Source organism: uncultured Aquabacterium sp., assembly GCF_913773725.1.
Taxonomy (GTDB): Bacteria; Pseudomonadota; Gammaproteobacteria; order Burkholderiales; family Burkholderiaceae_C; genus Aquabacterium.
This window is the reverse complement of the sequence record NZ_CAJYGK010000019.1, coordinates 1-54,969: the sequence shown is the minus strand read 5'-3', so window position 1 is coordinate 54,969 and position 54,969 is coordinate 1. Positions and strand designations below refer to the sequence as shown.

General features: G+C 68.0%; 54 protein-coding genes and 2 pseudogenes (1 of these 56 only partly in view). 23 read left to right on the top strand and 33 right to left on the bottom strand.

Features of this window, described 5'->3' with window-relative positions; all coding sequences use genetic code 11:
• Window positions 1-92 carry the 5' end (the start) of a TetR/AcrR family transcriptional regulator gene (locus QZ709_RS02500; protein WP_294635788.1) on the bottom strand. Its footprint begins 547 nt before the window's first position, so the window shows 92 of its 639 coding nt (coding positions 1-92); the start codon lies at window positions 90-92; its stop codon lies beyond the left edge, outside the window.
• A gap of 75 nt (window positions 93-167) precedes the next feature.
• Between QZ709_RS02500 and QZ709_RS02495 the strand changes: the two genes are divergently transcribed.
• Window positions 168-758, top strand: a complete 591-nt coding sequence (locus QZ709_RS02495; protein ID WP_294635787.1) for an NAD(P)H-dependent oxidoreductase — start codon at window positions 168-170, stop codon at window positions 756-758.
• Between the two features lie 24 nt (window positions 759-782).
• Here the strand turns inward: QZ709_RS02495 and QZ709_RS02490 are convergent, their stop codons facing one another.
• Window positions 783-2,279, bottom strand: coding sequence for a CoA-acylating methylmalonate-semialdehyde dehydrogenase (locus tag QZ709_RS02490; RefSeq protein WP_294635793.1), 1,497 nt, complete (start codon window positions 2,277-2,279; stop codon window positions 783-785).
• A 33-nt stretch (window positions 2,280-2,312) separates the two neighbouring features.
• Window positions 2,313-3,677, bottom strand: a complete 1,365-nt coding sequence (locus QZ709_RS02485) for an aspartate aminotransferase family protein (protein ID WP_294635786.1) — start codon at window positions 3,675-3,677, stop codon at window positions 2,313-2,315.
• A gap of 152 nt (window positions 3,678-3,829) precedes the next feature.
• Between QZ709_RS02485 and QZ709_RS02480 the strand changes: the two genes are divergently transcribed.
• On the top strand, window positions 3,830-4,765 hold the full coding sequence (locus tag QZ709_RS02480; RefSeq protein WP_294635785.1) for a LysR family transcriptional regulator: 936 nt from the start codon (window positions 3,830-3,832) through the stop codon (window positions 4,763-4,765).
• Between the two features lie 30 nt (window positions 4,766-4,795).
• On the opposite strand, the gene QZ709_RS02475 is transcribed toward QZ709_RS02480, so the two are convergent.
• Both QZ709_RS02475 and QZ709_RS02470 read right to left on the bottom strand, forming a co-directional pair.
• On the bottom strand, window positions 4,796-5,254 hold the full coding sequence (locus QZ709_RS02475) for a hypothetical protein (protein WP_294635784.1): 459 nt from the start codon (window positions 5,252-5,254) through the stop codon (window positions 4,796-4,798).
• A gap of 104 nt (window positions 5,255-5,358) precedes the next feature.
• Entirely contained in the window at window positions 5,359-5,568 is a 210-nt protein-coding gene (locus QZ709_RS02470) for a DUF3606 domain-containing protein (protein ID WP_294635783.1), read from the bottom strand.
• A gap of 222 nt (window positions 5,569-5,790) precedes the next feature.
• Here QZ709_RS02470 and QZ709_RS02465 point away from each other — a divergent pair, with 222 nt between their 5' ends.
• The gene (locus tag QZ709_RS02465) at window positions 5,791-6,366 is read left to right on the top strand and encodes a DUF2062 domain-containing protein (RefSeq protein WP_294635782.1); all 576 of its coding nucleotides are present in this window, start codon (window positions 5,791-5,793) and stop codon (window positions 6,364-6,366) included.
• A gap of 18 nt (window positions 6,367-6,384) precedes the next feature.
• On the opposite strand, the gene QZ709_RS02460 is transcribed toward QZ709_RS02465, so the two are convergent.
• A complete protein-coding gene (locus QZ709_RS02460; RefSeq protein WP_294635781.1) occupies window positions 6,385-6,993 on the bottom strand; it encodes a phosphatase PAP2 family protein in 609 nt (202 codons plus the stop codon).
• Entirely contained in the window at window positions 6,950-8,104 is a 1,155-nt protein-coding gene (locus tag QZ709_RS02455) for a glycosyltransferase family 1 protein (protein WP_294635780.1), read from the bottom strand. The genes QZ709_RS02460 and QZ709_RS02455 overlap by 44 nt, the downstream gene beginning before the upstream one ends.
• 160 nt (window positions 8,105-8,264) lie before the next feature.
• Between QZ709_RS02455 and QZ709_RS02450 the strand changes: the two genes are divergently transcribed.
• From QZ709_RS02450 to QZ709_RS02435, 4 genes are read left to right on the top strand one after another with little or no spacing between them, the layout of a single operon-like run.
• Window positions 8,265-9,569 carry a glycosyltransferase gene (locus QZ709_RS02450; protein WP_294635779.1) on the top strand — a complete coding sequence of 435 codons (1,305 nt, stop codon included), beginning with the start codon at window positions 8,265-8,267 and terminating at the stop codon, window positions 9,567-9,569.
• Window positions 9,566-10,675 carry a glycosyltransferase family 9 protein gene (locus QZ709_RS02445; protein WP_294635778.1) on the top strand — a complete coding sequence of 370 codons (1,110 nt, stop codon included), beginning with the start codon at window positions 9,566-9,568 and terminating at the stop codon, window positions 10,673-10,675. The genes QZ709_RS02450 and QZ709_RS02445 overlap by 4 nt, the downstream gene beginning before the upstream one ends.
• The gene (locus tag QZ709_RS02440; RefSeq protein ID WP_294635777.1) at window positions 10,656-11,870 is read left to right on the top strand and encodes a glycosyltransferase family 9 protein; all 1,215 of its coding nucleotides are present in this window, start codon (window positions 10,656-10,658) and stop codon (window positions 11,868-11,870) included. The genes QZ709_RS02445 and QZ709_RS02440 overlap by 20 nt, the downstream gene beginning before the upstream one ends.
• A complete protein-coding gene (locus QZ709_RS02435) occupies window positions 11,837-12,994 on the top strand; it encodes an SDR family oxidoreductase (RefSeq protein ID WP_294635776.1) in 1,158 nt (385 codons plus the stop codon). The genes QZ709_RS02440 and QZ709_RS02435 overlap by 34 nt, the downstream gene beginning before the upstream one ends.
• Here QZ709_RS02435 and egtD read toward each other — a convergent pair.
• A pseudogene (gene egtD / locus QZ709_RS02430) lies at window positions 12,957-13,784 on the bottom strand (L-histidine N(alpha)-methyltransferase); the annotation flags it as partial. The gene QZ709_RS02435 and the pseudogene egtD overlap by 38 nt on opposite strands.
• Before the next feature lie 126 nt (window positions 13,785-13,910).
• Window positions 13,911-15,191, bottom strand: a complete 1,281-nt coding sequence (gene egtB, locus QZ709_RS02425) for an ergothioneine biosynthesis protein EgtB (RefSeq protein WP_294635775.1) — start codon at window positions 15,189-15,191, stop codon at window positions 13,911-13,913.
• Window positions 15,192-15,360: 169 nt separating this feature from the next.
• Between egtB and QZ709_RS02420 the strand changes: the two genes are divergently transcribed.
• A complete protein-coding gene (locus QZ709_RS02420; RefSeq protein WP_294635774.1) occupies window positions 15,361-16,278 on the top strand; it encodes a manganese catalase family protein in 918 nt (305 codons plus the stop codon).
• A 118-nt stretch (window positions 16,279-16,396) separates the two neighbouring features.
• Window positions 16,397-17,218, top strand: coding sequence for a ZIP family metal transporter (locus tag QZ709_RS02415; RefSeq protein WP_294635792.1), 822 nt, complete (start codon window positions 16,397-16,399; stop codon window positions 17,216-17,218).
• Here QZ709_RS02415 and QZ709_RS02410 read toward each other — a convergent pair.
• The 15 genes from QZ709_RS02410 to QZ709_RS02340 form a co-directional block, all read right to left on the bottom strand.
• The gene (locus tag QZ709_RS02410) at window positions 17,181-18,539 is read right to left on the bottom strand and encodes a class I SAM-dependent methyltransferase (RefSeq protein ID WP_294635773.1); all 1,359 of its coding nucleotides are present in this window, start codon (window positions 18,537-18,539) and stop codon (window positions 17,181-17,183) included. The genes QZ709_RS02415 and QZ709_RS02410 overlap by 38 nt on opposite strands.
• Before the next feature lie 79 nt (window positions 18,540-18,618).
• Entirely contained in the window at window positions 18,619-19,566 is a 948-nt protein-coding gene (locus QZ709_RS02405; protein ID WP_294635772.1) for a glycosyltransferase family 4 protein, read from the bottom strand.
• A gap of 10 nt (window positions 19,567-19,576) precedes the next feature.
• Window positions 19,577-20,548 (bottom strand): glycosyltransferase, encoded by a 972-nt coding sequence (locus QZ709_RS02400; RefSeq protein ID WP_294635771.1) that lies wholly within the window; start codon window positions 20,546-20,548, stop codon window positions 19,577-19,579.
• Window positions 20,545-22,329: a carbamoyltransferase C-terminal domain-containing protein gene (locus QZ709_RS02395; protein ID WP_294635770.1), complete on the bottom strand. Its 1,785-nt coding sequence runs from the start codon at window positions 22,327-22,329 to the stop codon at window positions 20,545-20,547. The genes QZ709_RS02400 and QZ709_RS02395 overlap by 4 nt, the downstream gene beginning before the upstream one ends.
• On the bottom strand, window positions 22,326-22,991 hold the full coding sequence (locus QZ709_RS02390) for an HAD family hydrolase (protein WP_294635769.1): 666 nt from the start codon (window positions 22,989-22,991) through the stop codon (window positions 22,326-22,328). The genes QZ709_RS02395 and QZ709_RS02390 overlap by 4 nt, the downstream gene beginning before the upstream one ends.
• Window positions 22,982-23,725: an SDR family oxidoreductase gene (locus tag QZ709_RS02385; RefSeq protein WP_294635768.1), complete on the bottom strand. Its 744-nt coding sequence runs from the start codon at window positions 23,723-23,725 to the stop codon at window positions 22,982-22,984. Before QZ709_RS02385 ends, QZ709_RS02390 begins: the two co-directional genes overlap by 10 nt.
• Before the next feature lie 39 nt (window positions 23,726-23,764).
• Window positions 23,765-25,078 carry a glycosyltransferase gene (locus tag QZ709_RS02380; protein ID WP_294635767.1) on the bottom strand — a complete coding sequence of 438 codons (1,314 nt, stop codon included), beginning with the start codon at window positions 25,076-25,078 and terminating at the stop codon, window positions 23,765-23,767.
• A gap of 131 nt (window positions 25,079-25,209) precedes the next feature.
• Window positions 25,210-25,437: a hypothetical protein gene (locus QZ709_RS02375; RefSeq protein WP_294635766.1), complete on the bottom strand. Its 228-nt coding sequence runs from the start codon at window positions 25,435-25,437 to the stop codon at window positions 25,210-25,212.
• 89 nt (window positions 25,438-25,526) lie between these two features.
• Window positions 25,527-25,847: a hypothetical protein gene (locus QZ709_RS02370; RefSeq protein WP_294635765.1), complete on the bottom strand. Its 321-nt coding sequence runs from the start codon at window positions 25,845-25,847 to the stop codon at window positions 25,527-25,529.
• A 65-nt stretch (window positions 25,848-25,912) separates the two neighbouring features.
• Entirely contained in the window at window positions 25,913-27,586 is a 1,674-nt protein-coding gene (locus QZ709_RS02365; RefSeq protein ID WP_294635764.1) for an ATP-dependent DNA helicase RecQ, read from the bottom strand.
• A gap of 30 nt (window positions 27,587-27,616) precedes the next feature.
• The gene (locus QZ709_RS02360; RefSeq protein ID WP_294635763.1) at window positions 27,617-28,072 is read right to left on the bottom strand and encodes a hypothetical protein; all 456 of its coding nucleotides are present in this window, start codon (window positions 28,070-28,072) and stop codon (window positions 27,617-27,619) included.
• Between the two features lie 16 nt (window positions 28,073-28,088).
• On the bottom strand, window positions 28,089-28,637 hold the full coding sequence (locus QZ709_RS02355) for a phage holin family protein (protein WP_294635762.1): 549 nt from the start codon (window positions 28,635-28,637) through the stop codon (window positions 28,089-28,091).
• Complete coding sequence (locus QZ709_RS02350) at window positions 28,634-28,948, bottom strand: hypothetical protein (RefSeq protein ID WP_294635761.1); 315 nt, start codon at window positions 28,946-28,948, stop codon at window positions 28,634-28,636. The genes QZ709_RS02355 and QZ709_RS02350 overlap by 4 nt, the downstream gene beginning before the upstream one ends.
• Before the next feature lie 144 nt (window positions 28,949-29,092).
• A complete protein-coding gene (locus QZ709_RS02345; protein WP_294635760.1) occupies window positions 29,093-29,962 on the bottom strand; it encodes an SDR family oxidoreductase in 870 nt (289 codons plus the stop codon).
• A 123-nt stretch (window positions 29,963-30,085) separates the two neighbouring features.
• Entirely contained in the window at window positions 30,086-30,586 is a 501-nt protein-coding gene (locus tag QZ709_RS02340) for an FxDxF family PEP-CTERM protein (RefSeq protein ID WP_294635759.1), read from the bottom strand.
• Between the two features lie 608 nt (window positions 30,587-31,194).
• On the opposite strand from QZ709_RS02340, the gene QZ709_RS02335 reads away from it, so the two are divergent.
• Window positions 31,195-32,586 (top strand): sigma-54 dependent transcriptional regulator, encoded by a 1,392-nt coding sequence (locus QZ709_RS02335; protein WP_294635758.1) that lies wholly within the window; start codon window positions 31,195-31,197, stop codon window positions 32,584-32,586.
• A 15-nt stretch (window positions 32,587-32,601) separates the two neighbouring features.
• Here QZ709_RS02335 and QZ709_RS02330 read toward each other — a convergent pair whose 3' ends face one another.
• Entirely contained in the window at window positions 32,602-33,477 is an 876-nt protein-coding gene (locus QZ709_RS02330; protein ID WP_294635757.1) for a transglutaminase family protein, read from the bottom strand.
• A 26-nt stretch (window positions 33,478-33,503) separates the two neighbouring features.
• Complete coding sequence (locus tag QZ709_RS02325) at window positions 33,504-33,968, bottom strand: response regulator (RefSeq protein WP_294635756.1); 465 nt, start codon at window positions 33,966-33,968, stop codon at window positions 33,504-33,506.
• Between the two features lie 117 nt (window positions 33,969-34,085).
• Between QZ709_RS02325 and QZ709_RS02320 the strand changes: the two genes are divergently transcribed.
• Together QZ709_RS02320 and QZ709_RS02315 are read left to right on the top strand one after the other, a co-directional pair.
• A complete protein-coding gene (locus QZ709_RS02320; RefSeq protein WP_294635755.1) occupies window positions 34,086-34,505 on the top strand; it encodes a PRC-barrel domain-containing protein in 420 nt (139 codons plus the stop codon).
• 13 nt (window positions 34,506-34,518) lie between these two features.
• A complete protein-coding gene (locus QZ709_RS02315; RefSeq protein WP_294635754.1) occupies window positions 34,519-34,749 on the top strand; it encodes a hypothetical protein in 231 nt (76 codons plus the stop codon).
• A 39-nt stretch (window positions 34,750-34,788) separates the two neighbouring features.
• Here the strand turns inward: QZ709_RS02315 and QZ709_RS02310 are convergent, their stop codons facing one another.
• The 4 genes from QZ709_RS02310 to QZ709_RS02295 form a co-directional block, all read right to left on the bottom strand.
• A complete protein-coding gene (locus QZ709_RS02310; RefSeq protein WP_294635753.1) occupies window positions 34,789-35,679 on the bottom strand; it encodes an OmpA family protein in 891 nt (296 codons plus the stop codon).
• Between the two features lie 59 nt (window positions 35,680-35,738).
• Entirely contained in the window at window positions 35,739-36,128 is a 390-nt protein-coding gene (locus QZ709_RS02305; RefSeq protein WP_294635752.1) for a DUF4398 domain-containing protein, read from the bottom strand.
• Between the two features lie 85 nt (window positions 36,129-36,213).
• On the bottom strand, window positions 36,214-38,211 hold the full coding sequence (locus QZ709_RS02300; RefSeq protein WP_294635751.1) for an ATP-binding protein: 1,998 nt from the start codon (window positions 38,209-38,211) through the stop codon (window positions 36,214-36,216).
• Between the two features lie 2 nt (window positions 38,212-38,213).
• Window positions 38,214-38,831: a YfiR family protein gene (locus QZ709_RS02295; RefSeq protein WP_294635750.1), complete on the bottom strand. Its 618-nt coding sequence runs from the start codon at window positions 38,829-38,831 to the stop codon at window positions 38,214-38,216.
• Window positions 38,832-39,070: 239 nt separating this feature from the next.
• On the opposite strand from QZ709_RS02295, the gene QZ709_RS02290 reads away from it, so the two are divergent.
• Both QZ709_RS02290 and QZ709_RS02285 read left to right on the top strand, forming a co-directional pair.
• Window positions 39,071-41,194: an AsmA family protein gene (locus QZ709_RS02290; protein ID WP_294635749.1), complete on the top strand. Its 2,124-nt coding sequence runs from the start codon at window positions 39,071-39,073 to the stop codon at window positions 41,192-41,194.
• Window positions 41,195-41,331: 137 nt separating this feature from the next.
• Window positions 41,332-42,096, top strand: coding sequence for a hypothetical protein (locus QZ709_RS02285; RefSeq protein WP_294635748.1), 765 nt, complete (start codon window positions 41,332-41,334; stop codon window positions 42,094-42,096).
• Between the two features lie 65 nt (window positions 42,097-42,161).
• Here QZ709_RS02285 and rpoN read toward each other — a convergent pair whose 3' ends face one another.
• Window positions 42,162-43,619 (bottom strand): RNA polymerase factor sigma-54, encoded by a 1,458-nt coding sequence (gene rpoN, locus QZ709_RS02280; RefSeq protein WP_294635747.1) that lies wholly within the window; start codon window positions 43,617-43,619, stop codon window positions 42,162-42,164.
• Window positions 43,620-43,952: 333 nt separating this feature from the next.
• Window positions 43,953-44,321 carry a hypothetical protein gene (locus QZ709_RS02275; protein WP_294635746.1) on the bottom strand — a complete coding sequence of 123 codons (369 nt, stop codon included), beginning with the start codon at window positions 44,319-44,321 and terminating at the stop codon, window positions 43,953-43,955.
• A gap of 125 nt (window positions 44,322-44,446) precedes the next feature.
• On the opposite strand from QZ709_RS02275, the gene QZ709_RS02270 reads away from it, so the two are divergent.
• From QZ709_RS02270 to QZ709_RS02245, 6 genes are all read left to right on the top strand, one after another.
• Window positions 44,447-45,028: a hemerythrin domain-containing protein gene (locus QZ709_RS02270; RefSeq protein WP_294635745.1), complete on the top strand. Its 582-nt coding sequence runs from the start codon at window positions 44,447-44,449 to the stop codon at window positions 45,026-45,028.
• A gap of 89 nt (window positions 45,029-45,117) precedes the next feature.
• Complete coding sequence (locus QZ709_RS02265; RefSeq protein ID WP_294635744.1) at window positions 45,118-46,329, top strand: hypothetical protein; 1,212 nt, start codon at window positions 45,118-45,120, stop codon at window positions 46,327-46,329.
• On the top strand, window positions 46,317-48,890 hold the full coding sequence (locus tag QZ709_RS02260; protein ID WP_294635743.1) for an FAD-dependent oxidoreductase: 2,574 nt from the start codon (window positions 46,317-46,319) through the stop codon (window positions 48,888-48,890). The genes QZ709_RS02265 and QZ709_RS02260 overlap by 13 nt, the downstream gene beginning before the upstream one ends.
• A complete protein-coding gene (locus tag QZ709_RS02255) occupies window positions 48,890-49,852 on the top strand; it encodes an amidohydrolase family protein (protein WP_294635742.1) in 963 nt (320 codons plus the stop codon). The genes QZ709_RS02260 and QZ709_RS02255 overlap by 1 nt, the downstream gene beginning before the upstream one ends.
• 31 nt (window positions 49,853-49,883) lie before the next feature.
• Entirely contained in the window at window positions 49,884-51,059 is a 1,176-nt protein-coding gene (locus tag QZ709_RS02250) for a glycosyltransferase (protein ID WP_294635741.1), read from the top strand.
• Window positions 51,060-51,190: 131 nt separating this feature from the next.
• Window positions 51,191-51,514, top strand: coding sequence for a BON domain-containing protein (locus QZ709_RS02245; protein WP_294635740.1), 324 nt, complete (start codon window positions 51,191-51,193; stop codon window positions 51,512-51,514).
• 18 nt (window positions 51,515-51,532) lie between these two features.
• Here QZ709_RS02245 and QZ709_RS02240 read toward each other — a convergent pair whose 3' ends face one another.
• Window positions 51,533-52,444: a YihY/virulence factor BrkB family protein gene (locus tag QZ709_RS02240; protein ID WP_294635739.1), complete on the bottom strand. Its 912-nt coding sequence runs from the start codon at window positions 52,442-52,444 to the stop codon at window positions 51,533-51,535.
• A 79-nt stretch (window positions 52,445-52,523) separates the two neighbouring features.
• On the opposite strand from QZ709_RS02240, the gene QZ709_RS02235 reads away from it, so the two are divergent.
• The 3 genes and pseudogenes from QZ709_RS02235 to QZ709_RS02225 all read left to right on the top strand — a co-directional run.
• Window positions 52,524-53,783: an AI-2E family transporter gene (locus tag QZ709_RS02235; protein ID WP_294635738.1), complete on the top strand. Its 1,260-nt coding sequence runs from the start codon at window positions 52,524-52,526 to the stop codon at window positions 53,781-53,783.
• A 395-nt stretch (window positions 53,784-54,178) separates the two neighbouring features.
• Window positions 54,179-54,703, top strand: a complete 525-nt coding sequence (locus QZ709_RS02230) for a DUF4142 domain-containing protein (RefSeq protein WP_294635737.1) — start codon at window positions 54,179-54,181, stop codon at window positions 54,701-54,703.
• A gap of 88 nt (window positions 54,704-54,791) precedes the next feature.
• Window positions 54,792-54,969: pseudogene (locus QZ709_RS02225) on the top strand (DNA topoisomerase IB); the annotation flags it as partial.

Here is a 54,969-nt window from a genome sequence, read left to right as displayed (position 1 = left end):
GTGGTGGCGTCCAGCACACGCTCGACGCGGGCGCGGCTGCGGGCCTGAACAGGCAGGGGGCGTGCGGGAGCACAAGTGAACGACTCGACCATGGCTTGACTTTCGCACAAAGCTGACGGAGAGTCACGTTCGTAAACGTGATGGGTTGTCACGTATTGGGGTCGAGCATGGCACGGCGTGTGTTTGTCTGGGCTGCCCATCCGCGGGCGGGATCTCTGTGTGAGGGGCTGGCGCAGGCGTATGCCGACGGCGCACGCGACGAGGGGGCAGACGTCCGCCTGCTCAAGCTGTCCGAAATGGCCTTCGATGTGGGAGGCTTTGCAGGCTACGGGGCGCCGAACCCGCCGCTGGAGCCTTCCCTGCAGGCGTGGCAGGAGGCCACTACCTGGTGCGAGCACATGCTGTGGGTGCACCCCTACTGGTGGGGCGCCATGCCGGCGCAGGCCAAGGCCGTGCTCGACCGCGCGCTGGTGCCCGGCTTCGGTTTCAAGTACCGCGACAAGGGGCTGCTGTGGGACAAGCTGCTGACGGGGCGGAGCGCCGACGTCATCATCACCTCGGACACCCCGCCGCTGTGGGACACGCTGGTCTACGGCCGACCCGGCCGCCGCGTGGTGCGCAACCAGGTGCTGTCGTTCTGCGGCGTGCGCTGCCAGCAGGTCCGCCAATGGGGCCCGGTGAAGACGGCCACGCCTGAACAACGGGCAGCGTGGGTGGCCGAAGCCCACCGCATGGGGCGGGCTGCCGCAGGGGGGTGAGCCCGCGCGCCGCCTGCCGTCGCGTCACTGGTTGCTCGGGAAGGTGAACACCGCCTTCTCTCGGATGCCGGAGGAGGGCCAGCGTTGGGTGATGGTCTTGCGGCGGGTGTAGAAGCGCACACCATCGGGGCCGTAGGCGCTCAGGTCGCCGAAGAGCGAGCGCTTCCAGCCGCCGAAGCTGTGGAAGGACACCGGCACCGGCAGGGGCACGTTCACGCCCACCATGCCGACCTTGATGCGGTCGGTGAAGTAGCGGGCGGCCTCGCCGTCGCGCGTGAACAGGCAGGTGCCGTTGCCGTACTCGTGGGCGTCGATCAGGGCCATGGCCTCGTCCAGCGAGCCCACGCGCACGATGCTCAGCACGGGGCCGAAGATCTCGTCGCGGTAGATCGTCATGCCGGGCTTGACGTGGTCGAACAGGCAGCCGCCCAGGAAAAAGCCTTCCGGTGCGCTGGCGATGCGGGTCTGGCGCCCATCGACCACCAGCGTGGCGCCTTCGGCCACGCCCGCGTCGACGTAGCCCTTGACCTTCTCGAAGTGGGCCTGCGTGACGAGCGGGCCCATGTCGTTGCCTGGCTCGGTGCCGGGGCCGACCTTCATCTGCTTCAACGCCGCGGTCAGGCGTTCGGCCAGGGCATCGCCCACCGCATCGCCCACGGCCACGACCACGGGGATGGCCATGCATCGCTCACCGCATGAGCCAAAGGCCGCGCCCATCAGCGCCGACACGGCGTTGTCCAGGTCGGCATCCGGCATGACCACGGCGTGGTTCTTGGCGCCGCCCAGGGCCTGCACGCGCTTGCCGGTGGCGCAACCGCGGGTGTAGATGGACTCGGCGATCGGCGTGGAGCCCACGAAGCTGATGGCCTGCACCACGGGGCTGTCGATCAGGGCATCGACCGCTTCCTTGTCGCCGTTGACGATGTTGAGCACGCCATCGGGCAGGCCGGCTTCCTTGGCCAGTTCGGCCAGGAACAGCGTCGACGAGGGCGTCTTCTCGGACGGCTTGAGCACGAAGGTGTTGCCGCACACAACGGCCAGCGGCCACATCCACAGCGGCACCATGGCGGGGAAGTTGAACGGCGTGATGCCGGCCACCACGCCCAGCGGCTGGAACTCGCTCCACGAGTCGATGGCCGGGCCCACGTTCTTGCTGTGCTCGCCCTTGAGCAGTTCGGGCGCATAGCAGGCGAACTCGACGTTCTCGATGCCGCGCTGCAGCTCGCCCAGCGCGTCGCTCAGCACCTTGCCGTGCTCGGCGGTGATCAGCGCACACAGTTGGTCGGCCCGTTCTTCGAGCAGCTGCTTGAAGCGGAACATGATGCGCGCGCGCTTGGACGGCGGCGTTTCGCGCCAGGCCGGGAACGCGGCTTCGGCCGCGGCGATGGCCGATTGCACGGTGGCGGTCGAGGCGAGCGCGACCTGCCGGGTGGGGGCGCCCAGGGCCGGGTCGTAGACGGGCTGGGTGCAGGCCGTGTCGGCGACGTGCTGGCCGTTGATGAAGTGTCCGATGGTCTGCATGGTGCGGCGGTGGCGAGGTGAAAACACGGGAGGTCAGGCGGTGGCGTCCAGGGCCTCGCCCAGGGCCGCCACCAGGTCGTCGATCTGGGCCGGCGTGCTGATGAAGGGGGGCGCCAGCTGGATTGTGTCGCCGCCGAAGCGCACGTAGAAGCCCTGGCGCCAGCAGTGCATGGCGATCTCGAACGGGCGGCGTGTCGGGTCGCCATCGCGGGGGGCGATCGTGAAGCCGGCGGCCAGCCCAATGTTGCGGATGTCCTTGATGTGCGGGCGGCCCTTCAAGCTGTGCACGGCCTGTTCGAAGTGGGGCGCCAGGGCCCGCACGCGGCCGGGGCCGTCTTCCCGCTCCAGCACGTCCAGTGTGGCGAGCGCTGCGGCGCAGGCCACCGGGTGGGCCGAGTAGGTGTAGCCATGCGGGAACTCGATGGCGTGCTCGACGCCACCGGCGACCATGAAGGTGTCGTACACCTCGCTGCGCGCGGCCACCCCGCCCATCGGCACGGCGCCGTTGGTCACCTGCTTGGCAAAGTTCAGGATGTCGGGTGTCACGCCAAAGGCCTCGGCGCCCGTCCAGGCACCCGCGCGGCCAAAGCCGGTGATCACCTCGTCGAAGATCAGCAGGATGTTGTGCTGCGTGCAGATCTCGCGCAGGCGCTGCAGGTAGCCTTTGGGCGGCACGATGACGCCGGCCGAGCCCGAGAAGGGTTCGACGATGACGGCGGCGATGTTCGACGCATCATGCAGGCCGATCAACTCCAGCAGCTCGTCGGCCAGATGGGCACCTTCGTCGGGCATGCCGCGGCTGAACGCATTGCCCGGCAGCAGGGTGTGGGGCAGGTGGTCGCACTGCAGGCCTTCACCATAGAGCTTGCGGTTGCCGCCGATGCCGCCGACGCTGATGCCGCCAAAGTTCACGCCGTGGTAGCCCTTGAGGCGGCCGATGAAGCGGGTTTTGCTGGGCTGGCCCTTCATGCGCCAGTACGCCCGCGCCATCTTCAGCGACGTGTCGGCCGCTTCCGAGCCCGAGCCGACGAAGAACACATGGTTCAGCCCGTCGGGCAGCAGGCCCACCACGCGCTCGGCCAACTGGAACGACAGCGGGTGACCGAACTGGAAGGCGGGTGCGTAGTCCAACGTGGCGATCTGTCGGGCCACGGCCTCGCTGATCTCGGCGCGGGCGTGGCCCAGGCCGCAGGTCCACAGGCCCGAAAGGCCGTCGAACACCTGGCGGCCGTCGGCATCGGTGTAGTGGCAGCCCTGGGCGGCCACCAGCAGCCGCGGGTCCTGCTTGAACTGGCGGTTGGCCGTGTAGGGCATCCAGTGCGCGCGCAACTGGGCCTCGGTCGGGTGGTGAGGGCGCGAGGCGGGCTGGGTGGCAGAAGGCAGGTCGCTGAGGTCCATGGCGGGCTTCCGAAGGCTGGGCAGACAGAGGGGACGGGCTGGCGGGCAGGGTGGCCCGGTGCACGTGCCTGGATGAAACCGATTCTGGTCAGCCCTTCTGTTCTAATAAATAGACATCTTTCGATGTTCAGGTTCAATGGATTGAAACTTTCATGGTCAAGAAAGCCTTGCTGGGGCAGGTGGGCGATGCCGAGTTGCGCCTGTTGCGGATCTTCCGGGCCGTGGTGGCCTGTGGGGGGCTCGCGGCGGCCGAGCTCGAGCTCAACATCGGCCGCTCGACCATCAGCCGCCATCTGAAGGACCTGGAGACCCGCCTGGGGTTGGTGCTGTGCCGCCGGGGACGTGCGGGGTTTGCGCTCACGGCCGATGGCCAGCGGGTGTACGACGGGGCGCAGCGCCTCCTGGGGGCGATGGACGCATTTCGCGAAGACGTGCGCGACATGCATGCCGAACTGGTTGGCCAGCTGCACATCGCGTTGTTCGACAAGACCGTGACCAACCCACAGGCCCGCATCGGCCAGGCCATCCGGGCGTTCCGGCGCCAGGCGCCGGCCGTGTCGCTGGAGCTGACGGTGGCCACGCTGGGTGAGATCGAGGCGGCGGTGATGGACGGCCGCGTGCACGTCGGGGTGGCGCCGGACCACCATCGCTCCGACAGCCTGCGTTACGCGCCGCTGTTCGACGAACAGATGTACCTGTACTGCGGCCGCCAGCATCCGCTGTTCGGCGCCGACCACGGCGCGCTCGACTGGCAGGAACTGCAGGATTACGACTATGCGGGCCTGGCGTTCCACTCACCCAATATGGATGCCACGCACCGCTTCCAGCTGCGGCGGCGGGCCGTGGCCAGCGACCAGGAGGGCATCGCGACGCTGATCCTGTCAGGGTGCTACCTGGGTTTCCTGCCCGACCATTACGCCGCCCCGTTCGAGCAGCAGGGCCTGGTGCAGCGGATCGATCATCCGGAGTGCCGCTATGAGGTGCGCTTCGTGGCCATCCAGAGGCGGGCCGCGCACCCCTCGCGCGTGACGGAGGCCTTCATGACCGCGCTGGCCGAGGCGCACGGGGTGGCGTCGGCCGCGGTCTGAGATGCAGGGTGGCCCCCCGGGAAGGGGGCTTCAGGCCCACCACGCGGCGTAGGCATTGCCCCAGCTGGGGTGCGGGCCGAAGCGATGGGCGTCGAGTTGGTGCTCGAATGTGTCTTGCAGTTCGGCGACGATGGCCGCATGCTGCCCCTCGTCGATCGGGCGGCCCAGCGGGGCGCCAAGAGGCTGCTCTTCGGCCTGGTGGCTCCAGTCGGGCAACGTGACGACCAGGATGGGCGCCGACGCCGAGCGCCCGAACTTCCACCCTCGGACCCGGCCACGAAAGCGCTCCGTGCCGCCGGCCACGTTCACCCCGGAAAAGGCGTTGTAGCGCGGCACGATGGACAACACCGCCTGGACTTCGGTGGTGGTGAGCTCCTGCGTGAGGAAATCGGCGGAGTAAAAGGGCGCGTTCTCGTCGACATGTTCGCCAAAGCCGAAGCGGACGAACTGCTGTGCGACCTGAATACGCCGCGCGGAAGTGACCGGCATGGCATCAAGGGTTGCTGCAATGCAGCATTGATACCACAACTCGGCTGGATGCGTGCTGATCCCGCCGGCATCCCCGGCTCTGAACGGGGTCCGCGGAGGGCCGTTCACCCCCCTTCCTGGTCGGCTGCCATCCCCCCGGTAAGGTAGTCCTTGATGCGGTCCACCCGCGGCCCCACCGCCATCACGGCGCCTTCCAGGGCCTCGTTCGTCAGTCCCAGGGCTTCCGCCCAGTGGGCGATCGAGGCGGCGTCGCTCATGTCCACCCGGGCATGGGAGTAGGGGTCGTCTGCGGCTTGCTGTGCGGGATCGGGCATGGCGTCCTCCTGTATGGCAGTGGGTCCGTACCGGATGGGCAACCCGCGTGCCGGTCTCGCCTGTGGGTGGGCGCGGGGGCCAGGTAAAGGGACGTAAATGCAAGCGACCGATTGCGCCCGATGGCAACAGGGTGTGGGAGATTTCCTCGCACGCGGTCGCAACGGGCGCGCTATCCTCGTTGTCATGGTGGCGGTGTTCGCCGCCGTCCGTTTTCTCTGCCGATGTCGCTCCTGTCACGCTATCTGCCCACACCTGAAGCCCTTCAGGGCCACCGTTGGTTGCGGTGGCTCGGCCCTGCTCTGACGCAGCCACAGTTGTGGCGCCTGAGCCGGCGGGGTCTGTCCCTCGGCATGGCGCTGGGCATCTTCTTCGGTCTGCTGATCCCGGTGGCGCAGATCCCGGTGAGCGCGGCGGCCGCCGTGCTGTTGCGCGCCAATCTGCCCGCTGCCGTGGGCAGCACGCTCGTCACCAATCCCGTCACGTTCGGGCCTGTGTACTACGGGGCGTGGCGACTGGGCAAGGCGATGCTGGGGGAAGAGGTCGATGCCGAGGAGGCGCCGCCTGCCGTGCCGACCGGCACAGCGCCGGACACTGCGGATGAAGACCTCGGCTGGTGGGCGCGGACCCGGGCTCAGCTGGCCGGCGTCGGCAAGCCGTTGGTGCTGGGCCTGGCTGTACTGGCCTGCGGTGTCGGTCTGCTGACTTACCTGCTGGTGTCGTGGGGATGGTGGTTGCGCGTTCGCTTGCGTCGGCGCCGTCGACTGAAGGCCGCGGCGCAGCGTGTCAGTCCCATGTGATCCCTGCCGGTTGACGGGTCAGAACAGATTCAGCGTCGCCCACGCGGACACCGCCCCGATGAGCGCGCCGATGAGGACGTCGCTCGGGTAATGCAGGCCCAGCACCACGCGAGACAAGGCCACGAGCCCGGCGAAGACGCCCAACGGCCAGGTCAGCACAGGGTAGTAGGTCGATAGCATCACCGCGAAGGCCACGGCGTGCAGCGTGTGCCCGCTGGGAAAGCTGAACTCGTCCAGCGCACGCGCACACACGCGGATGCCCGGGCAGCTGCGAAAGGGGCGGGGGCGTCCGGTGCCTTGCTTGAGCGCCTTGTAGACGATCAGGTTGACCCCGCTCATGCCAGCCAGACGCAGCATGCAGTGCAGGCCACTTGGACCGCCCCACAGCCACAGCGCCGGGAAGGTCAGGTACCAGATGAGCCCGTCCGAAAGGCGACTGATCAGCTGCATCACGATCAGCACCGACGGTCTCACCGTGGCCCGGTGCAGCCATAGGGCGCAGGCACGTTCCCATTCCTGGCACGTGACACCGCCACGGCACAGCCACGGCCACAGCAGGCGGGCTGTGAGCCAGGGCGTCCACTCAGGCGGCGCGGGCTTGTCGGGCTCGGGGGGCATCATGGCCATGGGCGACCTCCAGCAGGCTGTGTTCGAACCGGCTCAGAACCTGATCCCACCGTGCGTTCAGTGCGAGCGCGCGGGCGCGCTCGCGCTGCAGGCCAGCATGACGGTGTTGCCAGGCCAGGGCGCAGGTGGCAGTGATGAACTGTTCGGGTTGCCCGTTGGGAATCACCCGCCCGGCGCCCGAACCTTGCACCAGCTCGCCAGCAGCGCCCAGGTCGAAGGCAACGACCGGCACCCCGCTGGCCAGCGCTTCGAGCACGACGTTGCCGAAGGTGTCGCTCAGCGAGGGAAAGAGAAAGAGGTCGGCCGCCGCGTAGTAGCGTGAAAGGGCTTCGCCAGTCTGCATGCCGACAAAGCGGACCTGCGGATAGCGGGCCTGCAGGCTGCGCCGCATCGGGCCGTCGCCGACCACCACCATGCCGGCGCGTGGCATCCCGGCGCGGACCACGTCGTAGGCCTGGAGGGCCAGTTCGACGTTCTTTTCTGCCGCCAGTCGGCCCACATACAGCAGCAAGGGGGCATCGGGGGGGGCCAGCTGTTCGCGCAGCCAGTCGCAGCGGTGGCGCGGGTGGAAGCGTTCGGTGTCCACCCCCCGGCCGATCACCTCCATCTGCGAAAAACCGGCCCGGGCCAACTCCCGCCGAGCCAGGTGCGTGGGCACATAGTTGCGCTGCGCACGGCCGTGAAACGCCCGCAGCACACGCAGCACCACGGGGGACAGCCAAGACAGCCCGTAGTGGGCGCTGTACAGGTGGAAGTTCGTGCGGAACTCGGCCGTGACGGGGATGTCCAGTGCCCGTGCGGCATGCAAGGCCGCCCAAGCGAGCGGCCCGGGGGTGGCCAGGTGGACCAGTTCCGGGCGCCATTGCAGGAGACGTTCGCGCCACTGACCGGGCCATGCCAGACCGAAGCGAAGATCGGGGTACATGGGCAGGGGCAGGCCGGCCGTGCGCCATTCATGCCGGGAGTCCAGCGGGCCCTCGTCCCGTTGCTGCGGGCGTACCAGGGTCAGATCATGTCCTTGCCGCCGAAGGTGGCTGACAGCGCGCTGCACGGTCAGCGCCACGCCGTTGATTTCCGGCGGGTAGGTTTCGGTGACGTAGACAAGGCGCACGGTGGGAGTCCTCCGGTCGGCAGCGAGGGGCCCGAAACGGGCAAGGCGCGTGCCCGCGGCGCGCCTTGTTGTGATTGCCTCGATTGCCGACGGCCCGGGTACGCCGGCTGGGCACGGTGCTTGCCGCGGCGGGCCACCCCATCCCATCGCGAAGGTCGCCATGTCCACCTCTCTTCCTCGCAAGCCCGCCTGCCGGCGCGTGGCGATGATCGACATTCCCGAGCCGGGTGAGGGGGGCGCGCACGGCTTCCGTCACGAGGAGGGTCACGAGGCGGTGCTGCCCCTGGCGGCCGCGCTCGCCCGACAGGGGCATGCTGTCGACATCTACCGGGTCCGGACGTCGGCCGCCCAAGCCTCTTGCGAAGACGTTCAGGCGGGTGTGCGCATTCACCGTGTGGCCTTGCCCGGGCCCTGGCCGCTCGACCACCACGGTCGACTCAGTCAGACCGTGATGGCGTTTGCCGACGCCATCAAGCGCGCCGCGTTGCAGGTGTGGCCTTGTGATGTGGTCCACGCCTGGGGCGCCCTGGCGGGGCTGGCTGGCCTGCGCCTGACGGCGGGGCGCGTGTTGCCGTTGGTCTGGTCTCCGGGGGCGGGTGTCTGCCAGGGGGCGCTGGCCGGGATTGCTTCCGTGCTGGCGCGGCGGGCCGATGCCGTGCTGTGCCGCAGCGAGGCGCAGCGGGAGCGACTTGTCCAGCGTTTCGGGGCCTTGCAAGGCCGCACACGTGTGGTGTCGCACGGCTGTGACACCACCCAGTTCAGACCCCGTGCGCGGGGTGCCCTGCGGCTGTCGCTGGGTCTTCCCCCCGATGGCCTGCTCGTGCTGTGGGGGCAGGGGGCTTCGGACGTCTGGGCGACATCCGGGCGTGAGGCGCCGCCGGCTTACCTGCCCTTTTTGCGCGCCCTGCACAAATTGCCGGCGCACACGGTGACCCTTGGCGATCCCGCCCGTTCGCATGGAGCACCGTTGTCTGCCGTCGGCGTACATTGCCTTCCGGAAGGGTGGCGTGGCCTGCGCGGAGCGGCTCTGCGCAGTGCAGTGTGTGCCGCGGCCGATGTCACCGTCATGCCGGCTGCGCACTGGGATCCGGACCATCTGTGCCCACGGGAGTCCATGGCTTGCGGCACGCCTGTGCTGGTGCTGCCCGCGGTGGGCGACGAGGAACTGCGCTCGCTGGTGGCCGATGGCGCGGCGGGTCGGATGCTGCGGCACGCCCATCCGGACGCCTTGCGGGACGCGCTGCGGGACTGGCCACAGCACCCCCGTGCGGCGGCCACGCTCGACATGGGCTGTCTGCTGCGCGCCCGCACGTTCTTCACCTGGGCGAAGGCTGCGGAGCACACGTTCGCAGCCTACGAGGCCGCGAGGCGGCCCGCTGCCACGCGCGATGATTGCCGTCCCTTGACGTTGGTTCGCTGCCTGCCCCGTCCATTGGGAGCCCAGCCGGCCGGGGTGAACGCATGAACGCAATTCAGGCAGCGTGGCGCCATGTGCTGGTCGTTCGTCTTGACAACATGGGCGATGTGCTGATGTGCACGCCGGCCATGCGGGCGCTGCGCGAGGCGGCCCCCGAAGCCCGTGTGACTTTGCTCACCTCGCCGGCCGGCGCCCGCCTGGCACCCCACCTCGACATGGCGGATGCCGTCACGGTGTTCCGGGCGCCGTGGGTCAAGCCGGCGCCGGGCGGGGAGGTCGACGACGAACAGGATCTTGTGAACTGGCTTCGCAATGAAGCGATCGACGTGGCGGTGATCATGACGTCCGCCACGCAGAGCCCGCTGCCCATGGCGCTGCTGTGCCGAATGGCAGGCATCCCCGTCCGCGCGGCGCACGCGCGTGAGAACCCGTATGCCCTGCTGTCCCACTGGGTGCGCGACCACGACGCCCTGGGCCCCGGGATGCGGCACGAGGTGCTCCGGCAGATCGACCTGGTGCGCAGCCTGGGTGTGCCAGGGCCGAGCTCCATGAGGCTGGGACTGGGGGTCCGGGACACCGATCGCATGGCCGCCCGCAATGCCCTGCTGGCTGCGGGCGTCGTGCCGGGTGGGCCCTACATCGTCGTGCACCCCGGGGCCACCGCGGCGTCCCGACGCTACCCGGCGGCCATGATGGGAGAAGCCATGCGGGGGCTGGTGGCCGAAGGGTGGACGTGCGTCTTCTGTGGCAGTGCCGACGAGCGGGCCGCTGTGCAGTTGGCGCGCGAGGCCATTGCCGGGCCCACAGTCGATCTGAGCGGCCGGTTGACGCTGGGTGAGCTGGCTGCGCTGATCGAGGGGGCCTCCCTGCTGGTGTGCAACAACAGCGGACCGGCCCACATGGCGGCGGCATTGGGCACCCCGGTCGTGTGCCTCTATGCACTGACCAATCCGCAGCACACGCCATGGCTGGTGCCCAGGCGCTTGCTGAGCCGGGAGGTGCCGTGTCGGGACTGCCTGCAAAGCGTCTGTCCCGAGCCGGGTCACCCGTGTCTGACCGGGGTGCCTCCCCGAGATGTGGCCATGGCCGCGCGCGCCTTGCTGGCGCAACCGGGTACCGTAGATGACAACATCGATGCGCATGCCGCGTGCTGACCACTGCGCCCTGGTGGACGCTGCGCTGGGCCCCGTGCGGCGTGTTGCCGTGCTGCGGGCGTTGATGCTCGGAGACATGTTGTGTGCCGTGCCGGCGCTGACGTCGTTGCGCCAGCGTTTTCCCCACGCGCACATCGCCCTGGTCGGGCTGCCCTGGGCACGCGAATGGGTCGAACGCCTGTCCTGTGTGGACGAGTTCATTGCCTTTCCCGGGCACCCGGGGCTGCCGGAGCAAGGGCCGCCTGACGAGCTCGCGCAGTCTGCATTCTTGGCCATGATGCGAGGTCGATGCTGGGACCTCGCCATTCAGTTGCATGGCTCCGGTCGGCTGACGAACGAGCTGGTGAGCCGATGGGGCGCGCGGCATGTGGCTGCCTTTCACGAGCCCGCGCTTCAGCCACCCGAGCCCTTGCTGGCGGTGCCCTGGCCCACGCAGGGCACCGAGGCAGCGCGGCTCGCGAGCTTGTTGAGCGTGTTCGGCGAAGCGGTGGCGGAGACCGTGCCGGGCGATGCGGTCTTTCCCTTGCGCCCCTCGGACCGCGAGGCCGCGCGGGCGCTCCTGCGCGAACATGGCGCTGAGCCAGGGCGCCCGTGGATCTGCCTGCATGCCGGCGCGCAGTGGCCATCGCGACGCTGGCCGCCCGCCCGCTTTGCCCAGGTGGGCCGGGCTCTGGCGGCCGCGCACGATGTCACGCTCGTGCTCACAGGCGTGGCGTCCGAGGCCCAGGTGGTCTCAGGGGTGGAGGCGGCGCTGCAGGGACTCGGGCCGTCGCGCTGCGTCAACCTCGTCGGTCAGACGCCGCTGTGGACCGTGGGTGCGCTCATTGAAGGCGCCAGCCTGCTGGTCAGCAACGACACGGGGGTATCCCACATTGCCGCGGCGCTCGGTACGCCCAGCGTGGTCGTCAGTTGCGGCGCCGAGGTGGCGCGATGGGCGCCGGGGCGACCGGACCTGCATCGCGTGCTGTGGGCCGATGTGCCGTGCCGTCCTTGTATGCACGCACGCTGCCCTACAGCCCACGAGTGTGCGATGGCCGTCTGGCCGATGGACGTGGTGGATCACGCATTGAGCCTGCTGGATGAGACGAGCCGCCCCGAGGGCCCACATCCCGCGTCCCAGCCCCGCTTGCGCCCTCATTCCCCTCACGAACAGGAGCCTGCATGGCCACGCCTTCCATCCGATCCATTCTTGTGACTGGCGGCGCCGGCTTCCTCGGCACCGCGCTGTGCGAGCGCCTGCTGGAAGCGGGTCACGAGGTGCTGTGCGTGGACAATTTCTTCACGGGGCGGCGCGGCCAGGTCGCCCACCTGCTCGATCATCCTCGATTCGAGTTGATGCGGCACGACGTCACCTTTCCCCTGTATGTCGAGGTCGACGAGATCTACAACCTGGCCTGCCCGGCTTCGCCCGTGCATTACCAGCATGACCCGGTCAGCACCACCAAGACCAGTGTCCACGGCGCGATCAACATGCTGGGCCTGGCCAAGCGGCTGCGGGCCCGTATCTTCCAGGCCTCCACCAGCGAGGTGTATGGCGATCCGACCATGCACCCCCAGCCCGAGCATTACCGCGGCCACGTCAGCCCGATCGGACCGCGGGCCTGCTACGACGAGGGCAAGCGCTGCGCCGAGACGCTGTTCTTCGACTACCACCGCCAGCATGGCGTGAAGATCAAGGTGGCCCGAATCTTCAACACCTACGGGCCTGGCATGCATCCGCACGACGGGCGGGTCGTGTCCAACTTCATCGTGCAGGCGCTCAAGGGGCAGCCCATCACCGTGCAAGGCGATGGCAACCAGACCCGCTCGTTCTGCTACCGCGATGACCTCATCGAGGGATGCATGCGGCTGATGGACACGCCGGACGAGATCACGGGGCCGATGAACCTTGGCAACCCGTGCGAGTCGACCATCGGCGAACTGGCCGAACTCGTCGTGCGCCTGACCGGCTCGGCCTCCCCGATCGTCGTGCGCCCCTTGCCGGTGGACGACCCGATGCAGCGCTGCCCCGACATCACGTTGGCCCGCGAGACGCTGGGCTGGGCCCCGAAAGTGGCCCTCGAGGAGGGGCTGCGCCGTACCATCGCTTACTTCGATGCGCTGCTGTCGGCAGGGCCAGACAGTACGACCGGCGCCGGTCGGTCTGCCAGCCCGTTGCTCAGGTCGGCGATAGGCGGTGCGCGCCCGGGAAGGGATCCGATCCCGTCAGCGGTGGGCAGTCCAGCCACTGCAACGCAAACCAGCCGCGGGCATCCAGCCACACCGGCCCAGGCTGAAGACCGACCGACTCCGACAGCGACCGAAAGCCGGCCAGGGTGAACTTGTGCGAGCACTCCGTGTGCAACGACTCACCTTCGGCCAGCGTGAATGCCTCGCCATCCAGGTGCACGGTCTGCCGAGTGGTGCTCACCAGGTGCATCTCCACCCGCTGCAGGGCGGGCACGTAGCAGGCGTGGTGATAGAAGCGCTCGGGCTCGAAGTCGGTGTGAAGCTCCCGGTTGGCTCTGGCGAGCAGGTTGCGGTTGAAGGCGGCGGTCACGCCGGCCGCATCGTTGTAGGCAGCATGCAGCACCGCCGGATCCTTGACGAGGTCGATCCCCACCAGCAGGCCGCCGCCGGCCAAGGCGCGTCCGGCCATTGCCAGAAAGGCCCTTGCCTCGTCCGCATCGAAGTTGCCGAGTGACGAGCCGAGGCACAGCCCCACGCGCTGTGCGGAGGGGGCTCTGCCGGGCGGCATCCGAAAGGGCTGCATGAAGTCGGCCACCACAGGGCGCACGTCTAGCATGGGATGATCCCGACGGAGGGCCGCCGCTTCAATTTGCAGGTGCGCGCCCGAGACGTCGATGGGCACGTATCGCCGCGGGGCCCGCAGGGCCTGCAGCAGGGTGCAGAACTTGATGCTCGACCCCGCCCCGAATTCGATCACTTCGGCGTCAGGCCCGATCCGGTCCGCGATCGCCTGGGCGTGCTCCTGCAGCACACCCATTTCCACCCGAGTGACGTAGTACTCGGGCTGCTGGCAGATGGTCTCGAACAGCCGGGATCCGTGCTCGTCATAGAAGAACACCGGCGCGATCGTGTGAGGCCGCCGGCTCAGCGCCAGGCGCATGGCCTGGCGAAATCCGTCCGATCCGGACTGTGGCGTGGGCATCCGCACGGCGGTGGGAACGGGCAGGGTAGAGCGGTTGGGGAGCACGGAAGAGGGCATGGGCATGTGCGGCCTGGCGGCCGCGATTCAGAGGTCGCGGGCCAACCGGACACCGGTGAACTGCCACCGGGCGGTTGGAGGGAAGAAGTTCCGGTAACTGGGGCGGGTCTCCCAGGAGGGGGTGGCATGGCTGGCGCCGCGCAGAACCTGCTGTCCGACCATGAACTTGGCGTTGTATTCAGCCAAGGCGCCCGGCCAGGGCCGGTATCCTGGGTATGGCTCATAGGCTGAGCGGGTCCACTCCCACACCCGACCCAGGCCGTGGGGCAAGGGACGGGTGCACCAGTCCTCAGGCCCGGCCTGCCTCGCCCAGACCTCCCATTCCATTTCGGTGGGCAGGCGTGCGCCGGCCCAGGCGGCCACGGCGAGCGCCTCGTGGAAGCTCAGGTGTGCCACAGGCTCGTTCGGATCGACCTGCTGCCGGCCCTGCAAACCGAGTGTGGTCCATTGACCGTCCCGCTCCGCCCAGTACAGCGGTGCTTGCCAGTCCTGCGCCTGAGCCAGCGCCCATCCGTCGGAAGCCCACCATTGAGGGTCCTGATAGCCGCCATCCTCGATGAAGTGAATCAGGTCACCTCCGTTGACGGGACGACTCGCCATGGCGAATCCCGGCACCATCACATCATGAGCCGGTCCCTCGTTGTCAAAGGCGAGACCAGCGCCGTCGTGCCCGATGCGATACAGGCCCGGCGACATGGTGTGCCAGCCGAGTTCAGGGCTGACACCACCCTGACCCAGGGCCGAATCGGGCGCAGCCTCGAGGCGCACTGCGGGTTCCTGAGGGTGCCGGGCGAACAGCGCCAGGATGTCGGTGAGGATCAGTTCCTGATGCTGCGCCTCGTGGGCCATTCCAATGCGTGCGAGCAGCTCGACCTCGGGCCACGCGCGGCCGTCTACGCCATCGATCAGCTGTTGCATCGCCCGGTCGACGTCCTGTCGCCAGGCAAGGATGTCTGCCAGCGGCGGCCGGGTCAGCAGGCCTCTTTCGGGGCGGGGATGACGGGGGCCCATGCTTTCGTAGTAGGAGTTGAACAGCACATGCCAGCCCGGTCGGACGGTGTCATGAAAGCCGTTCGGCATCAGCACGACGGCCTCGAAGAACCAGGTCGTGTGCGCCAGATGCCACTTGGTCGGGCTTGCATCTGGCATGGCCTGTGCACACTGATCTTCGACAGTCAGGCCCCGCGTGCGCGACAGCGTCTCGCGACGGACGGTGTCGTAATGCCGTCGAAGGGCTGCTCGGGAAGCCACTTCGTCCGGCAGGCGAGCGGGCATGGCGGCGGTGAGGTCGTGGGCAGGAAAGGACATGGCGACGGGCACGAGGTCGGTACGGAAGGCGCCGCCCCCGGCGGCAAGCCCCATGCCTGCCGACCCGCACGACACCAGTGGCCCGTGCGCCTCTCGGGATCGTGGCTTGCTGCCCAGAACACAGGCGCCCCGTTCGGCGACCGCTGTCTCAACCCACGAAGGAGATCCCATGTTTGCCCACAACAAGCGCTTGCAGTACACCGTACGCGTACAGGAAACGAATCCCGGCCTCGCCCAGTTGCTGCTCGAGCAGTTCGGTGGGCCACAAGGGGAACTGGCCGCTGCCTGCCGCTACTTCACCCAGGCGCTGTCCGAGGAAGACGCCGGCCGCAAGGACATGCTGATGGACATCGCCACCGAGGAGCTCAGCCACCTGGAGGTGATCGGCACCATGGTGGCCATGCTCAACCGGGGTGCGAAGGGCCGCGTGGCGGAAGGTGTCGATCAGGAGGCTGATCTGTACCGCGCCATCAACGGCCCAGGCAACGACTCCCATGTCACTCAGGTGCTCTACGGTGGTGGAACGCCTCTGATCAACTCGGGGGCGGTGCCCTGGACAGCGGCCTATGTCGACACCATTGGTGACCCGACCGCGGACCTTCGTTCCAACATCGCTGCCGAGGCCCGCGCCAAGATCATCTACGAGCGTCTCATCAATGCAACCGACGATCCGGGCGTGAAAGAAGCCCTCGGCTTTCTGATGACGCGCGAGGTTGCGCACCAGCAGCAGTTCGAGAAGGCCCTGTATGCGATCCAGCCCAACTTCCCACCGGGCAAGCTCCAGGGGGACCCGCGGTTCACGCGGGCCTACTTCAACACCTCCCAGGGAGCCGGCGATTGCCGCGGCCCGTGGAACAGCGAGGAGAACTTCGACTACATCCACAGCCGTGATGAACACCTTGCCGTGGACGGTGGAACCGGCATGGCGGAGGTGGGCATGACGTCCCAGGAACTGGACCTGGTGGACCGGTTGGCGGCCCGCACCAGCTCCGACCGGGCGGCGAACCCCACGACGGGTGCAGACCTGGGATCGGGCTTCAACGGACAGGGCAATGGCGCGCAGGGCGGCGCCAGCGCGCCCCTCTGACGCCATGGCCTGGCCTCGACGCACGGTGTGGGACGGCGAACCGGGCGGGACGATGCGGCTGCGCTCGGGCGCACCGTGGCGGCGCAGCATCGGACTGCTCATCCTGCTGGGCGGGCTGATGGCGTCGGCCTCGACGCTGTGGTCCGCCTTGCCTCCCGCCGCGCAGCATGCGGGGCTGGCCGGCCTGGTGGCCGCTGCGGCCACGGCCCTCGGCACGCTGCCGGTGTGGCTGGCCCAGACGACCTCGGAACGCGCCCGAGACACCATGATGGGCTTCGGTGCGGGTGTCATGCTGGCCGCCACGGCGTTCTCGCTGGTGGTGCCGGCCCTGGAGGCTGCGCGCGCCCAGGGGCAAGGTCCCTGGGGAGCCGGCTGTGTGGTCGGCGCCGCCATCCTGTTCGGTGCGGCCTGCCTGGTCACGCTCGACCGCTGGCTGCCACACGAGCATTTCATCAAGGGCCCGGAGGGCGCGCAGGGGGCGTTGTCACAGCGCCTGCGGCGTGTCTGGCTCTTCGTCTTCGCGGTGGCCTTGCACAACGTGCCGGAAGGTCTGGCCATGGGGGTGGCCTGGGGCGGGACCGATGCCCGGGCGGCTTCCGCGCTGGGTGCGGGCATCGCCATCCAGGACGTGCCCGAGGGGCTGGTGATCGCGGTGGCCCTGCGAGGCGCCGGCTATGGCCGGATCGCCTCGGCGGGCATTGGCGCGCTGTCGGGACTGGTCGAGCCGGTCGCGGCCGTGGCGGCGGCGCTCGTGGTCACTTGGTCGGCCGTGCTGCTACCGTGGGGCTTGGCCTTCGCAGCGGGCGCCATGCTGTACGTCATCAGCCACGAGGTCATTCCCGAATCGCACCGGCAGGGGCACGAGCGCCTGGCCACAGCCGGGCTGATGCTCGGCTTCGTGCTCATGATGCTGTTCGATACGGCGCTGGCGGCGGGCTGATGACGGTGGTCGGTGGGTACAGGTCCTGGCGGGTCAAGGGCAGGGGCGACAGCCCCTGGGTTCGCCGCGATGCCAGGATCTGGTACACGCCGATGTCGCCTTCTTCGAACTCCAGCGCGCTGGCGGCCATGTACAGCCGCCAGATGCGGTAGGTGACCTCGCTGACGTGCTGCAGCGCTTCCTGGTGGCGCGCTTCCAGGCGTCGAACCCAATGCCGCAGGGTCAGGGCGTAATGCGGGCGCAAACCCTCGACGTCCCAGATTTCGAAGCCCTGTGCCTCCATGTGCCCCATGACGCGGCTCACGCGGTCGAGCTGCCCGTCCGGGAAGACATAGCGGTTGATGAAGCGCGTGGAGACGGTCTCGCCCCAGCCGTCTTCCTCGTGCGTGATGCCGTGATTCAGCATCAGGCCGCCTGGGACCAGCAACCGCTGCGCCGTGGCGAAGTAGCCAGGCAGGTTGCGCAGGCCGACGTGCTCGAACATCCCGACGCTGGCAATCTTGTCCCAGCATGCCTCCCCGGGCAGATCCCGGTAGTCCATCAGCTCGACCGTGACACGGCCTTGCAGGCCGGCTTCGGCAATGCGCTGCCTGGCGAGTTCAAGCTGGCGATGGCTCAGCGTGATGCCATGGGCCCGCACACCATGCTCACGGGCCGCGTGGATCAGCAAGGCGCCCCAGCCGCAGCCGATGTCCAGGAAACGTTCACCGGACTGCAGGCGCAGTTTGCGGCAAATGTGTTCAAGCTTGGCCGTCTGCGCGCGGTCCAGCGTGTCTTCAGGAGACTGGAAGTACGCGCAGGAATAGACCATCTGGCGGTCCAGCCACAATCTGTAGAACGCGTTGGAGACGTCGTAGTGATAGGCGATCGCCCGGCGGCGGCGATCTCGATCCTGAAGGGCGATCGGGCGTGCAGAGTCCCGGACGACGGGGCCACCATCTGTGTCGGCCGGCACGCGCCACCGCAGGGCCAGGGCCTTGGCCACGAGCTGAAGTCGCTCCGACCACGAACGAGGGCCGCCGATCTGGCTTTTCAGGCTGAGCGCCGCGTACAGGTCGCCCGCCACGTCAAGATCGCCGCGGAAGTAAGCGTCGGCCAGTGCGAGTGGGCCTCCTCCCAGAACCGACCGCCACAAGGCGCCGGGATGGTGGAGCGCCAGCCCGAACCGCGGCGTGCCGCGACCGAAACGAAGAACCTCGCCATTCCACAGATGCACCGTCAGTGCTTGTTGGGGATCGCGGAGAAGAAGCATCAGGATGTCTCGGGCCAGGCGCACGTCGCGCTCTGCGCTGCCAGAGATCATCGAATGGTCGGTCTGCATGGAAGGGAAACCTCGTAACGGAGCGCACGCAGGGTTGCGCATGCCCTCGCGCGGGCAATCGGCGTGCCGGGGTGTCCGCTCAACGGGTCACCGCGTGCAGAAGCCGCTGCCAGTCGGTCACGAAGCGATCGATGTGAAAGCGATCATGGGCAGCCTGCCGGGCGCGCTCACCCATGCGCCGTGCCTCCTGGGGGTGCGCCAGCAGGTGCGCCATGCCCTCGTACAGGCGCTCGGGGCGGGTGTCGATGAAGCCGTGGTAGCCATCGCGGATGACCGTGACCAGCTCCGTGGTCGCCAGGCCGACGATCGGCATGCCGACCATCATCGCCTCGATCACCGCCAGCCCCAGACTCGTGTAGCGAATGGGGTTGAAGAAGAAGCGGTGTGCCGCCATCACTTCCGGCAATTGCCGATGAGGCACTTCACCTGTGCCGCCGAGGCGGTCTGCACCCATGCCCACCAGGGTCAAGGGCACCCGCGCGGCCGCTTCCTGGTACAGGTCTGCACCCAGTCGGCGCCCTCGGCGATCCAGGTTGTTGACGACGACCAGGCCTGCCGCCGCTTCGCCATGGTGAACGGCATGGGTCAGCAGCTTGACGCCATGCTCCACCACCGCCGTGGGCTGCTCGCCCGCATCCCACATCAGCGCGTTGAACGGCGTGCAGTGAACCAGCAGGGTTTCACCGTCCTGCACCCAATGGCGCGTGTTGGTGGGATGCTGCTGGGGCGGATCGTGCTCCAGGTAGATGCGGGGCAGACGGCGTTGGGCTTCGCTGAGCAGGGTGTGCTGCTCCTGCTCATAGGCCTCGCGTGACTGGAACAGCACGACGTCGAACGCCATGTCGCGCAAGCGCTCCACCGGGGCATCGTGAACGTTGTCGCCCCATGGCAGCGTTCCGCAGCGGCCGCCGTGATGCGGGGTGCGGTCTGCGTCGGCCACCAGGTAGAACTCGTGCGGTACCTGGCTGAGGTAATACATGTAGTTGCCGTGGACATGCCAGGTGAGGATGCGCAGCGGTCGACTCATCAACGGGCCTTCAGAAGAAGAGGACGCGGAAGTGCAGGGCCCCGCGTACACGCCAGTAAAGAGACAAAAAGGGGATAGCCACCGAGGTGACCAGCATCTCGGCCACATGCGATGGCTCGAGTGATGCGCCCCTCAGCCGGGCGGCAATGAAGCGCAGCAAGGCCGCGGCGACCGCGAGGCCGGCTCCCGCAGCCGTCGCGTACCAGCCCTCCCACAGGCTGAGGAGGGCCAGCAGCGTGCCGAACACGATCAAGTGGTAATGCCAGGGCGGGGTGGACCGGATCTTGAGCCGGTAAAGGTGGGGGTGCTTCTTGAACAGCAGCGCGTCGAAGAAGACGTTGGCCTGCTGGCGCAGCGACACGCCCCAGCGCTCGGGCCGGACGGGGTGCACGACCGTGGCTTTGGGTGCCCAGCCGACGTGGCCGAGCTGCAGCAGCGAGAAATGCAGGTCCGAGTCCTCCCGCCAGGCGCGCTGGAAGCGCTCGTCGAATCCCCCGACGGACACCAGCGCGTGCCGCCACACGAAGGCGTTCGCCGTTGCGAACTCCGCCCGCTCCAGGCCCTGCGTCATGCGTTCATGGTCGGTAGGCCGCGGCCGGGTGGGCACCACGACGCGCCCACCCACGGCCACGGCGCAGCGCGTCATGGCCTTGCAGCCCTCCATCAGCCAGTCTTCGTCGGGCTCGGTGTCGTCGTCGGTGAAGGCGATGAGGGGCGCAGAGCTGGCTCGCCAACCCCGGTTGCGGGCCGCGGCCGGCCCGCGTGTACCGCGGGGTTGAAGGTATCGGAAGGCCGGTGCACCCTGACACCGTCGATGGAAATCCTCGACCACCTGACGGGTGGCTTCGGTACACCCGTCGTCCACCACGATCACCTCATAGCTCTGCCCGGACAGTGACTGCCGGGTCAGTGCCTCGAGACAGCGTGCCAGCAGCTGAGGTCGCCTGTAGGTCGGGATGATGACTGCCACCGAGAGCGTCATGCGCGTTCCCCTTTCTCGATCAGCCACGATCCCATCACCAGGGCATCGAGCGGCGTGCTGAAGAACGCATGCAACGCGTCCTGCGGTGAGCACACGACCGGCTCACCCCGCACATTGAAGGAGGTGTTGATCAGCACGGGCACCCCCGTGAGGGCACCAAAGGCTGTGAGCAGCCGATGAAATCGCGGCTGCCGGCTGGCATCCACAGTCTGGACGCGGGCGGTGCGGTCGGTGTGGCAGGCCGCCGGAATGCGAGAGGCCTGTTCGGGGTGCACGTCGTAGATGAACAGCATGAACGGAGACTCCCCCTGATTGGCCTCGGCCGGGCTGAACCAGTCTGCGAGGTGCTCCTGGGGCACCACCGGCGCCACCGGACGGAAATCCTCCCGGTCTTTCAACTCATTGAGACGTGTCTGCATGGCGGCGTCAATGGGCGAGGCCAGGATCGAGCGGGCACCCAGAGCCCGGGGGCCGAACTCCATGCGTCCTTGGAACCAGCCGATGACCTTGCCTTGCGCCAGCAGCCCGGCGGTGGCTTCCTCGACGTTGTCCAGCTTGCGGGCGGGCAGCTTGGCCCACTTCAGCACAGCCCCGATCGCCTCGTCATCGAACTCCGGGCCGAGCAGCGCGTCCTGCATCCGCCATGCACGGGGCGCCAGCGGCGTGACACCGGTCGGCGCGGGCGTTGCATCTGCTTCGCTGCTCAGGCGCTGGCGGGCGTCGACCCACAGGGCGGCGCCCAGTGCGGTGCCTGCATCCCCCGCGGCCGGCTGCACCCAGACGGCGTCGAACAGGCCGCTGTCCCGCAGTCGGGCATTCATCACGCAGTTCAGTGCCACGCCACCCGCCATGGCGAGGTTCGACTCGCCAGATTTCCGCTGCAGCCATGCGGCCAGCTGCCGGACCGTTTCCTCCAGCACCTGCTGCAGCGATGCGGCCAGGTCCAGATGCCGGGATTCAAGTGCGGCTCCCCGCTCGCGCGGAGGGCCGAAGTGAGTCACCAGATCGAGCGGCTCGATGGTGTACTGACCGTCGTCGCCCACGTGCACATGGGCCTGCAGGACATCGGCAAACCGGGGCTGGCCCAGGGCGGCCAGTGCCATCACCTTGTACTCGTCGGACGAGTGGAGAAAGCCCAGGTGCGTGGTGATGCGCTCATACAGCAGACCCAGCGAGTGGGGCATGCAGACCTCTCCCAGCGGGGTATAGCCACCTTCGCGGTAGACCCCGTAGGTTGTGGTGGCGTCTTCACCGCGTCCGTCGAGCGTCATGACCGCACACCGATCGAACGGGGCCGCGAGGAAGGCACTCGCCTGGTGGCTCAGATGATGAGACACGAAATGAAATCGGTACGGCCCGTCGTGCCGCACACTCCGGAAGCGCGCCTCCAAATGGTGAGGGGCAGCGCTGGCCAGCTGACGCGGCGCATTGACGATGTAGGACGCGAACAAGGGGTCCCACACATTGTCCCAGCCCCCCGGCGGGTGGGCGGACGGCGACAGCGGCAGGGTGATCAACTCGCCGATGTGCCGATCCCGGATGAACTGTGCGGGATCGTAGCTGTAGGCGACGTGGTCCACCTCCGCCAGCGTGATACCGGCCTGCGCCAGGCAGAAGTCCATGGCGTGAAAGGGCAGCTCCCAGGCGGTGAAGGGCAGGGGGCGCTTGGCATGCTTGATCCGCGTGAAACGCTCTTCCTCGGCGGCCGCAAGGACCTTGCCGTCCACGACGAGCGCGGCGGCAGAATCATGGAAGGCCGCATTGATGCCCAGGGTGATCATGGCTTCTCCGTTTGAGGGGATGGAACGGTGCTGCCTTCAAGTGCCTCCTCGTGTGTCAGGATGGCGCGCGCCGCTTCCAGAAGATCGGGAGCGCGCACATCCGGTGTACGGATCGGCGTCAATCGCCATTCGGTTTCGTTGCCCACATCCATCAACACCGTCCGGCAGCCTGCTCGGCGACCGGCTTCCACGTCGTTGAGGATGTCGCCCACCATCCACGAGCGTCGAAGATCGATCTGATGCACCGCAGCAGCCTGCAGCAGCAGGCCGGGTGCGGGCTTGCGACACAGGCAGCCGGGGGCCAGCGCACTGGCTGCCGGAGCGTGCGGGCACACGAACACGTCCAGAATGTTCACCCCACCTGCCGCCAGCATGGCGCGCAGCGCAGCCAGCGCCTGGTTGAGTTGCAGGCGGTCGAACAACCGCCGTGCCAGACCGGACTGGTTGGTCACGATGACCAGGAGAAAGCCGCGAGCCTGCAAGAGGCGCAGGCCTTCGATGGCCGAGGGCGTGAGTTTGAGCAGGGCCGGGTCGACGTTGTACGGCACGTTCTCGATGATGGTGCCATCCTTGTCGAGGAAGATGGCACGCCGGCGCGGAGCGGGCGGTGCGGACGACGGCTCGGGCTCGGTCGGTCGGGCCGTGGTGCGCATCACGGCCATGACGTCTCTTGCGGCGGCACGATGGTCAGTTCGGCCACGATGGCGTCGCGCGGCATGCCCAGCATGAAGCACACCGCGTCGGCCACCCGGCCGGGGTCCTGCAGCTTGGCCGGATCCAGATCAGGGAACCGGTCCAGCAGGAACGGGGTGCGCATGCCTCCTGTCACCAGGGCGCTGACGCGCACGCCGCTGCTGCGAAGCTCTGCATGCAGCGCCCGCGACAGGCCCAGCAGGCCCCACTTGCTGGCGTGGTAGGCACTGGCGTTCGGCCAGGCCCGCACCGCGGCCGTCGAGGTGATGTTGACCACCTGACCGCCTTGACCACCGTCGCTGTCCTTCAAGGCCGGCAGGGCCAGCTTGGTCAACAGGAAGGGGCCGAGGAGATTGGTGTGGAGCACGTGCGTCCAGGCTTCCACACCCACCTCGTCCAGCGGCGCGGTGACGTCGGTTCCGGCGTTGTTCACCAGGATGTCGAGCCCGCCGAACCGCTGGAGGCACAGGCTCATGGCGTGAGCGGCACCTTGCTCGCTGGAGACGTCCAGACGGATGGGGAGGGTGCGCTCCCCGCCTGGATCAAGCGCATCGGCCAACATCTTGGCCTTGTCTCCAGCCAGGTCAGCCAGCACGACACGGGCGCCGCCTTCGATCAGCCGGCGGCTGATGGCGGCACCCAGGCCGCTGGCGGCACCGGTGACGAATGCGACCTTGTCATTGAGGTCGACCGTTTGGGGCATGAAGGTCCTCCCTTTCTTTATGATGATGAATGGATGGCGTCAGCGGATGGCAATGAAGTCCTTGAGCGTGGGGCGCTCCTGCGTGGTGATGTGCAGGGCCAGCTCAGCCCGCCGACGGCTTTGAAGGGTGTCGTCATAGACGTCCAGCAGCATCTTTGTGACCCGCTCCCATGTAAAGAGGGATCGGACACGCCGCATGCCGGCTCGCCCCATGGCGAGTGCCAACCGCGGGTTGGCATGGAGATGGCTCAAAGACTGAGCCAGTGATGCCGGATCGCGCGGGGGAACCAGGTAGCCGGTCACCCCGTCGGTGACGGTGTACTGAAGGCCCCCCACGGCGCTGGCCACGACCGGGATGCCGCACGCCATGGCTTCCAGGGGCGTGATGCCGAAGGGCTCGTACCAGGGCGTGGTCACGAAGACATTGGCCGCAGCGTAGTGGCGGCGCAGGCTCTGCCGCGGGCGGTGTCCCAGGAAGTGCACCTTGTCGGCCACCCCGGCTTCCAGTGCGACCTGCCGCAGGCGCCCGATTTCGGGTGTTCGTTTCGCGTCGGGGTCCGGACCGTCGCCCCCCACCACCAGCAGCCGGGCTGGTACGCGTTCGGACAGAAAGGCCAGCGACCTGATCACGTTGTCGATGCCCTTGCGGGGCACCAGCCGCCCCAACTGCAGGATGACGAAGTCGTCGGCGCCCAGATCCAGTCCCAGCTCCGACCTGGCTCGCAATCGGTGCAGGGGGCCGAACTCCCCGGCGTCGAAGCCGCAGGGGACCATCCGGATGCGCTCTGCATCGGCCTGGTAGAGGCGGATCAGATCCCGCTCGTCCTGAGGGCACTCGGCGATCAGCGCGTCCGCGTCTTTCACCAGGCTGCGTTCGATGTCGATCCGGAGCGCTGGAAAGCCATCTGCTTCCCCCTGGTGCTCGCGGCGGACCAGACCGAGTGCATGGAACGTGATCACGTAAGGGATGCCCAGGGCCTTTTTCAGCTGCTGCGCGACCATTCCGGACATGAAGAAGTTCGCATGCACGATGTCATGTCGCGGCCCATGGCGCAGCAGTTGTTCGGCAGCGCGCGCAAAGGCCGGCATCACCGGCAGCAGCTTTTCCTTGGGGATGAAGGTGGCCGGCCCGGCAGGAATGTGAAAGACCCGCACGCCGGGCCGCATGACCGTCATCGGGGGCTGGTCAGGATGATCCCGGCGCGTGAGCACGTCCACCTGGTGTCCTGCCATCGCGAGACAGCGAGCCACCTGCGCCACGTAGACGTTCTGCCCGCCGGCATCGACGCCGCCGCCGGCTGCCAGGGGCGAGGCGTGTTCGCTGATCAGCGCGATGCGCAACGTGGGGTTCATGGAGGATCCTGTTGTTCAGCGGCCTTTGGGCAATCGTCGTGCCTGGCGGTCTCTCAATGCATAGGCGCGCGCCGTGACGGCGGCACTGAGCATCAGGATCAGGGCGGTCCCCCACGCAAGTCGGCGATGGCTCATCCTTCGTCCCGCGTCAGCAGACTGGACACGGCGCGCGCTGCGGTGAGCTGCCAGCGGCTCCATGTTTCCAGGCAGTGCGGCAGCAAAGGGCGTCGATCACCCTGCGGCCCCACCATGTCTGGCGCGGCCTCGGTATCGTGGGCCGATACCAGCAAAGCCATGCCCATGAGGGGCGGGGTGGACGGGACGGGGCTGTCCGGGCGGTAAGCGTCGTGTCGCGTCATGATGGTGTGCCGGGTAGAAGGTTCATCCACAAGAACGGGTCCCTGCAAGGGCCGCCGGCGCAAGAAGGGCAACCGCCATGCCCGCGCAGTCACATCAAAGGCGTACTGTCGTCCGACAACCCGCCCTCTTGCGACGGGTCGACGGGCTGGTTGGGGTCCGGGTCGTTGACCGGGGCAGCTGGCGTGTCATCGGGCAACTCGACTGGAGGAGGGTCCGGGAAAAGCCGTGGCAAGGGCTCGGGTGCCGGCGGCATGCCGCTTTGTTCGATGGGCTGGTCGGGCGGGCGGTCCTCGGGCGTGGTCAGTCCTCGGACGTCGCTCGGACCATCGCTGGTGCCGCTGGGGCCGAAGAGATCCTGGTCGTCGTCGGCCGGCGTGGGGGCGGTGGTGGGGCGGGCGGGCTGTGGCATGGTGAAAGCTCCTGTTGTGGCAGACGAGTCGGTCTGCCCTGCCTGCATGCGGCAAGCGGTGGGCCTCAAGCGGGGCGGACGTAGCGCGGCAGAAAGCACCGGTCCGGCCCGCGGGCGAAGCTCACCGTGATGCCGACGTCGTCGATCCCGATGACGCGGCCCCGACCGTAACGGGGCACGCGGACGGCGTCGCCCATGCGTACCGCGCGCCCCGGGGGAGGCGATTCCGCTGCGCCAGCCGGCGTTTCCGTACCGGCCCGATCGGCCTCGGCCTGTGCCGCTTGCATGCGCTCGCAGTTGTCACAGTGCCCACAGGGCGCATGTGCCACTTCGGGGTCGAAATGTTGCAGCAACATTTGCCACCGGCAGCGCCCGGACTGGCAGTAGGCCACCAGTTCTTCAAGCTGCGCCCGGTCGTGGGCCTTGCGGGCCGCGTGCTCTTCCAGCAGCGGGGCCAGAGCCTCGTCGTCGATGCGCGGCGCGCGCTGACGGAGAACGCCGCTGCGGTCCCGGGCAAGCAGGCCATGGCGCCGCAACAGCACCACCGCCCGCTGTACGCGCTGCCGCGGCCGGCCCAGCGCACGTTCCAACTCCTCCAGGCGCCAGCCAGGCGAATCTGCCGGGGGCTGGCCAATCAGCTCATGCACGGCCTTGAGCTCGTCCACCGAGGGCAGCTGGCTGGCCAGGAAGAACTGCTGAATCCGGCGGTCCTGCGCCAGATACAGCAAGGTGCACTGCGCGCCCTGGCCGTCGCGGCCCGCCCGTCCTGCACTCTGGTAATAGCTGGCCAGGCTCGCAGGCATCTGATGCTGAATGACGAAGCGGATGTCGGGCTTGTCGATGCCCAGCCCGAAGGCGGGCGTCGCCACCATGAGCCGCGCATGACCCTGCATGAACTCATCCTGCGCAGCGTGGCGGCGCCCCCGGGGCAGATGGCCATGGTAGAGCGCCGCGCTCTCGCCGTTTTCGACCAGTCTGGCATGGATGGCCTCCGCTGCCTTCACCGTGCTGGTGTAGACGATGCCCTGCCCCTGCAAGGCGTTTGCCAGTGTGAGCAGTCGGGCCTGCTGGGCGGCCTCGCTGTCGATGTGGTCGACCGCATGGCGCAGGTTGGGGCGGTACAGCCCGGCGTGGACAACCTGCATGTCGGTCAGGTCGAGCTGGCGCATCACATCGGCCACGTCGTCGGGCGTGGCGGTCGCGGTGAGGGCCAGAACGACCGGGCGGCCGAGGCGTCGCAAGGCTGTGCCGATCTCCAGAAAGGCCGGCCGAAAGTCGTGGCCCCATTCCGCGATGCAATGGGCCTCGTCCACCACCAACAGGCTCACCGGATGAGCGCAGAGATCCTGCAGGAAGCCGGGTGTGGTCAGGCGCTCCGGGGTGGTGAACACAATGCGCGCAGAACCGTCCTGAATGGCCTGGCTGGCGCGTTCGGCTTCGGCTGCAAGCTGGCTGCTGTGCCGCTGGGCGACCGGGATGCCGAGCGCCCGCAGCTTGTCGTGCTGATCCTTCATCAGGGCGACCAGCGGCGACACCACCAGGGTCCGACCTTCGAGCAGCAAGGCCGGCAACTGATAGCACAGCGACTTGCCTGCCCCTGTGGCCATCAGCGCCAAGGTATCGTGCCCCGCCATCACATGGCGGATCACCTCTTCCTGACTGGGACGGAGATGGTCATGGCCGAAGCGTCGCCTCAGGAGCGTCTGGAGCTTGGACGCCCAGTGCGGTGGGGCCGCCACGTGTTTCACGTCCGGGGCGGCCCGCGCCGCTCAGGGCTGCATGGCATGATGAGGATGGGTCGGTGCGGCGTGTGGCTGCCCCTCGGCCTTGTGACGGCGTTCGGTGATGAGTCGCAGCGCCACGGGCCACAGCAGCGGCAGCACGGCACCCAGCAGGCCGCTGCCGCGCGCCGCCTCATCGGCCGTGCCGACGGCCGACCGCCGTGGCAGAGGCAGCAGCGGGCCCACCACCGGGAGGTTGCGCAGCAGGAACAAGACCGTCGGGTAGCGGTTCAGCCCTCGCCAGGCCCGTGTGAGGCGTGCGCGCCGGCGGTAGAGCAGCACGGTGGCCAGCGCGGCGCCCCCGCCTGCGAAGACGAGTGTCCGCCGGCCGGGCATGAGGCGTTCGCGCACCGTGCGCCGGGCCTCCTGGCGCCACACCCTCAGGCGGGCATCGCTCGCCGCGATGGCTGCTTCGGTGGCGCGAATCTGTTCGCTCAGGGACATGGGGACTCCAGGGCCGTCAGGGGGGCGGTGTACGTCGCGCAGCCGTGTCCGTCCCAGGAGGAAAGGGCACGGCGGGATGGGGCATCGGTCCCGTCGCGGGCGCCACCACCCCCGTCGGGGCCGGTGGATCCTGCGGACCAGGGTGAGGCTGACCCAGATGCTGCAGCATGCGCAGCGTCGCCGGAAAGCCGAGGCGGGAGCCGATCCGGTAGGCGGTGCTCCAGATGGCATAGGCCGCCCCGATGTTCACGAGCAGCACCACCAGCAAGGCAACGCCCCATGGCATGCCGTGGGCCGTGCATGCCAGGTAGATGGCGACCAGCACCGTGGCCCACGCCGCGCAGGCCATCAAGGCAGCCAGCACGGCCAGCATGATCATCTGGGTGACCTGCAGCCCGATCTGGCGCCCCTCCAGGACGATCAGGTGCAGCCGCTCCTGAATCGCGTGAGACAGCTCCTGCGACAGGGCACTGATCAGGGCGCCCACCGGCAGCGACGCCGGTGGCTCACCGGATGATGCAGCCGGTCCGGCGGCGGCCTGCCCCGCAGCGTCGGGCGTGTTCATCCGCGATCGCTGCCGATGCGGCTGATGAGCACACCCACGGCGACCGCGACCAGCACGGAAGCCAGCGGATTGCGTCGAACGCAATCGCGTGCCGATTCGACCCAGGCCTCCTCCATTTCGCCCAGAGCAGCGGCTTTCTCGCGCAGGGCCTGGGCTGCATTGGCGGCGGCAGACTGCAGTTGTTCGATGGCCGGGGCCGCCTTCGCCGCCATGCGGTCGATCGCCTCATGAGCGGACTGGGTGGCCTTGTCGACGTTCTCCCGCGTGCGGGTGGCGTCGCCGGTGGTGCTCGTGGTGGTGTCGGTGACCATGGTGTCTCTCCTTGCGTTGATGATGAAATGGCAGGTGCCTGGCCCCATCAGGGCAAGCAACGTGCCGCGTCCGGCCGGTGCCCCGCGTAGCAGGTGCAGGCGGCGCGCAACGTCAAAGTGACCGAAAGACCGGTCAGAACGACATCAGCCATTGACGACCTCGCCGCCGTTCGGATGCAGCACCTGCCCGCTCATGAAGCTGGCGTCCGCGCTGGCCAGGAAGACATAGGCCGGGGCGATCTCGTCGGGCTGTCCGGGCCGTTTCATGGGCACCTTGCTGCCGAAGTGCGAGACCTCTTCTTCCGTGAAGGTGGACGGAATCAGTGGTGTCCATACCGGCCCAGGCGCGACGGCGTTCACCCGGATGCCCTTGTCGGCCAGCTGAAGCGACAGCGAGCGCGTGAACGCGACGATGGCGCCTTTGGTGGCCGAGTAGTCGACGAGGCCCGGGCTGCCGCGGTAAGCAGTGACGGACGTGGTGTTGATGATGCAACTGCCGCGCTTCATGTGGGGCAGGGCCACGCGCGTGAGTTCGAACATTGCGAACACGTTGGTTCGGAACGTGCGCTCGACCTGCTCCAGGTGCAGCTCGGAGAAGTCCTTGACGGGGTGCTGCTCTGCGGCGTTGTTCACCAGGATGTCGATGCCACCGAAGCGTTGGACGACCGCCTCGACCGCCTTCGCCACAATGTGCGGATCCCCGAGGTCGCCGGCGAAGGTCAGGCACTGAACGCCCTCGGCTTCCACCAGGGCGCGAGTGGCTTCCGCGTCCTCGTGCTCTTCGAGATACAGGATGGCCACGTGCGCTCCTTCCTGGGCGAAGCACGCGGCCACCGCGCGGCCGATGCCGCTGTCGCCGCCAGTGATGACGGCCACCTTGCCGGCCAGCCGGTTGCTGGCGCGATAGGCCTCGGCCGAGGAGGACGGGGCCGGGTTCATGTCGCCTTCGCGCCCGGGCTGGCTATCCTGATGCTGGGGCGGAAGTGTGGTGGGTTGATCGGCTTGGGGGCTCATCGGGGTTCCTTTCAGAGGGCCGGCCCGCGGCCGGCGTTCCCCCCTCAGGCGGCAAGCACCATGCCCCGCACGGGCGGACGATCTCCACCCGCGCCGCCGGCCCCTGAGGGACCGGCCACCGGATCACCCGCGACGGCGACGGGCCACCAGGCCGGCTGCCATCAGGCCGCTGAGCGCCAGGGACCAGGTCCGAGGCTCGGGCACCGGCAGCGTCGTGGAGCTCAGGGAGTAGAAGCCACCGCTCGAGCCCGTGGCCAGGCCCGTGATCAGGTAGTAGTAGTTGCCGGCGCCGGTGGTCGGCGTGAAGGTCACGGGGCGGCTGCCGGTGGTGCCATCGAAGTCGTAGCTGCCGATCAGCGTGTCCGGCCCGGCCTTGTCGAAGTACAGGCTGAGTTTGGCGTTCGTGATGCCGAGCAGCGACAGCAGGTTGTTGGTGACGGCGGTGGCAGCCAGGTGGGTGTCGTCAGGCAGCGTGAACAGGATGGTGTCCGAGAAGGACCCCGGCTCCACGGTCGACGCGACGAATTCCAGCGTGCCGTGCTCGCCCCAGTCGACGTCGGAGGCGAACGCGCCGTGAGCGGCCAGGGCGGCTCCCAGGGCGATGGCGAGGTGTTTCATGTGCATGGTGACTCCTGAAAGTTGGTACGAACCCGAAGTGGATCCGCGCCCTTTCGGCAACGTTTGTGCCCTGCAGCAATCGTCCGCCCCCCGATCCGGTGGCCCGGCGACACGGTTTGTCGAGAGACCGGGTACGCCACCTGCTGATCGCTCCCTTCGACCCTTGCGTGGAATCGCCCCTGAAGCGCCTTCCGCGCCTTTCCACCTGACATGTCGCGCCGTGCCGATTTCACATCGTGCGATGTGCCCGAGCTTGCCGCTCGGATGTACGAGCGAGTGTGTAAAAAGGCGAAACAGAACGCTTCAGCGGGTTGGTGTCCGAAATGCCGGGAGATCCGCTCAAAACCCGCTTCGTCTCCCCGATATGAGGGGAGATATCGCGGCGCGGTACCGGGAAGATCCTGTAAATCTTGCCTGACTTGGCCCGTGCCTCACCCGGTTCTGACCGGAACTCCGGGTTGGACTCTCCCTTGTTGGTGCGCTTTCGACCCTGACGGCATCAGGGGTGCACGCAAATCAGCGCAGGTCAACTGTAAGCATGGTGACTCCTGCCGGTCACATCGACCGATGTGGCACCGCACAATGCCTCTCCCTACAGCAAAGGAGCGCGATCCATGCCCCACGCACTCGTGGTTGATGACGAGGCCGATGCCGCCGAAATGATGGCCGCCATGATCGCCACGGAAGGTTTCACCGTGGCGACCGCCGGGTCCCTACGGGACGCAAGACGGCAACTGGCGCTGCAGGAGCCTGATGTGGTCCTGCTCGACCTGATGCTGCCGGATGGCAGTGGCATGCAGTTGTTCGAAGACGCGAAGGCGCTGGCCAACACCGAGGTGGTGCTCATCACCGGTCATGCCAGCCTGGACACCTCCATCCAGGCCTTGCGCATGGGCGCTGCCGACTACCTCGTCAAGCCTGTCAACATGAAGCAGCTCAGCGGCATCCTGTCGCGGCTCATCAAGCCCGCCACACTGCAGGCCGAGGCCTCCACGCTGCTGGATGGCCTGGAGCGCGAGGGTCACTTCGGCCAGCTCTGGGGGCGATCGCCGGCCATGCGCAGGATTTACGAGCAGATCCTGCGTGTGTCCGGCACAGCGGTCACGGTGTTCATCACGGGCGAGAGCGGCTGCGGCAAGGAAGTCGTGGCCAGCACCGTGCACGACCTGAGCCGCCGCCGCAATCGGCCCTTCCTGGCCGTGAACTGCGGTGCCATTTCTCCGCACCTGATCGAAAGCGAGATCTTCGGTCACGAAAAGGGCAGCTTCACCGGCGCGGACCGCCAGCACCAGGGCTTCTTCGAGCGGGCCAGCGGCGGCACGCTGTTTCTGGACGAAATCACCGAAATGCCGCTGGATCTTCAGGTCAAGCTGCTTCGGGTGTTGGAGACCGGCACCTTCATGCGGGTGGGGTCGACCCAGCTGATCGACACCGACGTGCGGATCATTGCCGCCACCAACCGTTCCCCCGAGCAGGCCGTGCGCAGCGGCAAGCTGCGGGAAGACCTGCTCTATCGCCTGAACGTGTTCCCCATTCACCTGCCGCCGCTGCGTGACCGGGCCGAGGACGTTCCCTTGCTGGCCGAGCACTTTCTGGAGGAGATCTCCCGGCGAGAGGGACAGCCCCGGCGCTGGTCGCAGCAGGCGCTCGCGCGCCTGCAGGCCTATCGCTGGCCCGGCAACGTGCGCGAGCTGCGCAACATCGTCCAGCGCGCCTATGTGATGGCCACCGAGCCGGTCATCGTCGACGATTGCCTGCCGACCGCCGAGGCCCCGCTGCCCGTGATGTCGGGTGCGCCTGTCCTGCAGATCCGGGTGGGCACGCCGCTGGCGGAGGTGGAGCGCCAAGTCACGCTGAGCACGCTGGAATACCTGGGGCGACACAAGGAGCGCACGGCTGCCACGCTGGGTGTGAGCCTGAAGACGCTGTACAACCGTCTGAAGGAGTACGCGACGGTGCCGATGAAGGATTCGGAGTCCGACAGCGAGACGACCACCTCGCCTTGAGGTGAGAAGGGGCGTTCAGGCGCGTTTGCGGACCTGAACGTCCACCGTCATGCCGAGGTAGTCGGCGGGGGCACCGGTCCATGTGCCGCTCAACGGGGACGCGAGGCTCGCGTGCCGCGCGACGCCGACGCGGATCAGGTCATGTCCACCGATGAGGTTGTTGGTGGGATCGAAGGGAATCCAGCCCGCGCCCGGCAGGTACACCTGCAGCCAGGCGTGGGTGGCCCCGGCCGAATCTGCCTGTTCCAGCTCCGCGCCATACACGTAGCCGCTGACGAAGCGGGCGGCATAGCCCAGCGCGCGGGCCGCTTCGATCATCAGGGTGGCGAAATCACGGCAGGTGCCGGACGCCTTGTCCAATGTCTCGCACGGCGTCTGCACGCCCTCTTCATTCCGGACCTGGTAGGTCATGCTGTCGCGGATCGCCTTGTTCATCCGGACCAGCACCTCACGGCTGTCGGTCGGGCCCTCCGCGTTCAGGAACGTCTGCGCCCACTGGCGCAGGCGAGGTTGCTCTTTCAGGTAGTACGGGCGCAGGTAATGGGCAAGGGCCACACGGTCTTCCCGGCTGTACCGAAAGGGGTGGTGTCGGGCATAGGCGTCGATGGGCAGATCCAGCGCCCGTGAGCCGGTGTGCTCCACCGTGAAGGTGCAGACGAAGGTCAGCTCCTGAGCCTCGTGCACAGGTTGCACGATGGCCACCGAGTTCGAGTACACGTCCTGGATCAGCCGGATGTCCTGCGCGCCGGGTGTCACCTGAAGGTCGGTGGCCAGCACGCGCAGATCGTGGCTGTCACGGGGGCGGAACATCACGCGGTGTTCACCCAGTTTCACCGGCCGTGCGTACCGATAGGTGGTCGTGTGCGTGATGTCGAAGACGAAGCTCACCATGGTGGGGTCGCCGTCTGCCGGCTGTGTCAGGCCGGCACGGCCACGGCAGCGCGCTGCTGGACATGGTGCGTGTACAGCTGATCCAGCCGTGCCAGGACCTGCCGGATGTTCAGTGGCTTGGGCCATGTCTCGAGGAAGGTCGAGCGCGTGAGATCGGGCGCGTCCTCGGCTGTCACCGCGATGGCCGGCGTGTGGCCCAGCGCGGGCAGGGCGCGCAACTGGGCGAGCAGGCCGGTGCCGTGGCAATCGGGAAGTCGCAGATCGAGCAGAAGGAGGTCCGGCGTGTGGCGCGACGCCGCGTTCAGACCGCTTGCACCGTCGATGGCGACATCCAGAATCAGATGGGGGCGCAATCCAAAAATCGCGCGCATGACTTCAATGTTGACCGGGTGGTCTTCAACATACAGAACCCGCATGGCTGCCTCGTTGACGGTGTGGATCCTTGCCGGCCTTGTGGGCTGGCGCTCGTCCCGATCAGGGGCAAACCGCATGCCCGCTCCCTGCTCGGTCTTCGAAGGGTGACAACGGGCATCGGGCTTGCCGGATTTGTGCGAGACCGGCGCGCGGTGCTGCCGGTGTGGCGAAAGGAGCGAAGGATGAATTCAGCAATGACAAGCCCGTCCCTCAGCACGGAGGCCGTCAACGGCAGCCCGATGGGCGCGAATCCGAGTGGGCCGGGGCCTCGACTGATGACTGCCAGCACGCTCGAGGGAGACCCCGTGCTCAATCTGGCCGGCGAGACGCTTGGCAAGATCGACGAAATCATGCTCGACGTGCCGACCGGCCGGATCGCCTACGCGGTGATGTCCAGCGGCGGCTTCCTCGGGATGGGGGACAAGCTGTTTGCCATTCCGTGGCGCGCCTTGACCCTGGATCCCACCCGAAAGTGCTTCGTGCTCGATGCGGACAAGAGCCGCTTCGAAGAGGCGCCCGGCTTTGACAAGGACCAGTGGCCCAGCCTGGAAGAGGTCGACGGGATGGGGCTGCAGGTGCAGTCCTATTGGGGCAAGGCCATCTACTGGGAATGAAAAGGACACCACCATGCGCAAGAAAACGCTGTTCATGATGTCGGCTCTGGCCGTGGGCCAGTACGCCTTGCTGAGAAAGTGGGCCGGGCCCGGTCGCCGCGGTGCGGAATCGGGGGGCGTGCCTGCAGGGCCCGCGGCATTGCAGACCTGGGAAGATGAGGGGGGTGGTCTGCCGCTGACCGGCGCTCAGTTGTCGACCGAGATTCCGGTGCGCCCGCAGACCACCCTGGGGCAGGACGGCTGACGGCCGCGGCACCGGGCCAAGCGGCCCGGTGCAACTCCGTCAGGGACGCGCGGTCCGGCCGTCGTCCTGAGAGAACACCAGTTCCACGCGGCGGTTCTGCTGACGTCCCGCCGCGGTCTTGTTGGTGGCCACCGGCCGGGCCTCGCCGAAGCCCTTGGTCTCGATGCGATCGGCGCCGACCCCCATGCCGACCAGGGCCTGTTTGACGGATTCGGCGCGCCGCTCCGAAAGGGCCTGGTTCAGGGCGTCGCTGCCCGTGCTGTCGGTGTACCCCTCCACCACGACACGGCGCTCGGGAAACTGGCTCAGGACCTGAGCGAGTCGCTGCAGGCGAACCTTGCCTCCTTCTCGCAGATCGGCCTTGCCCACGTCGAACAGGACGTCTTGCAGCACCATCACCATGCCGCGATCGGTCTGCCGGGCGGCCAGATCCTGCAACGCCTGCTCGAGCATCCGGGCGCGCTCTGCCTGGGATTGGGCGGAGGCGCCGGCCGATCGAGCCTGGGCTTCGGCCAGGCGCGCGCGCTGGCTTTGCGCAGCCGCTTCGGCCTGGGCCCGCTCGGCGCCGGCCCCGGCGACGACGCGGTCGGCGGCGTGCTGAGCGCCCACGTTGATGGCGACCTGGGCACGTTGCGCGGCGATGTAGGCCATGTGACGGGTTTCGCGCTCATCGCGCTGGTCGGCCCAGGCGCGCTCGGCTTCCTGCAGGCTGCGCCGTGCGCGCTCCAGTTCAAGCGGGGCACCCGCCGTGACGTCGGGGCTGGTGCTGGCGGTCTGCAGCAGCTGCCGCGCGCGCTCCAGTTCCGCGTGGCGCGGGGGTGTGCTCTGGCAGGCACTCAGGGTGAGCAGCGCGGCCCCGGCCAGCGCAACAAGGGCGCGGGACGAGGGGGGCGCGATGGAGAGAGGATGACGACGGTCTCTGTTGTTCATGGCGTTTCCTTGCTGTTCGGTCCATGCGGAACGGGTGGGTGCAGCCTGTCTAGGGCGCATCAGCGGGGCGTGACACCGGATCCGGTGTTGAGCTGTTGCTGCAAGGTTTTCAGCCCGGCCCGTACCTCATCGGCTGCGCGACGCGAGCGCTCCGCCTGTGCCTTGGTTCGCGCAACCTGCGCGTCCACATCGGCTTCTTCCGCCAGCTTGCGCGCCACCACGAACTGCCGCTCCTTGGCTGCAGCCACGGCCATGGCGTACTTCTCCTGCGCACGCTGCAGTTCCACGGGGGCCATCTCTGTGGCGCCCGCGGTCTGCGCGGCCTGTATGGCGGCCTGACTCACGGCCAGTTGCTCACGCGGTACGGGGGCTGATCCACAGCCGGCCAGCACGGCCGCAGCACAGGCCCCGGCCAGCAGAGGCCAGGACGATCGCTTGTCTGCTTGCATCGGTTCACCTCTTCATTGGGTTGTTCCAGGTGCGCATGAAAGGGCAAGCAGCGTGCCTGCACCGGGAACGCCTGTCTCCGAGGCGCTAGCGGGTGTTCTGGGGAGTTGCGTGCCGGGGTGCGTGTGCCAGGATGTCGAGCAATTGCGCCACGTCTACCGGCTTGGTGAGATGGTGTGCAATGCCGCAGGCGCGGCTGCGCTCCCGGTCGCTGTCCTGGTTCCATCCGGTGATGGCCACCAGCAGGGTGTGTTGCGTGCGTGGGTCCTGGCGCAAGGCCTGAGCCACCTCGTGCCCGTTCAGGCCAGGCATGCCGATGTCCAGGATCATGACGTCCGGTGCCTCTTGGCGTGCCGCATGGAGCGCCTGCTGCCCGTCGTGCACGACCCGTGTGCGATGTCCCAGGCCGCCCAGGATCTGCGCCAGGCTGGTCACGAAGTCCATGTTGTCGTCAGCGAGCAGGATGTGCAGTCCGGATGCATCGGAGGCCTGCTCGGCAAGCGCCTCGCCAGCCTGGGGGCGACGCACGTCGGGGACGGTGATCTCCCGGCTCAGGGGCAGGGTCACGCAGAACTCCGAGCCATGCTGCCCGTCGCTGTGGACGGCGATGCGGCCGCCATGAAGGCTGGTGAGTTGCTTGGCCAGTGTCAGGCCGACGCCCAGCCCGGCCCGGCCTCGATCCAGAGACTGGTCGACCTGGACGAACATGTCGAAGACGGCGTTCTGCATCTCCGAGGGGATGCCGATGCCGTTGTCCTGCACGCTCACCGTGACCTCGTCCGGACCGACGCGCACCGCCATGCGGATCAGACCGCCTTCGGGGGCGTACTTCGCGGCATTGTTCAGCAGGTTGGCGAAGACCTGCGCCAGCCGGGTGGGGTCGGCCTCCACGTGCACGGGATGGCGCGGCAGGCTCTGTTCGAGCTGATGGTGGCGGGATTCCATCATGGGGGTGACGGTCTCCACCGCGTCCCTCAGGATGCCAAGCAGGTCGACGCGTTCTCGCCTTAGCAGCAGCTTGCCGGTCGTGATGCGCGACACGTCGAGCAGGTCGTCGATCAGGCGCACCATCTGGCGCAGTTGGCGGCCCATGATGTCGAGTGCGCGTTGGCGCAGCGCGGCATCCTTGTCGCCCGAGCGGCGCAGGATTTCGGCGGCGTTGCTGATCGGGGCCAGGGGGTTGCGCAGCTCGTGCGCGAGGGTGGCCAGGAACTCGTCCTTCTTGCGTGCTGCGGTGCGCAGGGCCTCTTCGGCCTTGCGGCGCTCCGCCATCTCCACCGAGAGGTGATGGTTGCTCTCTTCCAGCGCCCGGGTGCGCGCGCCCACTTCGGTCAGCATGTCGTTGAAGGCATCGACCAGCTGTCCCACCTCGTCGGACGTGGTGCGCGGCGCACGCAGCGAGAAGTCTCGCTGCAGCATCACGTTGCGCGCCACCTGGGCCACCTGCAGGATGGGTTCGGTGACGGCACGTTGCAGCCTGGCCGTCAGAAGGGCCGCGGCCGCCGTGCTGGCGGCCATCACGGCCAGGAGGATGATCAGATAGTCGCCAAGCCGGCCAGCGAGGTCGTTGTCCGTGCGCAGGTACAACATGCCGAGCACTTCTTCGTTCTGCCGGATCGGATGGAAGAGCTCGAGCTTGTCGCCGCTGACGATGAAGCCTGCCTCGCGGGCTTCCAGCGGGATGTCGTTCACGCTCTGTGGCGGGCGGACATAGCTTGCGAACAGTTCCCCCTTGGCCAGGTACACCGCGGCCGCGGTGATTTGGGGGCGCAACCTCAGCATGTGGAGGTTCTCCGAGGCGGCGCGCGCGTCCTTGAACGACAGTGCGGCGGCCGTGGCCTGTGCCACGATGTCGGCTTGCGTCTGCAGATCCGCTTGCCGCGAGTGCTTGTACGCGCGCACCTCATAGAACAGCAGGGCTGCGGCGCTCAGCAGCAAGGCCAGCGTCGTCGTGGTCAGGACGACGATCATCACCTTGCCGCGCAGCGACGGGCCCTGCAACCCTTCGGCCAGGGCTGCGCGCTGGCGCCCGTTCGCCACCCGCTCCACCATGTTCATCCACCAGCGGGACAGACCGGCCGCCATGCTCACCGACCTCCCACAACCCGATCGGCCAGGGCCAGCAGTCGTGAGCTCACGACCAGACCGGCGCGGTCCGCCGCGGCGAGCGAGGCTTCGAAGCGCAGCTGATCTCGCACGAACACGAAATTGAAGACTGCACCGGATGCCAGTCCTTCCGGGTGTTCGCACACGAGCAGGACCGGCAGCGACCGGGCCGCCCGGGCGAGCGGGTGGTTGGGCACGTCGATGCGGCGACCGAGATAGAGGAGGTGAACCCTCGTCAGGGCGTCTCCGTCGCTGATCAGGCGCCGGGTCAGGGGGCGGCTGTGCAGCGTACGGCCGGCCAGCATGGCGCCCAAGGCCTGAAAAACCTCCTCGGCCCCTGCGACCCCGATGACATACGGTTCACCGGGGGGTGGCACGGACGTGCCTGGGAAGTTGACATAGTTGAGGAATCGGATGAGGTGGTCCGCCCGCACCGCATCGAGTTGCGCGTCTCCCGCATCGCCCGCGGCTGAGGGCGGGTCGGAGGGCGACGCCTGCGCAAGCAGCGCAAGGGGCGAGGAGAGAGGGGAGGGCACGTCGGCGGGACCGGCCCAGACCGAGATCGGCGCGACAAGGGCCAGCAGGCGCAGTGGCTTCACGAAGGTGTCCCGTCAGGCGCGGGCGTGGAAGTGGCGGAATGCCGTCTCACCAAGCACGGACCGTACCGGGCCGTGGATACCCTGATGCCGCCGGGGAGAAAGCAGCCCGCGGCATCCGGAGTGTGCTTTTCAGCCGACGAAGTTACCGGGATGGCGGTAAGGCTTACCGCGTGGCGGGCCGGGCGGCACACGGCTTGCCCAGGGCTGCTTCCCCCGGCTTCTTGCCTTGCTCGCTCACCATGAACCTTGGCCCTCCCCCCCTTGACCGCGATACCGGTGTTCCCGCTGAAGCGCGGGCGTTTGACGCGCCGCCTGCACAGCCCCCCCGAGGGCATCGCCGTGTCGCCCCCTGGATGGGCGTGGCCGTGCTGGCGTTGATTGCGGGGCTGGGCGTGCTCGAGTGGCAAGGGTGGCCCATGCTGCGAGCGCCGCTGGCTCGGGCCTTGAGCGAGCAGCTGCAACGCCCCGTCACCCTGGATGGCGACTTTGCCGTGCGCTTTCTCGGCCGCATCCACCTGCGGGCCGGTCACCTGGTTGTGCCTCAGCCTGCTTGGCTGGCCAATGCCGGGTCCGTGCTCGATGCCAGGGACATCGAGCTGATCGTGCCTTACCGCACTGTGTGGCGGCTCTGGCGCGGGAGCCGTGAGGCCGCACCGGAGATCACGCGGCTGACCGCATCGAAGCTGGATGCCAGGCTGCTGCGCCAGGCGGACGGTCGGGCCAACTGGCATCTCACGCCGGATGGGCAGCCTGCGGCGCGGCAGGATGACAGCGCCGCGACGCGGATGCCGCGCGTGGATCACCTGTCGGTGGCACAGGGGCGCGTCCAGGTGGACGATGGCGTGCAGAAACTGCAGCTTGATGCGCGGGTCTCGACCGAGGAGGGTGCGCAGCAGGGACAGAACCGGACTGGCGCCCGCGGGCTTTCGGTGACCGGAGGAGGGCGCTATCGGGGGCAGCCCTTCGAGGTGGGCTTGCAGTCGAGCGGGCTGCTGCCACTGCTGTCGGAAGGGCATGAAACCGTGGCGGTGCCGGTGCGCATCCGCGCCGACACGGGCGGGGCTGCGATGACGTTCGAAGGGGTCAGTCACGACGTGCTGAGCCTCCGCCAGCTGGATGGCCAGCTCATGCTCAAGGGGCGCTCGCTCGCGGCGGTGGGGGATGCCGTCGGCGTGACCTTGCCGACCACGGCCCGCTTCGAGTTGACCGGTCGGTTGCGCAAGGATGGCGAGCTCTGGGCGCTGGACGTGGGGCGGCTCCATGTAGGCCGCAGCGAACTGACCGGACAGTTCCGCTTTGATCGACGCCAACGGGTGCCGCGGCTGGATGGCCAGTTGGGTGGCAAGCTGCTGGCACTGGCGGATCTGGCCCCTGCCATCGGTCTGCCGGCGGAAGCCCCGCCTCGCCGACGTGCGCGGGGCGACACCGTGCTGCCCCAGCGCGCATTCGACGTGCCGTCCTTGCGCGCCATGAACGCCCGGGTGCGCATCGACATCAAGGAAGCGCGGCTCGGTGCCTTGTTTGCCGAGCCGTTGGCGCCCCTCAAGGGTGAGCTGATCCTGGAAGGGGGCGTGCTGCAGATCAGGGATGTCGTTGCACAGGCCGCGGGTGGCCGTGTGGCCGGCGACGTCAAGCTGGACGGACGACAGAACGCCTTGTTGTGGGACGCGGACCTGACATGGTCGGGGATCGATCTGGCGCGCTGGCTCAACCAGCCCGACCCTCGAGCCCCCGTGTCCTCCGGTGGGCAGAAGGCAAAGGATGGGCAGGGTCTGCTGGCGACACCGGCGTTGCGGGGGCGGCTGGCCGGGCGCGCCAAGGTGCATGGAGAGGGGCGCTCCACCGCCGCCTTGCTGGGATCGTTGTCGGGTCAGGGATCGACCTGGATCGAGGAGGGGCGAATCTCTCGTTTGCTGGTCGAGGCCATGAGCCTGCACGTCGCCGAGGCGCTGGGGCTCGTGTTCACAGGGGACCAGGTGCTGCCCATGCACTGTGCCGCCATGCAGTTCACGGCGCGTGACGGCATCCTCCGGCCTGATGTGGCCCTGGTGGACACGCCGGCCGCCACCATCCTGGCCAGTGGCGCCGTCTCACTGGCCACCGAGCGATTGGCCTTGCGGATCGACAGCCGACCGCGGAAATTCAGCCTGGTGTCGTTGCGCACGCCGGTGGACATCGGCGGAACGTTTGCCGATCCGAACGTCGGGCTCCACCCTGATCCGCTGGGCTGGAAGGTGGTGGCCGCTGCGGCACTGAGTGCGGTCGCGCCACTCGCGGCCTTGATTCCGCTGATCGACCCGGCGCAACCCGCCCATGACGGCTGCCAGCAGGCCTTGCGTCAGCTGGGGGCGCGCACGCGTTGAGAAAGAGAAAGCCGTGTGCTCACGGGGGGCAGCCCATGCTGGCTCCCCCGGCACGGGAATGGCGGTTGCCGGACCGGGTTCAGGCCGCGCGCCACCTGAGCCCCGGCCTGACAACCATCGCATGGAAAGGAAGCATCATGAGCCAGAACGCCTACCAGCCGGGGCAGAACGGACCCGGCAGCCCGGAACAACACGGACAGCAGCCCGGCGCGTCCGGCCCCTGGGGCGGCGGGCAGCATGTCGCCCGCGACACGAGCCAGAACCAGATGGGCGGATCGTCGTCCAGCAGCCAGCATGGCGCTCAGCACGACGGCAGCGGGACCTATGGCTTCCCGGGGCCCTCGCAGGCGGGGCAGGGAAGTGGTCAGGGTTTTCACTCCGCGGGCGGCAGTAGCGGCTTTGGCGGCAGCAGCGGCATCGGGGGGGGCAGCCCGCACGTCTACACCGGCATCGGCCGGGATCACAGCAGCTTTGCGGGGCAAGGGCATGGCGGCGCCACGCATACGATGGGCAACCCCTGGGGCGGCGCCTCTCAGCAAGGCCACCAGGGCCACCAGGGCGATGACCTGTTCGATCCCGATTACCACCAGTGGCGGATGGAGCAGCTTCGCGCGTTCGACGAGGATTACCGCCAGTGGCGTCAGGACCGCTTCCGCCGTTTTTCGGACGAATTCAACCAGTGGCGCCAAGGGCGGCAGCAGCCTGGGCGTGACGCCACGAGCGGACTGGGACAGGAGACCGGTGCCCATGCAAGCGAGGGCCGCAGCACCGTGCCGGGGGGGCAGACGTCTTCGGCCACCGGCGGCAGCACGAGTCAGGGCGAGCAGTCGGGCGTCGGGGCGGGATTCGGTGGCGGTGGCTCACTCTCTGATCCTGGATCCGGGGCTGGGAAGGCACGGTAAGTTCGGCCGTGGCGCCTCCCGACCGGGCGGCCTTGTGCCGCCCGGCGTGCCCCCGCTGGGCGGGCTCAGGTGTGCCTGCGTCGCTGCTCCACAGCCGGCAGCTTGAGAAGCTGCCGGTACTTGGTCACGGTGCGGCGCGCCACAGTCAGCCCCTGACGAGCCAGCTGGCGTGCGATCTCCGCATCGGACAGCGGGTTGCTGCCATCTTCCCCTTCGATCATGTCCCGGATCAGGCCGCGAATGGCCGTGGCCGAGCAGGTGCCGCCGCTCTGTGTGGGCATCGAGCGCGAGAAGAAGTACTTGAGCTCGAACACCCCCGCCGGTGTGGCCATGTACTTGTTGTTGGTGACCCGTGAGACGGTCGATTCATGCAGCCCGACCTCTTCGGCAATCTCCCGCAGCCCGAGTGGCTTCATGGCCATCGGGCCGTACTCGAGGAACTGATGCTGCCGCCGCAGGATGGCCTCCGCGACGGACAGAATGGTGGCGAAGCGCTGTTCGACGTTGCGCACCGTCCAGCGGGCTTCCTGCAGGTGAGCCGCCAACTCGGAGTGCTGGCCGTCCCGGTGGCGCCGGAACAGGTCCGCATACACCTGATTCAAGCGCACGCGCGGTACAACGGCGGGGTTGAGAACGGCGCTCCAGCGCCCTTTGATCTTGCGGGCGATGACGTCCGGGGTGACGTACTGGATGTCGGCCGACCCATGGCGCCAGCCCGGCCGCGGGTCCATGTGGCGGATGCGGTTGCAGGCCGCTTCGACCTCGTGCACGGGCCGATCCAGCACCCGCGCGAGGTTCATGCTGTCCCGGTGTGCCAGGCGTTCCAGGTGGTGGTCGATGATCTCTGCGGCGATCTCGCGGGTTACCGGGCATTCGATCAGATGAAGCTGCAGTCGCAGGCACTCTGCCACCGTGCGCGCGCCCACGCCGGCCGGGTCGAGTCGCTGCACGAAGGCCAGGGCCTGGTCCAGTTCGGCCGGCGAGACGGCGGGCTCCAGTTCAGCCAGACACTCCAGGTCGTGAAGATCGGTGCGGAGGTAGCCGTCGTCGTCCAGGCACTCGATCACGCAGTTCACGAGCAGGCGTTCACGGGGTTCCAGGTGCCGAAGGTTGGTCTGCGCGTGCAAATGCTGGCGCAGGCCCACATCGGCGGGAACCATGTCCATCACGCTGGCTTCGCCGTCGCTGCTGCCGTTCCGGGTGTTGCCAGCCTGTTGCCAGCTGTCACGCTCCCAGCCGGCTTCGGGCTCGGCGTCGCCACCCGGTGCGGCGCCATCCTGAGGGGTGTCCACAGAAGGCGCATCCGTCACCGGCAGAGCGGCCTCTTCGCCCACAGCGGCTGCGGCCTCCTCGGAACCCGGCTCGGTGTCTTCAGGCTCCAGAAACGGGTTCTTGCCCATGGCATCCCGGATCTCCTGGGCAAAGTCCAGCGACGACAGTTGGAGCAGGCGCACAGCCTGCTGCAGGCGGGGCGTCAGCGTCTGATGCTGACGATGCTCCACGCGCATCATCGGTGTGTTCATGGGTCCTCTCGTCGGATCGGTTGAGATGCCGCTGAAACCGCAACATCCATGCCTTTGACGAGTGGTGCGCGCCGCCCCCCGGGCGGGCGTCCTGTCATCTTGACCACTCCCGGCCTGTCAGATCTGCCGGTCTGCCCGGCCACCCCAGACACCGTGTCCGGACACCCCACGGCGACGCAGATGTGAACCGGTCAATTTCACCTGATGGTGTTACGCCTTGTTGCCCGGCCCGGCGTTTGCTGGGAAGGGAGCACGGTGCCCATGGCAGGGCCTGAGCGGGCGGTTTTTACAGGTCAGGGTCGTGTCTTGCCGTAAACAGTGCGAGACCGGGTGTCAGGACTTGTCGGTACCGCGATGCAGATCCGTGGACTGCCGACGTGCCGCGCGCTCGGACGGGACCGTGTGATCGTGCCGACCCCGACCGCTCTGGTCATCGCCGTCGCGAAAGCCGCGCTGGTAAACCTCGTCCATCGCATCGGCCTTGCTCGTGTCCTGAAGTCCCGCTTCCAGGTCCTTGGCTGCCTGCTCGATCACGTCCTGAGATTCCGCTTGGTGTTGGCTTGTGCTTGACTCGTCTCGCTCATGCGGGAGCTTCGGCGCGCGGCTGCCTCCCTGGACCGAGAAGGTCTCGCCGGGACGTGTGCCTTCTGACTGGCCGGGTTGCGGTCGGGGTTGAACGCGGGGTGTGCTGTCTGTGCTCATGGTGCTTCTCCTCGCCTTTCTTCGGCAAGCGCCGTTCCTTCGTTCAGGGGGGGTGGTATGCCGCTTGCCCAAGCGTGCCGGACGTCCGGCATGCCGCCGGTCGCGTTCAGCTCAGGAGCCACCACATGACCGCCCACATGCCATCGACAGCAACCCGTTCGCGCAGCGCCAGCCGCACCGGCACCCAGGCGCGGCACGAGGTGCTCGACATGCTGAAGGAGGACCATCGGCTGGCCAACACCGCGTTCCGCGAGTTCGAGAAGCGCTGGGCTGCCGAGGACGTCGAGTACTGCGCGCGCATCGTCGAGCAGACATGCATGCAGCTCGAACTGCACACGCGCCTGGAGGAAGAGGTGTTCTATCCCGCTGTCCGCGAGCTGCTGCCCGAGCTGGCGTTGGTGGACGAGGCCGAGGTCGAGCACGACAGTGCCCGCGTCCTGATCCAGCAACTCCGGCGCATGCGGCCAGGTGATGACAAGTACGCCGCCACCTTCCATGTGCTGGCCGAGTACGTGCGTCATCACATGAAGGAAGAGGAAAGCCGTCTCTTCCGCAAGCTGACCCGCTCCGCGATGGACTGGCCGCAGCTGCTGGACGACATGCTGACTCGCCGGCGTCAGCTCATGGACGAGCTTGGCCCGGGCGGGGATGCGATGCACGATGATCGCGTGCTGCGATTGAACTACCGCAGCGAGATCCGACAGTGAGGGGCCCGCTGCCCGCGGTACAGAATCCCCAGGGCTCATCCGGTGCGCCAGTGATGCAGATCGGAGCGGGCAGTGAACCGGAGCAGGGCATGGATGAGCCCTTCCGTAGCTTCTGGATGGGCGGCATCGAGGGCGCAGACCACATCAACAGCCAGCAGGTGCCGCTCGACATGACGGCGGCCTGTGGTCATCGCCAGCACCTGGATGAGGACTTCCGCCAGCTGGCCGCATGGGGCATTCGCTCCGTGCGCGAAAGCGTGGGCTGGCGGCTGAGCGAGTGCAATGGGCACATGGACCTCCGCGGCGCCATCGACATCGCCCGCGCGGCCCGGGCGCACGGCATTCAGGTCCTGTGGACCTTGATGCATTATGGAACGCCGGACGACGTCAGCCTGCTGGACGAGCATTTCCCCGATCGCTTTGCTCGCTTTGCGGCCCGCGCTGCGATCGAACTGGGTGAATGGACGGAGGGGCCCCCTGTCTACACGCCCGTGAACGAAATCAGCTTTCTGTCCTGGGCGGTGTCCGAGACGCGCATGCTGCACCCCTATGGTCCGGCCACGGCACAGGGCGATGCGATGGCGGGGAGCACCATGGCCGACGGCTTTGCCGTCAAGCGACGCCTGGTCCGGGCAGTGCTGCAGGGCATCGATGCGATCCGGTCCGTCGACTCCCGCGCGCGCTTTCTGCATGTCGAGCCCGTTGTGCACGTGGTCCCGCCAGCGGACCAGCCTGAACTGCAGTCGTTGGCCGATCAGGTATCCAGCTACCAATGGCAGGCCTGGGACATGATTGCCGGTCGGCTCGAGCCGGATCTGGGTGGCTCACCGGATGCGCTGGACCTGATCGGCGTGAATCATTACCACAACGGACAGTGGGAAGTGGTCACGGAAAAGCGCCTTCACTGGCACCTGGCCGACCCACGTCGTCGGGCTTTGTCTCATCTGCTGAGCGACGTGTGGCGACGCTACCGGCGGCCCATCATTCTGTCGGAGACCAGCCACATCGGGGAAGGCCGCGCGGCCTGGATTGACGAGGTGGCCCGGGAGGTGCAGCAGGCTCTTGACGGCGGCGTGCCGGTGCACGGCATTTGCCTGTATCCGATCTTCGACCGGCCGGACTGGGAGCGTGCCGACCACTGGCATCACAGCGGGCTGTGGGATCACTGCCCCATGGCGCTGCAGGCACGGCAATGGCCACGCAGGCTCGACCTGTCCTACGCCAGCACCCTGGGTCGCTGGCAGGCCAGGCTCACCGGCTCATCCCGAACCCCCAACAGGACTGGCACATGGATACCCTGATCGTCTTCTCGCATCTGCGCTGGCATTTCGTCTACCAGCGGCCCCAGCACCTCCTGACGAGGCTGGCGCGCGACCGCCGTGTGGTCTACATCGAGGAGCCCGTGGTGGGCGAAGGTCCGGCCCGGCTCGAAACCCTGCGCATCAGCGATCACATCGAGGTGTGGCGGCCACACAGCCCGGTGGACGCACCGGGCTTTCACGACGACCAGTTGCCCGTGCTGCGCCCACTGCTGGAGCCCGCGCTGCGTGCGATTGGTGGCGAGGCGCCCACGCTGTGGTTCTATACGCCCATGGCGCTGCCACTCGCCAGCGGCCTGAGGCCGCGCACCGTGGTGTACGACTGCATGGACGAACTCTCGGCCTTTCTGGGGGCACCGCGGCAGATGCAGCAGCGTGAGGCAGCATTGATGAAGTGCGCCGACCTCGTTCTCACGGGGGGGCCCAGTCTGTATGCGGCTCGGCGCCACCACCACCCGCGGGTGCTGTGCCTGCCCAGCGCCGTCGATGCGCGCCACTATGCCCCCGCGTATGCCCTGGCCCACGAGGACCGGGTGGCACGTGCCGAAGCGCTGCTGCAGGATGTGCCTCATCCTCGCCTCGGCTTCATCGGCGTCATCGACGAACGCCTGCACACGGCCTTGCTCAGGGCTTTGGCCGAGTCCCGTCCCGACTGGCATGTCGTGATGGTCGGCCCGGTCGTGAAAATCGATCCTGCCAGCCTGCCCCAGGCGCCGAACATCCATTGGATGGGCCCTCAGCCTTACGATCTGCTGCCTCAGATCGTGGCGCAGTGGGATGTCTGCCTGCTGCCCTTCGCGTTGAACGAGGCCACACGGTTCATCAGTCCCACGAAGACGCTGGAGTACCTGGCCGCCGACAAGCCGGTGGTCAGCACGCCCGTGCCCGATGTGGTGTCGATGTACGGGGATGTCGTCGAGGTGGCCAGCGACACCGCGGCCTTTGTCGAGGCGTGCGAGCGGCTGCTGAGCGAGGGGCCGATCCAGCAGGCGCAGCGCCAGGCAGACCGGTTGGCCACGGTGTCGCGCTTTTCGTGGGATCAGGCGGCAGAGACGATCGAGCAGGCGCTTGCCGACCTGCCGCCACGCGGGCAGGACGTCTCTTCTTTCGTCCAGCCGGACGAGGCTTCCGTGCGGCATGTCGGCACGGCGACGGCCTCGACCGGTACGGCGCCCCGTGCGGTGCGGCATGTGGTGATCGGGGCCGGGCCGACCGGGTTGTCTGCGGCCTACCATCTTGGCCGGGATGCGCGTGGATCGGACACGCTGCTCATCGAGCGCGAGGGCACGGTGGGCGGGTGGTGTCGCTCCATCGAGGATCATGGCTTCACCTTCGATTACGCCGGCCACATCATGTTCTCGACCGATCCGGAGGTTCTGGCGCTGTACGACAAGCTGCTGGGGGACAACCTGCACTGGCAGCAGCGGGAAGCGTGGATCTACAGCAAGGGCGTTCACACCCGCTATCCCTTCCAGGGCTCGCTGTACGGCTTGCCGGCCGACGTGCTGAAGGAGTGTCTCGTGGGAGCCATCGAGGCGCGATTCGGTCCCTTGAAGGGCGAGGGTGCACCGCCGCTGCGAACCCCGCCGCGGGACTTCAAGGCCTTCATCCATCAGGTATGGGGCGCTGGCATTGCCCGGCACTTTGCCGTGCCTTACAACGAGAAGCTCTGGGCCGTTCCGTTGGAGGAGATGGAAACATCCTGGCTGGGCGGGCGCGTGCCGTTGCCCGACCTCGAACAGATGATCGAGGGTGCCCTGGAGCCCATGCCGACCCCGATGGGGCCGAACGCCCGCTTCGGCTACCCGCTGCGTGGTGGCTTTCAGGCCTTGATGAACGCCTTCTTGCCGCATCTGGGTGAGACGGAACTGGCCTTGAACACGGGGGTGGTGCACCTGTCTCCGCGTGAGAAGACGGTGCGGCTGGATGACGGCCGCACGGTCCGCTTCGATACCTTGATCAGCACGATGCCGCTGCCCCAGTTGGTGGCCGCCTGCGGCGAGGAGGCCCCGGAGTCGGTGCGGGCTGCGGCCCGGGCCTTGCGCCATGTATCGGTGCGTTGCGTGAACCTCGGGGTGGCGCGGGAGGCCCTGACCGACAAGCACTGGATCTACTACCCGGAAGACACGGTGTTCCACCGCATCTTCGTGCAGGGCAATGCCAGCCCGCACTGCAATCCTCCGGGCGGCTTCGGCCTCACGTGCGAGATCACCTATGGTCCTGGCAAGCCCCTGCCTTGCGACGGCCAGGCCCTGATCGACCGCGTCGTGGCCGATTGCCGCCGTGTGGGCATGCTGCGTGAGGACGACACCCTGATCACGGCCAACCAGGTGGACATGCCGTGCGCGTACGTGGTGTACGACCACGCCCGTGCAGCCCATGTCGAGTGCATCCGGAGCTGGCTTGCTTCGGCAGGCATCATCCTGGCCGGGCGTTACAGCGAGTGGGCCTACTACAACTCGGACCATGCCTTCGTGGCCGGCCGTCGCGCTGCGGAGCAGGCCTTGGCCGCGACGCCTCCGGCCCTCGCGAAGGCGGTGTGATGATCATCGACGCGCACATTCACTGCACCGGCGATGAAGACGCCGACGGCGTGGTTCAGGCGCTCGACGAGGCGGGCATCGATGTGGGCGTGCTGCTCGCGCCGTTTCTCAGCCCCGGCTACAGCCTGGACGATCCGGCCTCGCTTCGGCGCGGCCATGCCCATCTCGGGCGCCTTGTCAGGGCGCATCCCGATCGGTTGGTCGGGCTGGCGGTGGTGGACCCGAGGTCGCCCGATGCCGCACAGGATCTGCGCCGGGCCCGTGAGGTGGAGGGTCTCGCCGGCGTCAAGCTTGTTCCCACCGGATGGTATCCGTATGACGAGGCCGTTCAGCCTGTGTTCGCCACCGCGTGCGAGCTCGACATGCCGGTGCTGTGTCACAGTGGCATCTTCATCGACGGTCGGTCGGGGCGCTACTGCCGGCCCGCCTTTTTCGAAGCGCTGCGTGCCCATCCCGGGCTGCGTGTGACGCTCGCGCACCTGGGATGGCCGTGGACGGACGAGGCCATTGCCGTCGGACTCATCGACCTGATCAATGGCGTGCCGCCAGACCAGGTGGCCTTCCGCTTCGACATCTCGTTCGGGCCGCCCCCGCCTTATCGCCTCGAGGTGCTGCGCAGGGCCATCGACGTGCTCGGCCCGGGGCTGCTGCAATTCGGCAGTGATTGCTTTCTGCCTTGTTCGGGAGGCCATCTGGCCGAGCGACGGCAGTGGGTGGTGGACCTGATGTCTGCGCTCCAACTGGACGAGCCTGCCAGGGAACGCATCTGGTCGGGCACGGCGGCGGCCTGGCTTGGCCGGCACTGCCCGACGCCGCGGGGGCCGAACGGGCAGTCGCGCACGCGAGCAACCTCCTCGGTGCGGCTGACGGGCTGGCCCGAGATCGATCGGCTTGATGACCCGGACGGGCCGCATCTGGCCTCGGTCGGTCGGCCTTTGCGCCTCGTGCCGCGGTGCTGCTGAGCGCCCCCCTTTCACCCCAACCGGATCCAACATGGCCAGCGTGCAGTCTCCATCCCAACGCATTCAGGTCCTCGAAGTGCTGGGCAATGCGATCGTCGGCGGCATGGAAACATGCGTGGCCCGCCTCATTGCCAGGTTGCCGCCGGATCAGTTTGGTGTCACCGTGCTCTGCCCCTGCGAGAACGAGCTGTCCGAGCAGCTTCGGTCGCTGGGCGTCGAGGTGTACGTCACCGCGATGCCGGACAACCCACCATGGAGCGCGATCCAGACGGTGTGTGCGCTGGTCAAGGCCCAAGCCGTGGACGTGTTGCATGCCCATCTGCCGAATGCACACCTGTTGGCGGGCCTGGTGGGCAAGCTCTGCGGCAAGCCGGTGCTGACCACGATCCACGGCAGGCAACTCAGCACGCTGGATCTGGAGGTCCACCGCGCTGCCGCCACGCACTTCAGCGTGGTGTGCAGACAGACTTACCTGCACGCCTTGGGGCTGGGTGTGCCGCCATCCCAGGTCAACCTGATTCCCAATGGCGCCGACACGACCCTGTTCACCCCGCACCGTGAGCGGCGGGGCCTGTTGCGACAGCGCCTTGGCATCCCGGAGGATGCCGTGCTGGTGGGACAGGTCGGACGTCTTTCGCCCGAGAAGGGGCCGGACGTCTTCCTGCGCGCAGCCCTGGCCGTGCACGCCACGGCGCCGGATGTGCATTTCGTGCTGGTGGGCGAAGGGCCTTTGCGGGCCGAGCTGCAGCAGCAGATCGCTCGCTTCGGGCTCGAGCAACGGGTCCATTTCGCGGGGCTTTGTCAAGACATGGTGGCGGTGTACGCAGAGCTGGACTTCGTCGTGTCGGCCTCCCGTTCCGAAGCGATGCCACTGGCCTTGCTGGAAGCGATGTCGTGCGGCCTGCCCGTGATTGCGACGCGTGTGGGTGGGGTGCCCGACCTGGTCCAGCAGGGGATGAGTGGCTGGCTTATCGGGGACGGCGATCACGATGCGATGGCCGCTCAACTGGTGAGCCTGTTGCATCAGCCGCAGGTGGCTCAGCGAACTGGCCAGATGGCGCGAGATCGCATCGTGAGCCAGTTCTCCCTGGATCAAGGGGTGACCCTCACGGCGCAACTGCTGCGCAAGCTGGCTCAGCGAGGTGGCGATGCCAGACGGGTCAGTGCCGTGATGGCCGGCGACACCGGAAAAGCCGCAGCAGGCTAGGCGATGGCCCGCGAGACCCCCCGCTTTTCAGGGGGGTAGGCCTGCTGTTTGCCCTGTTCTGGTCGCTGGCGTCGAGCTGAACCCATCAGACCGTGGACGCCACGTCTTTCTCAATCAACAAGGAGCTCACCATGAACAAGTTGCTTGCTGCCTCGGCCCTGGCCATGGCTTCCGTTTTTTCGCTTGGCGCCTGCGCCGTGACCAGCGGTCAGAGCACCGTGGGTCAGTATGTCGACGACGCGACCATCACCGCCCGCGTGAAGGCCAAGTTTGCGGAAGACAAGCAGGTCAGCGCCATGCGCATCAGCGTCGAAACCCTGAAGGGCGAAGTGCAGCTCTCCGGCTTTGCATCGAACGCGGATGAGAAGGCCCGTGCCGGCCAGATCGCGCTCAACACGCCCGACGTGAAGAGCGTGCGCAACAACATCGTGATCCGGTCCGCGACGGACAAGTGATGCCCCGGCCCGGCTGCTTCATGCCTCTGGTGAGGCAGGGGCCGCCGGGCCTTTGACTTCGCTGCAGTCGGCCGTCACGGCGGCACCGAAGAGCAGGATCTGCCCGGTGTAGTACACCCAGAGCATGACAACGACGAAAGAGCCCGCCGCACCATAGCTGGAGGCGACGCTGGCCCGAGACAGATACAAACCGATCAGGTACTTGCCCAGGCTGAACATCAGCGCGCAACTGATCGAACCCGCCCACACCGCCCCCCAGCGCGGCGGCTTGTCGGGCACCCACCTCAGCAGGGCGCCGAAGGCCAGGCCCAGCACGCCGGTGGACACCACGAACTCCAGCAGGCGCAGCAGCACTCCGAGGGACGCCATGGGCACCATCGCACTGAAGGCCTGCAGCGCCGCACTCAGCAGCAGTGACACGATCGACAGAAAGCCGAATCCCAGTACCAGTGCCAGGCCTGTGATACGGGCCTTGACCAGGGCGCCGAGGGCCGAGGGATCTGGCGTGACATGCATGATGCGGTTCAGGGCCCTGCGTAATTCGGTGAACACGCCGGTGGCTCCGAGCAGAAGCGTCAACACCCCCACGCCCGCGGCGCGGAGGCCGTCGGGATGCCGCCAGGCCGACTCGATCATGGCCTCGATGCTGCGCGCCGCGTCCTGACCGACGACCCCCTGGATTTCCTGGACAATCTGGCCGCGCGCCGCTTCGACCCCGAACACCGCGCCCGCCACCGAGATGGCGATGAGCAGCAAGGGGGCCATGGCAAACATCGTGTAGAAGGCGATGGCAGCGCCCAGTTGGGGGGCCCCGTCGTCGACCCACCGGATGCCCGCACGGACCAGTAAGGCGAGCGGAGGCTGCAAGGGTGCGGGCAGCAGGCGCAGGGCGCGCTGAACGGCGGTAGGAAGGGGAGGGCCTGATGTCATGCGGTGCTCCGGATCAAAGGGCACGCGCTTGCGGCAAGTGGTGCGCCCGCCATGGGCACGGCGCTTGCCTTCCCGGGGCATGGATCCGCAGACGCCTTCGCCCCATCCGGATCGGCCCACGGGCCGCATGGCATCGGTCATCGCCCTGGCCCGGCCACCACGTGACGCCGCCGCCACGGTGGGCAGCGCAGGGGTGACGCGGTTGCTCGGGCTCCTGCTTGCACTCGTGCTGTTGCGTGAGGCGGCCGCCATCCTCGTGCCGATCGTGGTGGCCGTGGCTCTGATGTTCGTGCTCAGCGGGCCGGTAGACCGACTGGCTCGATGGGGGATACGTCCCGCATGGGGCGCTGGCATCGTGGTTACGGTGTTGCTGGCCGGTGTGGTGGCCCTCGGCAGCACGCTCGCCAGCCCTGCGGCGCAGTGGGCAGAGCGGGCCCCGACCACCGTGCAGCAGATGCTCGAGACCATCGAGCGCCTGCGAGCCGCCCTGCTGACACCTGTTCGCGGGGCGTCGGCAATTCCGCCTGCGGTCCCGTCGGGGGTCGAGCCCGTGGCGTCCTCCTCGGGGGCGGACTCGATCCGGGACAAGCTGGCCTCGGAAGGGCTGCTCTTCACCCGCATCATCGTGGGTCAGGCTGTGCACCTGGCGCTGTCGGCCTCGGCCACCGTCATCCTGCTGTACTTTCTGCTGGCCTCGCAATCCTGGCTGCTGTCCCGGACGGTCGAGGTGGTTCGCCGGCCCCGATCCCGCGCCTTGCTGTTGTCCGGCATCCGTCAGGCCCGTCACGAGATCGGGCTCTTTCTGGGCACCATGGGGCTTATCAACCTTGGACTGGGCATCGTCACCGGCGCCGCGCTGGCCCTGATTGGCATGCCCAATCCGGTGTTGTGGGCGACGATCGTGGCGGTGCTCAACTTCATCCCTTACCTGGGGCCGGCGCTGGTGACGGGCCTGCTGCTGCTCGCTGGCAGCATGAGCTTCGGAACGGGATGGGCGATGCTGATGCCCGCAGCGATCTTTCTGGCTGCGCATGCCGTAGAGGCCAATGTGGTGTCTCCGGTGGTCATGGGCCATCGGCTGAGGCTGAGTCCCCTGTCCGTCTTCCTGTCGGTGATGTTGTGGGGCTGGGTCTGGGGCTTTGCCGGTACGCTGGTGGCCGTGCCGTTGCTGCTGGGATTCCGGTGCCTGTGCCAGCGCCGGCGGTCCTTGCGGCACGTCTGCCATTACCTGGAAGGCGGGCGTACGGAAGCGCCGAGCCTTCATGTGCTGCTGGCCGCGCGGGAACGGCGGGTGGCCCGCGCCGGCGCCGGAGTACCCCGCCGGGGTGGGATGCGCTGAGTTGCGACCCTGCCGCAAGGGGGCAGCGGGCACGCGATCTGCCGACAAGGCCTCAACGAGGCACCGGTCGCTGCAGCAGGCGCAGCCAGGCTCGAGGTGCATCCGTCAGCAAGCGTGAGGTGGCGAGCATGAAAATGAGGGCGGTATGGCCAGGTCGTGCATGGCCCGTGGCGCTGGTGGCTCTGGGTGGGCTGGCAGCCTGTGACCGTGAACGGGCACAGCCCCGGCCGGTGGCGGACGCCATGCCGGTCCATGCGGAACCCGCTGCCCCTCCGAATCCACCGTCTCCGCTGTCCGGTTCGGGTGCGGGCAGCACGCCCTACGGGGCTGCGGCCCCGATGGCCCCCGGGACCGATCTCGGCAGGCCGTTGACGGGCCAGGTCGATCCTGCACCGATGGCCAGTGTCGCCCCCGATGCGGTGGTCGCGGGGGCGCCACCCGGGGCCGGTGTGCCAGCGGGTGGACAGGCGAGCCCCGCGTCGGCGCTCACAGCCACCGAGCTGGCCTTCGTCACGCAGGCCATCGAGGCAGGCCTGTTCGACATCCGGGTCGGGCAACTCGGCGTGGACCGTGCTGGCAACTCCGTGGTGCGTTCTTACGCGGCCCTGCTGGTGTCCGACCAGACTGCGATGAACCGTCAGCTGCAGCAACTGGCCCGACAACTGGGTGTACCGGTTCCCACGACGCTGTCCGAGCCCCGTCAACGCATCGTCGATGAGCTGGCACGCACGGCCGATGGTGAGTTCGACCGGCAGTTTGTGCTCGTTGCCGGCACACGGGTTCAACAGGACACAGTGGCCCTGTTCGAGCGGACCGGGCGAGAGACACGCGACGCGCAGGTGCGCAGCTTCGTGCTGGCCGCGCTGCCCACCTTGCGGGCCCACCTCAGTGCCGCGGAGCGACTTCCCGTCCGCGGTTGACGCCGCCGGCGTTCAGGCGGTGGCCCGAGAGGCCGCCGAAGCCGCCTCCCTGCGGTATGTCGATGACCACGATCCCGGCATCCGCCGCATGCGCAAGGGCAAGGGCTTTGCCTATCGGGCGCCCGACGGGCATTGGTTGTCGGACAAAAGGCAGGAAGACCGCGCGACCCTGGCGCGGATCCGCTCACTGGCCATTCCGCCCGCTTACACCGAGGTGTGGATCTGTCCCAGCGCGGACGGACATATCCAGGCCACGGCCCGGGATG

Coding starts and splice junctions, on each gene's coding strand:
- QZ709_RS02260 (WP_294635743.1), top strand. CDS start 46,317: ATGGATACCCTGATCGTCTTCTCGCATCTGCGCTGGCATTTCGTCTAC.
- QZ709_RS02370 (WP_294635765.1), bottom strand. CDS start 25,847: ATGCCACAGCCCGCCCGCCCCACCACCGCCCCCACGCCGGCCGACGAC.
- QZ709_RS02310 (WP_294635753.1), bottom strand. CDS start 35,679: ATGAACAACAGAGACCGTCGTCATCCTCTCTCCATCGCGCCCCCCTCG.
- QZ709_RS02490 (WP_294635793.1), bottom strand. CDS start 2,279: ATGCAGACCATCGGACACTTCATCAACGGCCAGCACGTCGCCGACACG.
- QZ709_RS02300 (WP_294635751.1), bottom strand. CDS start 38,211: ATGGCGGCCGGTCTGTCCCGCTGGTGGATGAACATGGTGGAGCGGGTG.
- QZ709_RS02485 (WP_294635786.1), bottom strand. CDS start 3,677: ATGGACCTCAGCGACCTGCCTTCTGCCACCCAGCCCGCCTCGCGCCCT.
- QZ709_RS02420 (WP_294635774.1), top strand. CDS start 15,361: ATGTTTGCCCACAACAAGCGCTTGCAGTACACCGTACGCGTACAGGAA.
- QZ709_RS02495 (WP_294635787.1), top strand. CDS start 168: ATGGCACGGCGTGTGTTTGTCTGGGCTGCCCATCCGCGGGCGGGATCT.
- QZ709_RS02275 (WP_294635746.1), bottom strand. CDS start 44,321: ATGAGCACAGACAGCACACCCCGCGTTCAACCCCGACCGCAACCCGGC.
- QZ709_RS02480 (WP_294635785.1), top strand. CDS start 3,830: ATGGTCAAGAAAGCCTTGCTGGGGCAGGTGGGCGATGCCGAGTTGCGC.
- QZ709_RS02245 (WP_294635740.1), top strand. CDS start 51,191: ATGAACAAGTTGCTTGCTGCCTCGGCCCTGGCCATGGCTTCCGTTTTT.
- QZ709_RS02440 (WP_294635777.1), top strand. CDS start 10,656: ATGCGCATGCCGCGTGCTGACCACTGCGCCCTGGTGGACGCTGCGCTG.
- QZ709_RS02415 (WP_294635792.1), top strand. CDS start 16,397: ATGGCGTCGGCCTCGACGCTGTGGTCCGCCTTGCCTCCCGCCGCGCAG.
- QZ709_RS02380 (WP_294635767.1), bottom strand. CDS start 25,078: ATGAACCCCACGTTGCGCATCGCGCTGATCAGCGAACACGCCTCGCCC.
- QZ709_RS02255 (WP_294635742.1), top strand. CDS start 48,890: ATGATCATCGACGCGCACATTCACTGCACCGGCGATGAAGACGCCGAC.
- QZ709_RS02410 (WP_294635773.1), bottom strand. CDS start 18,539: ATGCAGACCGACCATTCGATGATCTCTGGCAGCGCAGAGCGCGACGTG.
- QZ709_RS02475 (WP_294635784.1), bottom strand. CDS start 5,254: ATGCCGGTCACTTCCGCGCGGCGTATTCAGGTCGCACAGCAGTTCGTC.
- QZ709_RS02435 (WP_294635776.1), top strand. CDS start 11,837: ATGGCCACGCCTTCCATCCGATCCATTCTTGTGACTGGCGGCGCCGGC.
- QZ709_RS02375 (WP_294635766.1), bottom strand. CDS start 25,437: ATGACGCGACACGACGCTTACCGCCCGGACAGCCCCGTCCCGTCCACC.
- QZ709_RS02355 (WP_294635762.1), bottom strand. CDS start 28,637: ATGAACACGCCCGACGCTGCGGGGCAGGCCGCCGCCGGACCGGCTGCA.
- QZ709_RS02240 (WP_294635739.1), bottom strand. CDS start 52,444: ATGACATCAGGCCCTCCCCTTCCTACCGCCGTTCAGCGCGCCCTGCGC.
- QZ709_RS02290 (WP_294635749.1), top strand. CDS start 39,071: ATGAACCTTGGCCCTCCCCCCCTTGACCGCGATACCGGTGTTCCCGCT.
- QZ709_RS02305 (WP_294635752.1), bottom strand. CDS start 36,128: ATGCAAGCAGACAAGCGATCGTCCTGGCCTCTGCTGGCCGGGGCCTGT.
- QZ709_RS02400 (WP_294635771.1), bottom strand. CDS start 20,548: ATGACGCTCTCGGTGGCAGTCATCATCCCGACCTACAGGCGACCTCAG.
- QZ709_RS02315 (WP_294635754.1), top strand. CDS start 34,519: ATGCGCAAGAAAACGCTGTTCATGATGTCGGCTCTGGCCGTGGGCCAG.
- QZ709_RS02405 (WP_294635772.1), bottom strand. CDS start 19,566: ATGAGTCGACCGCTGCGCATCCTCACCTGGCATGTCCACGGCAACTAC.
- QZ709_RS02385 (WP_294635768.1), bottom strand. CDS start 23,725: ATGCCCCAAACGGTCGACCTCAATGACAAGGTCGCATTCGTCACCGGT.
- QZ709_RS02250 (WP_294635741.1), top strand. CDS start 49,884: ATGGCCAGCGTGCAGTCTCCATCCCAACGCATTCAGGTCCTCGAAGTG.
- QZ709_RS02320 (WP_294635755.1), top strand. CDS start 34,086: ATGACAAGCCCGTCCCTCAGCACGGAGGCCGTCAACGGCAGCCCGATG.
- QZ709_RS02350 (WP_294635761.1), bottom strand. CDS start 28,948: ATGGTCACCGACACCACCACGAGCACCACCGGCGACGCCACCCGCACG.
- QZ709_RS02330 (WP_294635757.1), bottom strand. CDS start 33,477: ATGGTGAGCTTCGTCTTCGACATCACGCACACGACCACCTATCGGTAC.
- QZ709_RS02285 (WP_294635748.1), top strand. CDS start 41,332: ATGAGCCAGAACGCCTACCAGCCGGGGCAGAACGGACCCGGCAGCCCG.
- QZ709_RS02390 (WP_294635769.1), bottom strand. CDS start 22,991: ATGGCCGTGATGCGCACCACGGCCCGACCGACCGAGCCCGAGCCGTCG.
- QZ709_RS02450 (WP_294635779.1), top strand. CDS start 8,265: ATGTCCACCTCTCTTCCTCGCAAGCCCGCCTGCCGGCGCGTGGCGATG.
- QZ709_RS02265 (WP_294635744.1), top strand. CDS start 45,118: ATGGATGAGCCCTTCCGTAGCTTCTGGATGGGCGGCATCGAGGGCGCA.
- QZ709_RS02360 (WP_294635763.1), bottom strand. CDS start 28,072: ATGTCCCTGAGCGAACAGATTCGCGCCACCGAAGCAGCCATCGCGGCG.
- QZ709_RS02345 (WP_294635760.1), bottom strand. CDS start 29,962: ATGAGCCCCCAAGCCGATCAACCCACCACACTTCCGCCCCAGCATCAG.
- QZ709_RS02465 (WP_294635782.1), top strand. CDS start 5,791: ATGTCGCTCCTGTCACGCTATCTGCCCACACCTGAAGCCCTTCAGGGC.
- QZ709_RS02445 (WP_294635778.1), top strand. CDS start 9,566: ATGAACGCAATTCAGGCAGCGTGGCGCCATGTGCTGGTCGTTCGTCTT.
- QZ709_RS02270 (WP_294635745.1), top strand. CDS start 44,447: ATGACCGCCCACATGCCATCGACAGCAACCCGTTCGCGCAGCGCCAGC.
- QZ709_RS02460 (WP_294635781.1), bottom strand. CDS start 6,993: ATGGCCATGATGCCCCCCGAGCCCGACAAGCCCGCGCCGCCTGAGTGG.
- QZ709_RS02235 (WP_294635738.1), top strand. CDS start 52,524: ATGGATCCGCAGACGCCTTCGCCCCATCCGGATCGGCCCACGGGCCGC.
- rpoN (WP_294635747.1), bottom strand. CDS start 43,619: ATGAACACACCGATGATGCGCGTGGAGCATCGTCAGCATCAGACGCTG.
- egtB (WP_294635775.1), bottom strand. CDS start 15,191: ATGTCCTTTCCTGCCCACGACCTCACCGCCGCCATGCCCGCTCGCCTG.
- QZ709_RS02470 (WP_294635783.1), bottom strand. CDS start 5,568: ATGCCCGATCCCGCACAGCAAGCCGCAGACGACCCCTACTCCCATGCC.
- QZ709_RS02335 (WP_294635758.1), top strand. CDS start 31,195: ATGCCCCACGCACTCGTGGTTGATGACGAGGCCGATGCCGCCGAAATG.
- QZ709_RS02395 (WP_294635770.1), bottom strand. CDS start 22,329: ATGATCACCCTGGGCATCAATGCGGCCTTCCATGATTCTGCCGCCGCG.
- QZ709_RS02325 (WP_294635756.1), bottom strand. CDS start 33,968: ATGCGGTTTGCCCCTGATCGGGACGAGCGCCAGCCCACAAGGCCGGCA.
- QZ709_RS02230 (WP_294635737.1), top strand. CDS start 54,179: ATGGCCAGTGTCGCCCCCGATGCGGTGGTCGCGGGGGCGCCACCCGGG.
- QZ709_RS02340 (WP_294635759.1), bottom strand. CDS start 30,586: ATGCACATGAAACACCTCGCCATCGCCCTGGGAGCCGCCCTGGCCGCT.